Source organism: Curtobacterium sp. MCPF17_001 (assembly GCF_003234615.1).
Classification (GTDB): domain Bacteria; phylum Actinomycetota; class Actinomycetes; order Actinomycetales; family Microbacteriaceae; genus Curtobacterium.
Genome location: NZ_QKSL01000004.1, coordinates 1 through 57,671 on the forward strand (window position 1 = coordinate 1; position 57,671 = coordinate 57,671).

Sequence of the window (57,671 nt, forward strand, 5' to 3'; positions counted from 1 at the left end):
GCGCGGTCGCCGCCCTCCGGCACACCGCCTCGCTCGACGCGCCCGGTTCCACCCCCGCCAGCGCCGCCGCCACGGCGCCCACGTCGTCCTCGTCGTTCCAGAGGTGGAACGCGATCCGCAGCCGTCCGGCCCGCCCCGAGGCGGTGAGTCCTGCGGCGGTGAGCGCACGCAGCCCGGTGCCGTCGGCGTCCGGGAAGGTGATGATCGCCTGCCCACCCGAACGCTGCCCCTGCCGAGGCGCCCCCAGCGCGTCACAGAGCCGGTCTGCGAGACCGGTGGCGTGCCTCCAGGTCGAGTGCGCGTCGAGCGAGGCGGTGTGCCGGAGGGCGGCGACCGCGCCGGGCCACGCCGGCCAGGCCGGCGAGACGTCGAAACGGCGGGCGTCGTCGGCCAGCCGCATGGCGGGCCCGTAGCAGGAGGACCAGACGTCCTGCCCCGCGTACCACCCGGCCTGCACGGGCCGCAGTCGGCCGAGCGCGGTGTCGGAGAGCGTCATGAAGGCGACCCCGCGGGGTGCGCAGAGCCACTTGTAGGCATGGGTGATGGTGACGTCGAAGGGGGCGGCGGACACGGGGAGGACGCCGGCGGCCTGCGTGAGGTCGCAGAGCGTGAGTGCGCCGACGCGTCGGGCCGCGGCGACGACCGGGTCGGGGTCGGTGACGACACCGGTGGCGGACTGCACGGCGGACCAGGCGACGAGCGCGGTGTCCGGGCCGATCGACGCGGCGAGTTCGACCAGGGGGACGCTCCGGACCCGGACGCCGCGGTGTGCCTGTGCCAGGAAGGGGAAGACGACGGAGCTGAAGTCGCCGTCGGGGACGACCACCTCGGCGCCGTCGGGCAGGGCGTCGGCGACGACGGCGGCCATCACCGAGGTCTGCGATCCGGTCGCGACCCGCGCTGCCGGGACGTCGACCAGGTCCGCGAAGAGCGCGCGCCCCTCCTCGACGAGGGCGCCGTAGTGGGCCGGCGAGGTCTCGGCGCGTGACCAGGCGTCGAGGTCTGCGCGCTGCGCGGCGAGGGTGCCGCGCGACGGGAGGCCGGCGGTGCACGCAGCGAGGTACCCGCGGCCGGCGGGGAACGAGTCCGTGGGGAACGAGTCCATGTCCGACAGGTTCCCTCCACCGGAGCCATCACGCCAGAGCAGGTTCGTTGTGCCACCGGTAACATCGCGTGATGGACGACATCGACCCGCAGCTGCTCCGAGTCCTCCGAGCCGTCGCCGACAGCGGGTCGATCACCCGCGCTGCCGTCGCGCTCGGGTCGAGTCAACCGGCCGTCAGCCAGCTGCTCACCCGGGCGGAACTGCGTCTCGGGCACGCACTCGTCCTGCGCGGTGGACGCGGCGCGACCCTCACGCACGCCGGGCAGGTGCTCGCCGACCACGCCCTGCACGTGCAGGCCGCACTGACCGCCGCCCGCGAGGACCTCGACGCCGTCGGCGGGCTCACCCGTGGGCGCGTGCGGTTGGCCGGGTTCCCGAGTGCCTCGTCCGCACTGGTGCCCGCGGTGCTCGCCCGGATGGCGGTGACGGCTCCCGGCGTGACGACCTCGTACGTCGAGGTCGAACCGCCCGAGGCACTCGATCTGCTGCGCGGTGGCGAGGTCGACGTCGCACTCACCTTCACCTACGACGGCGACGAGGTCGGGGCCGTCCCGGACCCGGGGCTCGTCACCCGTCCGCTCGGGCGTGACCCGCTCGCCCTGGTGACGCCGGTCGCTGCGGACGGTGCCGGCCTGCCGGGAGGCCCGGATCCTGTCCGCCCCGCCGGCTCCACCGCCGTGGACCTCGCGTCCCACCGCGACGCCCGCTGGATCGGCGGGTGTCCGCGGTGCCGCGGCCACCTGCTCGCCTCGTGCGCGACCGCGGGGTTCACGCCGGAGATCGTCCTGGAGACGGACAACGCGGCCGCGGTCGTCGGACTCGTCGCCGCCGGGCTCGGGGTGGCGCTGCTCCCCCGACTGGCGCTCGCGACGACGGTCATCCCCGCGGGGGTGTCGGTCGACCCCGTGGACGACGACCTCGCCCGACGCGTGGAGGTGGTCGTGGCCCGCGGGGCGGAGCGCGTGCCGAGCGTCCGGGCGGCGCTGGAAGCGGTGCGGTCGGCGGGGCACCTCCTCGCCTGACGCGCGACCGACCCCCGTGCCTACGCGGTCGGCGTGTCGACCGCGCCGCCGTAGCGACGATCGCGGCTGGCGTACTCCTCGATCGCACCCCAGAGGTCGGTGCGCCGGAAGTCGGGCCAGAGCCGGTCGAGGAACACCATCTCGGCGTACGCCGACTGCCAGAGCAGGAAGTTGCTGGTCCGCTGCTCGCCCGAGCTCCGGAGGAACAGGTCGACGTCCGGCAACTCGGGCACGTACAACCGCTTCGCCAGGGTCTTCTCGGTGACCTGGCTCGGCTTCAGGCGTCCGGCCGCCACGTCGTCCGCGATCCCGCGCACCGCATCGGCGATCTCGTTCCGGCCGCCGTAGTTGACGCACATCGTCAGGGTCAGGACGTCGTTCGAGGCAGTCATCTCCTCGGCGGTCTGCAGCTCGTCGATGACGCTGCGCCAGAGCTTCGGGGTCCGGCCGGCCCAGCGGACCCGGACACCCCACTCGTGCAGCTGGTCCCGACGGCGGCGGATGACGTCGCGGTTGAAGCCCATCAGGAACCGGACCTCTTCGGGCGAGCGCTTCCAGTTCTCGGTCGAGAACGCGTACGCGGAGACGTGCGTGACGCCGATCTGGATCGCGCCGGCGACGACGTCGAGCAGTGAGGCCTCACCGGCCTTGTGCCCTTCGACCCGGGTGAGTCCGCGCTGGTTCGCCCAGCGGCCGTTGCCGTCCATCACGATCGCCACGTGGCCTGGCACGAAGCGCTTCGGGATCGCCGGGGGCTGCTCGCCCGTCCAGTCGACGGGCAGGAACGGACCCGGTTCGGCGGCGGGACGGCGAGGGCTCATGCGCGGGTTCCTCCGGGGACGGGGTCGTGGTCGTCCGGCGTCGGCACGGCGGGCGCCGGCACCGCTGCGACCGCCGCCGGCACACCACCGGGGTGCGGCGCGAGCGGCGACGGGTGCTCGGTGCGGTCGACGTGCGGCAACGAACGGAGCGATCGTTCCAGGTGCCACTGCGCGTACGCCGCGACCACGCCGGAGGCCCGCGATCTCGTCCGCTCGTCCGTCACGTCGACACTGCCCCAGTCCCCCGCCAGCAGCTGCCCGAGGACGGCGAGCGTCGCCGGGTCCAGACGCGGCGTGCCGGGAGGCGCGGCCGAGTCCGCCACGACCCCGCCGAGCTGCACGACGAACGCCGAGTGCGGTCCGGGCTCCCCGGTGACGGCGCAGTCGCTGAAGGACGGCGCCCACCCGGCGATGCTCATCGCGCGGAGCAGGTACGAGTCGAGAGTGGCACTCGGCTGGTGCTCACCGCGCGACAGCGACCGCAGTGCACCGACGAGCAGCAGGTACTGCTGCAGGCCGGCGTCCGCCTCGCTCAGTCGGTCGGCGGTCTCGACCATCGCGCTCGCGGCGGTGTACGCCCCGTAGTCGGCGACGATGCGGGCGCCGTACGCGCCGAGGGACTCCGCCTGCGTGACGATGTCGAGCGAGCGGCCCTCGTAGAACTGGGCGTCGACGACCATGAACGGTTCGAGGCGCGAGCCGAACTTCGACGCGGTGCGCCGGACGCCCTTCGCGACGGCGCGGATCTTGCCGTGCTCCCGGCTGAGCATCGTGACGATGCGGTCGGCCTCACCGAGCTTGTGGGTGCGCAACACGACGCACTCGTCCCGGTACAGCGGCATGCCCCCAGTATCCCCCGCGCCGCCGACACCCCCGCCCGCTCGCCCGCTCGCCCGCTCGCCCGCTCGCCGAGGTCGCCGAGGTCGCACAACCCGCCGCGTGGTGATCGCCGAGGTCGCGGGAACTGCCGCCGCGACGGCGTCCGGACGGCAGGACGTGCGACCTCGACGCTGGCGGCGACCAGGGAACGGACGGGAGGCGCGGTGCGGGCCCGCACTGCGCCTCCCGTCCCGGGTCGGGTCAGGTCGGGTCAGGCGGAGACGAGCTCCGGCGCGCCCGAGGCGGCACCCGCGCGCACCGCACGGTTCACCGCGGAGACGATCGCCTTGAGCGAGGCCGTCGCGATGTCGGCGTCGATCCCGACGCCCCACAGCCGGACGCCGTCGACGTCGAGCTCGACGTAGGACGCCGCCTGCGCGTCACCCGAGGCGCTCATCGTGTGCTCGGAGTAGTCGTACAGCGTGACCGCGACGCCCTGCTCCTTCATCACCGTGAGGAACGCGTCGATCGGACCGGTGCCGACGGCCTCGGACGTGATCGATCCCTCGTCGACGCGCATCGCGACCGACAGCTTGGTCGTGCCGTCGAAGTCGCTCGACGTGGCGGTCTTCGTGATCTCGTACCGACCCCACTTGTCGTCGTCGACGTGGGCGGGCAGGTACTCGTCGTGGAACAGGTCCCAGATCCGGTCGGAGGTGAACTCGCCGCCCTCGGCGTCGGTGCGCTGCTGCACGACACCGCTGAACTCGATCTGCAGCTTGCGGGGCAGGTCGAGCGCGTGGTCGGTCTTCAGCAGGTACGCGACGCCGCCCTTGCCGGACTGCGAGTTGACGCGGATCACGGCCTCGTACGAACGGCCGATGTCCTTCGGGTCGACCGGCAGGTACGGCACCGCCCAGACGACGTCGTCGACGCCAACACCCTCGGCGGCTGCACGGGCCTCGAGGGCCTCGAGCCCCTTCTTGATGGCGTCCTGGTGCGAGCCGCTGAACGCCGTGTAGACGAGGTCGCCCGCCCACGGCTGGCGCTCCGGCACCGGCAGCTGGTTGCAGTACTCGACCGTGCGCTTGACCTGGTCGATGTCCGAGAAGTCGATCTCCGGGTCGATGCCCTGCGTGAACAGGTTCATGCCCAGGGCGACGAGGTCGACGTTGCCGGTCCGCTCACCGTTGCCGAACAGGCACCCCTCGATGCGGTCGGCACCGGCCATGTACCCCAACTCGGCAGCGGCGACGGCGGTCCCGCGGTCGTTGTGCGGGTGCAGCGACAGGATGACGTCCTCGCGGTGCGCGAGGTTCCGCGACATCCACTCGATCGAGTCGGCGTAGACGTTCGGCGTCGCCATCTCGACGGTCGCGGGCAGGTTGATGATGACCTTGCGCTCGGGCGTCGGCGTGAAGACCTCGAGCACGGCGTTGCAGATCTGCACCGCGACCTCGAGCTCGGTGCCCGTGTAGGACTCCGGCGAGTACTCGTAGTAGACCGTCGTGTCGTGCTGCAGCCGGCCCTCCGCCGCCTTGCACATGTGCGCTCCGGCGACGGCGATGTCGACGACACCCTGCACGTCGGTGCGGAAGACGACCTCGCGCTGCACGATGCTCGTCGAGTTGTAGAGGTGCACGATGGCCTGCTTCGCCCCGTCGATCGCCTCGTACGTGCGGTCGATGAGGTGCTCGCGGGCCTGGGTCAGGACCTGGATCGTGACGTCGTCGGGGATCGCGTCCTCGTCGATCAGGCTGCGGACCAAGTCGAAGTCAGTCTGCGATGCGCTGGGGAACCCGACCTCGATCTCCTTGTAGCCCATGCGCACGAGCAGGTCGAACATCGCCCGCTTGCGATCGGCGTCCATCGGGTCGATGAGCGCCTGGTTGCCGTCACGCAGGTCGACGGCGCACCAGCGCGGCGCACGGTCGATCTGCTTGGTCGGCCAGGTGCGGTCGGGCAGGTCGACGGTGATCTGCTCGGAGAAGGGGACGTACTTGTGGATCGGCATCCCGGAGGGGCGCTGTGCGTTCTGCATCGGTTCGCTTTCGTCGGTGTGGTTGCGGTGCGGCCACGACGGACTCCGCGACGAGGTGGGCCGGTTGTCAGGCCTCGTCGCGGCGACGAAGGAGGAGGAGTGCCGAGTACATCGGGTTCACGGTAGCACCGTGGGCCCCGGGTGGCGCACAGTGTGACGGGAGCACGGACGGACGGGAGGCGCGGTGCCGGCTGGCACCGCGCCTCCCGTCCGTCCGTCCCTCCCGTCCTTCCCGTCCTTCCCGTCCCTCCCGTCTCTCCCGTCGTCACCGACCGCGACCGCGTCAGTCCACCGCGAGCGCTTCCGTCGGCGGGACGCGCATCGCGCGACGCACGGGCGCGACCGTCGCGACGACCGCGAGGACCAGGGCTCCGACGACCACGATCGCGATCGTCAGCGGCGGCAGGACCGGCGTGACCACCGAGCCCAGGATCCCGAGCAGCGTCTGCCCGCCCAGCCAGCCGTAGAACGTGCCGAGCACGAGTCCGGTGACCACGGCGGCGACGACCATCTGGACGGCCTCGGTGACGATCATCCGGCGGACCTGCGCCCCGGTCAGACCGAGGACGCGCAGCAGTCCGAGTTCCCGGCGGCGCTGCAGGACGCCGAGGGCGAGCGCGTTGACGACCCCGACGGCGGCGATCACGGCGGAGAAGCCGACCACGACGCTGACCACGGCGTTGAGCTGTGCGAAGAAGGTGCGCTGCTGCTCGAGCATGGCGGGCGTGATGCCGCTCTGCCCCGAGAGGGTGGACTCGGTGACGTGCTGCATGATCCCGAGCGCGACCGCGAAGGTGACGAGCAGGGTCACGCCGATGACGAGGCCGATCGTGGCACGTGCGGACCGCGCCGGCGCGCGCATCGCGTTGCGCCCCGCGAGCAGGACGACCGGGTCGGCGGACCCGACGCGCCCGATGGCCTGCAGGACCGGCGGCATCACGATCGTGGCGCCGATGGAGACCCCGGCGAAGGACACGAACCCGCCGAGCGCTGCCGGGAAGACGGCGACCGGCGTGGTGCCGCTGAGCGCCAGCCCGAGCAGCGCGAGCAGCGCTCCCCCGGACATCAGGATGACCGCCCAGACCTTGCGCGCGGTGCCGGACCGGACGTCCTCGTGGCTGACCTCGACGCTCGAGGAGAGCGCCTGCAGCGGGGTCACCGTGAGCACGCGTCGCGAACCCGCTGCGAACGCACCCCAGGTGGCGAGGACGACAGCGACGACCGGCAGCACGAGCTCCCAGGGCAGCAGGGTGTACGAGCGATCGGGCAGGAACCCGTTCCCGCGGAGCACGGCGACGAACACCGCCGAGAGCCCGGTGCCGACCACCGCGCCGATGACGCCGCCGAGCAGGCCGACGACGAGCCCGGTCCGCGTGATCCGTGCCCGGAGCGAGGCACCGGTCGCGCCGACGAGCCGCTGCAGGGCGATCACGCGGGTCTGGCCGGCGATGAGCGTCGCACAGGTGTTGGCGGTGACGATCGCACCGACGTACAGGGCGATGCCGAGGAACAGCCAGCCGATCACCGAGAGGACCGACTTGACCGATCGGAGGTCGTCGAGCCCCGTGGCGGCCATCGCCTCGGCGACGATGCCCGGGGCGATGACGAGCGCGGACCCGAAGGTCGTGCCGAGTGCTGCGACGAGGATCGTCGGCGCGAACTGCCGGACGCCGTTCACGGTGCCGTTCACGCTGCCGCCTCCATGCCGAGCATCGTGGCGGAGATCTCGGCGGCACCCATGCGTGGCCGGTCGTCGACGACGCGGCCGTCGGCGAGGAACAGGATCCGGTCGGCGTTGGCGGCGGCGACGGGGTCGTGCGTCACCATCACGACGCTCTGGCCCCACTCCTCGACGGCGCCGCGGAGGATGGCGAGCACGTCGCGTCCGGTGCGGGAGTCGAGTGCACCGGTCGGTTCGTCGGCGACGACGACGGCCGGGCGCGAGGCGAGCGCCCGAGCGATCGCGACCCGCTGCTGCTGTCCGCCGGACAGCTCGTGCGGGCGGTGCGTGAGCCGGTTGCCGAGCCCGAGCATCTCGACCAGACGGTCGATCCACGCCGACTCCTCGCGGTCCGGCTTGTGCCCGCCGAGCAGGAACGGCAGCCGGATGTTCTCGCTGACGTCGAGCGTCGGGACGAGGTTGAACGACTGGAACACGAAGCCGAGCCGACGGCGACGGAGTTCGGTGAGCTCGCGGTCGCCGAGGCCGGTGATGTCGGTCCCGTCGATCGTGATGTGACCGGCGGACACCTGGTCGAGACCGGCGGCGACGTGCATGAGCGTCGACTTGCCGGAACCGGAGGGGCCCATCACGGCGGTGAACTCGCCGGCGCCGATGTCGACGCTGACGTCGTCGAGGGCGGTCACCCGGCGCGCGGCGTCGCCGTAGTGCTTGGACACGTGGTCGAGACGGATGATCGGGTCGTGGCTGGTCATGACCCCACGATCGCGTCCGGGAGGCCCGTACCGCGTCCGTCGACCGGCGCGCGTCCGTCATCCCATCGGTGCGGATCCGCGGCCGATCTCCCTCTGGCGGATGATGTCTCAGTCGCCCCTGGTGACGAGGCCGTGCTCGTGCGCGAACACGACGAGCCGCACCCGGTCGCGCAGCTCGAGCTTCGTGAGGACCCGCGAGATGTGGGTCTTCACGGTCGCTTCGCTGACGTACTCGTGGGCCGCGATCTCGGCGTTGCTGAGCCCCCGCGCTGCGAGGTCGAAGATCTCGCGCTCTCGCGGGGTCAGGCCGGCGAAGGCCGGGGGCACCGTCGACCGCAGGTCGGCCGGGTCCTCGTACCGGCGGAGCAGCTCGCGGGTCGCGGAGGCGGCGAACACCGTCGTGCCGGCATGCACGGTCCGGATCGCCGCGAGCAGGAACTCCGGGTCGGCGTCCTTGAGCACGAAGCCGCTCGCCCCGGCACGGATGGCCTTCGCGGCCGCCTCGTCGAAGTCGAACGTGGTGAGGACGAGCACCTTCGCGTCGGAGCCGCTCGAGACGATGTCTGCGGTGGCGCTGATGCCGTCCTTCACGGGCATCCGGATGTCCATGAGCACGACGTCCGGGCGGTTCCGGCGGACGAGCTCGATGCCCTCGGCGCCGTCGCCGGCCTCTCCCACGAACTGCAGGTCCGGCTGGGAGCTGATCAGCATCCGGATGCCGGTGCGGAACAGCGCCTGGTCGTCGACCAGGGCGACGCGGATGCGCGCCGCGTCGGGAGTGCTCGTGTTCGTGCTCATGTCGGTCATCGCCTGCTCGTCGTCATCGGGTCGGGATCGTGTTCCGGGGCATCTGCCCGGTCGACGGCTGGGCGGGCATCCGGACCGCCACTGCGAAGTCGTCGCCCCGGGGTCCGGCCGTCATGCTCCCGCCGGACATCGTGGCACGCTCGCGCATCCCCACGAGTCCGTGACCGGTGCCCGGGCCGGGTCGGTCGTCCTCCGAGCGGCGGTTCACCACGTCGATCTCGACGGTGTCCGGGCGGTAGGTCAACCGGGCACGGACGGTCGAGCCGGGAGCCCCGTGCTTGTACGCGTTCGTCAGGCTCTCCTGCACGATCCGGTACACGGCGAGCTGCGTCGTGGTCGGCAGGGTGGACGGGTCGCCCTCACGCTCCACCTGCACCTCGAGCCCCACGTCGCGCATCTGCCCGACGAGCCGCTCGATGTCGTCGACGTCCGGCGTCGGAGCGGTGCCCTGCTCGTGCCGCAGTGCGCCGAGCAGCTCGCGGACGTCCCCGAGCGCGCGTCGGGCGGTCGAGCCGATCGTGTCGAGGGCCTCGTCGGCGACGGCCGGGTCGGCGCGGAGGGCGTACCGGGCACCGTCGGCCTGGGCGATCACGACCGCGAGCGAGTGCGCCACGATGTCGTGCATGTCGCGGGCGATCCGGACGCGCTCCTGCTCGATCGCGACGTTCCGGTCTGCCCGCGCGGCGTCCCGTTCGGCGAGGAGCTGCGCCTCCCGGCTCATCCGCGCAGAGCGGCGGGCCCGGACGGCCAGGCCGGCGAGCCAGGGCAGCAGCAGGACCGCCAGGACGACGACGAACAGCATCGCGCCGTACTGCACGGCCTCGTCCAGGGTCTCCGGGCCACCGACGCCCGGCACGCCGTAGATGCGGAAGCCCATGTAGGTGCCGGCGACGACCGAGCCCACGATCGCGGAGACCAGGCCGGCGATCCGGATGCGCCGGGTGCCGTAGACGCTCGTCGTGTAGAGCACTCCGGAGATGAACAGGTCGGCCATCCCGGCGGTCTGCATCGTTGCCATCTGGACGACGGCACCGACCCAGGCGATCCCGAGGGCGAGCCCCGGCGCGACCCGGCGCAGGGCGAGCGCCAGGGACAGGACCGCGGTCGTGACGAGTGCCGCGACGTCGTCGACCCCCTGCGCCGACAGGATCGCGACGAGCGCGCCGAGCAGGACCGCCGTGCCGATGTCGACGACGAGCTGGGTGCGGAGGACGGGACGGAACACCACTCCACGGTACGGCGCGCGCCTGCCCGGCGCGTCCGACCGTGGGATGACCCGGGTCAGAACCCCAGTCGGCCGAGCTGCTTCGGGTCGCGCTGCCACTCCTTGGCGACCTTCACGCGGATGTTCAGGTAGACGTGGCGACCGAGCAGGCCCTCGATCTCGACACGGGCGCGCGTGCCGACGTCCTTGAGTCGGCTGCCCTTGTGGCCGATGACGATCGACTTCTGGCTGTCCCGCTCGACGAACAGGTTGGCGAAGATGCGCAGGGGGCCGTCCGGGTCGTCGTCGGCGTCGGGCTCGACCATGTCCTCGATGACGACGGCCAACGAGTGCGGCAGCTCGTCACGGACGCCCTCGAGCGCGGCCTCGCGGATGAGCTCGCCGACCCGCTCTTCGTCGGTCTCCTCGGTGACGGCGAGGTCGTCGTACAGCTGCGGTGACTCGGGCAGCAGCGACACGACCTCGTCGAGGAGGTCCTCGAGCTGCAGCCCCTCGGTACCGGAGGTCGGGATGATCGCGTCCCACTCGCGGAGCCGGGACACCGCGAGGAGCTGCTCGGCGATCTTCTCCTTGCCGGAGCGGTCGATCTTCGTGACGATCGCGACCTTCTTCGCCCGGGGGTACTGGTCGAGGGTGTCGTTGATGAATCGGTCGCCCGGCCCGATCGGTTCGTTCGCGGGCACGCAGAACCCGATCACGTCGACGTCGCCGAGCGTGGACTGGACGAGGTCGTTGAGTCGCTCGCCGAGGAGGGTCCGCGGGCGGTGCACACCGGGGGTGTCGACCACGATGACCTGCCCGTGCGGACGGTGGACGATGCCGCGGATGGCCCGCCGGGTGGTCTGCGGCTTCGACGAGGTGATCGCGACCTTCTGGCCGACCAGGGCGTTGGTCAGCGTCGACTTGCCGACGTTCGGGCGACCGACGAAGGAGACGAAGCCCGCGCGGTAGGGGGTCGTCGCCTCGGGCGCGGTGTCGGGTCCGGAGTCGGTCATGTGGTTCGTGTTCCCGTCGTGGAGTGGTCGGAGTCGCCGAAGGCCTGCTCGGCGGACGCGAGGTCGGCGGTCCGTTCGGCGACCACGGTGATGAGGTGTCGGCGCTTGCCCTCGACGCGGTCCGCGGTGAGCAGGACCCCGGACACCGTGACGGCGTCCCCGGCGGAGGGCAGGTGCCCGAGCTCCTTCGTGAGCAGGCCACCGGCGGTGTCGACGTCGTCGTCGTCGAGTTCGATTCCGAACAGGTCACCGAGCTCGTCGATGGGCAGTCGAGCCGAGATGCGCCAACGCCCCGGTTCGATCTCCGCGCGGTCGACAACGGCACGGTCGTACTCGTCCGAGATGTCACCGACGAGTTCCTCGATGAGGTCCTCCATCGTGACGAGGCCCGCGACGCCGCCGTACTCGTCGACCACGAGCACCAGGTGGTTCTTCGCGAGCTGCATGTGCCGCAGGGTCTCGTCGGCGGGCTTCGACTCCGGCAGGAACTCGGCCGGCCGGAGCATCGTGCGGACCGGGCGGACACCGACCTCGGGGCGCTCGTAGAGGCCCCGGGCCACGTCGCGCAGGTACGCCACCCCGAGCACGTCGTCGCTGTCCCGACCGATGACCGGCATGCGGGACACGCCGGTGGCCAGGAACTGCTCCATGACCGCCGCGATCGTGTCGGCGGCGTCCGCGGTGACCATGTCGGTCCGGGGCACCATGACCTCGCGCACCAGGGTGTCACTGAACGCGAAGACCGAGTGGATGAGTTCGCGGTCGTCCGCCTCGAGCACGTTGCTCTCGGTGGCTTCGTCGACCAGCGAGAGCAGCTGCTCCTCACTCGAGACGCTGGACGCACTGCGGACGCGGCCCGGGGTGACCCGGTCACCGATCGCGACGAGGAGGCCGGCGAGCGGCCCGAGCACGATGCGGACCCCGCGGACCAACCCGCCGGTGGCGGCGATGATGCCCTCGGCATGGGCGCGTCCGACGCTGCGCGGGCTGGACCCGACGAGCACGAACGACACCGCGGTCATCACGGCCGCGGACACGATCAGGGCGACCCACCACGTGTCGAACACCGTCACGAGGGCGATCGTCACGAGCACCGCGGCGGCCGTCTCGGCGAGCACCCGGAAGAAGTTCAGCGCGTTGACGTGCGCACCCGGGTCGTCCGCCAGGGCCTCGATCGCACGGCGGCGCTTGCTGCCGCGGGCGATCTCCTCGAGGTCGGCGCGCGAGAGGACCGACAGCGCAGAGTCGGCGGCCGCGAGCAGTCCGCCGAGGACCACCAGCAGGAACGCCACCGCGAGCAGTCCGGCGACGAGCAGCACTGCGGTCACCGCCCCCGACGCGCTGCGGCGAAGGCGGTCAGGATCTCGCCCTGCAGACCGAACATCTCGGCCTTCTCCTCCGGCTCCGCGTGGTCGAAGCCGAGCAGGTGCAGGATGCCGTGGCAGGTCAGCAGCAGGATCTCGTCGAGCGTCGAGTGGCCGGCGGTCTTCGCCTGCTCCTCGGCGACCTGCGGGCAGACCACGATGTCGCCGAGGAGCCCGGCGGGCGTCGGCTCGTCCTCGGTCCCCGGACGGAGTTCGTCCATCGGGAAGCTCAGGACGTCGGTCGGGCCGGGCTCGTCCATCCACCGGATGTGCAGCTGCTCCATCGCGCCCTCGTCGACGAAGACGATCGCGAGTTCGGCGTCCGCGTGCACGTGCATGGCGTCGAGTGCGAACGCGGCGAGGCGCTGCACGACGTCCTCGTCCACCGCCACACCGGACTCGTTGTTGAGCTCGATGCTCACCGGGTGCCTCCTCGGCGGTCGTCCTGCTGGTGGGGGCGTTTCGCGGCCTGCTCGACGAGTCGTTCCTCGTCGTAGACGGTGTAGGCGTCGACGATCCGGCCGACCAGGGTGTGGCGTACCACGTCCTCGCTGCCGAGGCGGGCGAAGTGGATGTCGTCGACGTCCTGCAGGATCCGGGTCACCAGGCGCAGGCCGGAGACGTTGCCCGGCAGGTCGACCTGGGTGATGTCCCCCGTGATCACCATCTTCGAACCGAAGCCCAGACGCGTCAGGAACATCTTCATCTGCTCGGGAGTGGTGTTCTGCGCCTCGTCGAGGACGACGAACGAGTCGTTGAGCGTCCGGCCGCGCATGTAGGCGAGCGGGGCGACCTCGACCGTGCCGGCGGCCAGGAGCTTCGGGACCAGCTCGGGGTCCATCATCTCGTTGAGCGCGTCGTACAGCGGGCGGAGGTACGGGTCGATCTTGTCGGTGAGCGTGCCGGGGAGGAACCCGAGCCGCTCGCCGGCCTCGACCGCGGGACGGGTGAGGATGATGCGCGAGACCTCGCGTCGCTGCAGGGCCTGGACGGCCTTCGCCATCGCCAGGTAGGTCTTGCCGGTACCGGCCGGGCCGATGCCGAACGTGATCGTGTTCTCGTCGATGGCGTCGACGTACGCACGCTGCCCGTCGGTCTTCGGGCGCACCGACTTGCCGCGGCTCGAGACGATCGGGGTGCCGAACACGTTGGACGGGCTGCGCTCTTCGTCGATGATGCGCGCCGAGGTCGGGATGTCCGACTGCCCGATGTCCTGCCCGCGCCGGACCATGCCGACGAGCTCGTCGACCAGGGCCCGGGCACGCGTGACGTCGCGCTCGGGTCCGGACAGCGTGACCTGGTTGCCGCGCACCAGGACGCGGACGGACGGGTACTGGCGTTCGACGGTCTTCAGCAGGCGGTCCTGCGGGCCGAGCAACTGCACCATGGCGATGCCGTCGACGGTGAGTTCGGAGGTCGAGACGGAGTCCGGCTCGGTGGTGGCTGGTTCGTCAGCTGGCAAGGGTGCCTTCCTGCAGGTCTCCTGCGAGTACGTGCGCGTGCACGTGGAACACGGTCTGGCCGGCGGCTTCGCCGGTGTTGAACACGAGTCGGAACTGGCCGCCGGCGCGTTCGTCGGCGATGCGCTGCGCTGTCGTGACGACGTGCGCGAGCAGGTCGGGGTCGGCGGCCGCGAGCTCGCCCACGTTCGCGTACGCCTGGGTCTTCGGGACGACGAGCACGTGCACGGGGGCCTTGGGCGCATTGTCCTCGAAGGCGATGACACGGTCGTCCTCGGCGACGATGGTCGCCGGGATCTCGCGCGTGACGATCTTCGTGAAGACGCTGGGCTCGGTGCTGGTCATGGGCACCATCGTAGAACGCGCGACCGACGCCGCGCCTTCCCGATGTCTCCGGTGCTCCGATCCACGCCGGACGGAGTCACCAGCGTCCGAGCCGCGACTGCAGGACGGCCAGGGCCGCCGGTCCGGCGGTGGAGGTCCGCAGCACGGTGTCGCCGAGTCGCACCCGCACCGCGCCGGCCGATTCGAGACGCTCGAGCTCCGACGGCTCGATCCCACCCTCCGGCCCGACGACCAGGGCGATCTCGTCGACGTCGGTCGGCGGCTCCCAGGCGGCGAGCCGCACCGAGGCGGTCGGTTCGAGCAGGACCAGCTGCCGGCGGGCCTCCTGGCCGTCCGCCGGTGCTGCCGCTCCCGCGCCGCCCGCGAGCTGCGCCGTCGTCACCGGCGCCACCACGTCGGGGACACGCGAGCGCACCGCCTGTTTCGCTGCCTCGTGCGCGATGGCCGCCCACCGGGCACGGCCCTTCTCGACCTTCGGGCCGTCCCAGCGCGAGACGCTGCGCGCGGCTGCCCACGGCACGACCCGGTCGACACCGATCTCGGTCGCGGCCTGCACGGCCATCTCGTCACGGCCGCCCTTGGCGAGCGCCTGCACGAGGGTCAGGGACGGACGCGGAGCCGGTTCGACGCCGACGGTCGCGACGGCGAGCAGGAGCGAGTCCCTGCCGACCGAGGCGACCGTACCGGCGACCACGGTGCCGCGTCCGTCCGAGATCCTGAGCTCCTCCCCGACCCGGACACGCGAGACCGTCACGGCATGGCGCCCCTCGGCGCCCTCGAGCGACACCTGGCCGCCCACCGCAACGCCGTCGAGCGTGTCGACGAGGTAGAGCGAGGCCATCAGAAGTTGAAGAACCGGTCGCGGAGCTTCCCGAACATGCCCTGCTGGAAGCGGGACAGCTGCGGGGCACCGGCCTTGTGGGACTTCGCGAGCTGTTCGACCAGCTGCCGCTCCTTGTGCGAGAGCTTGCTCGGGGTGACGACCTGGATGCCGACTTTGAGGTCACCGCGGCCCGAGCCGCGGAGCTTCGTGACGCCGCGGTCCTTGATGACCAGGACGTCGGCGCTCTGCACGCCCGGACGGAGCTCGAGCTCGACCGGACCGTCCAGGCCGTCGATCGTGGTCGTCGCACCGAGGATGGCGTCGGTCATCGGGACCTCGAGCGTCGCGAGGAGGTCGTCTCCGTCACGGCTGAAGACGTCGTGGTGGCGGACGCGGACCTCGAGGTACAGGTCACCGGCGGGTCCACCGGCCGGGCCGACCTCGCCCTGGCCGGGCATCTGCAGGCGGAGGCCCGAGTCGACGCCGGCGGGCACGTCCACCGGAACGGTGCGACGGGCCCGGACGCGGCCCTGACCCTGACAGGTGGGGCACGGGTTCGGTATGACCGTGCCGTAGCCGCGGCAGGTGCCACACGGAGCGCTGGTCACGACGTTGCCGAGGAGCGAGCGGACCTGGCGCTGGATGTGGCCGGTCCCGCCGCAGATGTCGCACGTCTGCGGGCTCGTGCCGGGCGCGCAGCAGGAACCGCCGCACGTGTCGCAGAGCACGGCGGTGTCGACCTCGAGGTCCTTGTGCGTGCCGAAGACGACCTCGTCCAGGTCCACCTCGAGCCGGAGCAGGGCGTCGCCGCCGCGCTCGGCACGGCTGCGGGGACCGGTCCCCCGGCCACCACCGCCACCGCCGCCGCCGAAGAAGGCGTCGAAGATGTCGCTGAAACCGCCGGCGCCGGCACCGAACCCGCCGTCCTGTGGGCCGGCGTCGAAGCGACGGCGCTGTTCCGGGTCGCTGAGGACGTCGTACGCGTGGGTGACGTCCTTGAAGCGCTCAGCGGCGTCGGGGCTCGGGTTCACGTCCGGGTGCAGTTCGCGAGCGAGCCGCCGGTACGCCTTCTTGATGTCGGCGTCGGAGGCGTCGCGCGGGACGCCGAGGACGTCGTAGTGGTCTGCCAAGTGTTCCTCAGGGGGTGCGTGGGTGGACGGGGTGGGGGTGTCCGGCGGTCAGTTCTCGCCGAGCAGCCGGGACAGGTAGCGGGCGACCGCGCGGACCGCGGCCATGTTCGTGCCGTAGTCCATCCTGGTCGGACCGAGGACGCCCAGACGGGCGATCTCACCGCGGGCGGCCAGGTAGCCGCCGGCGACGATGCTCGTGGCGTCGAGACCGTACTCGGCGTTCTCACGCCCGATGCTCGCTGCCACGGCGATGTCGTCGACCTGCATCTCGCCGAACAACCGGAGCAGGGTGACCTGTTCCTCGATCGCCTCGAGCACGGGGAAGAGCCCGCCGGAGAAGTCCTGCTCGCTCTTCGCCAGGTTGGCGGCACCCGCCATCAGCAGGCGGTCCTGACGGTTGGCGGCGACCTGCTCGACCAGGCTCGCGACCACGACGCCGGCGAGCGGCTGGACCGCGGGTCGGAGTTGGCCGGGGATCGCACGGAGCGCCTGCGGAGCGTCCTGCAGCAGCAGGCCCACGGTCGCGCCGTTGACGAGGGTGCGGAGTTCGGAGAGCGCGGACTCGTCGAACGGGACGTCCGTCTCGATCACGCGCTGCTCGACCCGGGCGGTGTCGGTGATGAGGACCACCATCAACCGGTTGTCCGCGAGCCGGACGAGTTCGACGTGCTGGACACGCGCGTGGCCCATCGTCGGGTACTGCACGAGCGCGACCTGGTTCGTCAACTGGCTGAGCAGCCGGACGGTGCGGGTGAGGACGTCGTCGAGGTCGTTCGAGGCGCCGAGGAAGGTCTCGATCGCCTGCCGCTGCGCGCCGGAGAGCGGACGCGCGGCCGCCAGGTGGTCGACGAAGACCCGGTACCCCTTGTCCGTCGGCACCCGGCCGGAGGAGGTGTGCGGGGCGGTGATGAGCTGCTCGTCCTCGAGCTGGGCCATGTCGTTGCGGATCGTGGCGGCGCTGACCCCGAAGGCATGGCGCTCGACGATGGTCTTCGAGCCGACGGGTTCGCGCGAGGCGACGTAGTCGCGCACGATCGCCTTGAGGACCTCGAGGCTCCGTTCGCTGACCATCGGTTCCCTCCGCTCGTGTCGACCCGTCCGGCTGGCACTCTCACATGCCGAGTGCTGATCCTACGCCCGACCGCCGACGGGACGGGACTTCCCCACCGGTCGATCGGTACGCTGCGGGCATGAGCGACGGACACGGACCCGGCGGCCCGGGCGACCAGTACCCGGGCGGGAAGCAGCCCGGCGGGCAGTACCCCGGCGGGCAGTACCCGGGTGGGCAGTACGGCGGCGGGCAGCAGCCCGGGCAGCAGTACCCGACCGGTCACCAGCCCCCGCAGCCGATGACCCCCGAGGACCAGCGCCTCTGGGCGACCCTGACGCACGTCGGCGGGATCTTCTCGAACGTCCTGGTGCCGGTCATCGCCTACCTCGTCCTGCGGGACCGCGGCAACTTCGTCCGGGAGCACACCCGGGCGGCACTGAACTTCCACATCACGATGGCCATCGCCTACTTCGCCGGAATCCTGACGTCGGTGCTCGGCATCGGGTTCCTCGTGATCACGGCCACCGGGATCGTGTCGATCGTGTTCGGCATCCTGGCCGCCCTCGCTGCGAACCAGGGGCAGTTCTACCGGTACCCGCTCACGATCGAGTTCATCAAGCAGTAGCGAGCACGGGCAGGCGGGACCGACCGGTCAGTCGAGCAGGTCCCGGACCACGGCGTCGGCGAGCAGCCGTCCCGGCAGGGTCAGTTCCAGCGTCCCGCCGAGCGCTGCCCGGCCGTCCACGAGACCACGGGCGATGAGTCCGGCGACGCGGCCACGGGCCTCCTGGCGGAGCTCGTCGATCCGCAGCTCGCCGCGGACCCGCGCGGCGAGCAGGACCCGCTCGACGTACCGCGTCTCGTCGTCCAGTCGCTCGCGCCCGGCCGCCGGGGACACGTCCTGCAGCACCTTGTTCGCGTAGGCGGCCGGGTGCTTGACGTTCCACCAGCGGGTGCCGGCGACGGCGGAGTGCGCGCCCGGGCCGATGCCCCACCAGTCGTGGCCCTTCCAGTAGGACAGGTTGTGCCGACTGGCGTGTCCGGGGCCGCGCGACCAGTTCGAGACCTCGTACCAGTCGTAGCCCGCGTCACGGAGCACCTGGTCGGCGAGCTCGTACATGTCCGCCGCAAGGTCGTCGTCCGGGGCGGGCAACTCGCCGCGGGACACGGCACGGCCCATCGCGGTCCCGTCCTCGACGATGAGCGAGTAGGCGGACACGTGGTCCGGCGCGCAGGCGATCGCCGCGTCGAGCGAGGTGCGCCAGTCGTCGAGCGACTCCCCCGGCGTCGAGTAGATGAGGTCCAGGCTGACGTCGAGGCCCTGCTGCTTCGCGAGGTCGACGACCACCGGCACCCGCTCGGGGTCGTGCGTGCGGTCGAGGGTCGCCAGCACGTGCGGCACCGCCGACTGCATGCCGTAGCTCATCCGGGTGAACCCGGCGCGCTGCAGCGTCGCGATCGACTCGGCGTCGACGGAGTCCGGGTTGGCCTCGGTCGTGACCTCGGCACCGGGCAGGATCCCCCACGTGTCGTCGATCGCCCGCAGGATCATCGCCAGGTCGGACGCCGGCAGCATCGTCGGGGTGCCGCCGCCGAAGAACACCGTCGAGACCGGCCGCCGCGGGACGCCGGAGCGCTCGAGCACCTGGTCCGCGAACGCGATCTCACGGAGGGCGTGGCCGGCGTAGTCGTCACGCCGGACTCCGCGGAGCTCGGAGGCCGTGTACGTGTTGAAGTCGCAGTACCCACACCGCACCCGGCAGAAGGGCACGTGGACGTAGACGCCGAACGGCACCTGACCCGCTCCGGGTGCCGGTTCGACCAGTCCGTCCGACGGAGCGGGATCGGCGATCGGGAGAGCACTCGGCATGGAGTCCATTGTCCGTCATCATGGACGGCATGGAGCACCATCCGGTCACCACCACGGTCCTCTGGGACATCGACGGCACCCTCGTGCGCAACGCCGCGTCACCGGGGAACCTGTACCACCTGGCGCTCGAACGAGCGCTCGGCCGCGACCTCCCGCAGCTCGTCGGCCACCAGCACGGTCGGACCGACGCCGGCATCATCGTCGAGCACGTCCGCGCGCACCACCTGGACGACGACCTGGTCCCCACCGTCAGCGGACACCTCCGCGACCTGTCCGAGGAACGGCACCGCTCCGGCGATCGACGCACCCCGGCACCCGGCGCGATCGACCTGGTCCGACGCTTCGCCGACCTCGGCTGGCGGAACGGCCTGCTCACCGGCAACTCCGCGTACCGCGCTCGCGTCAAACTGTTCGGCGCGGGCTTCGACGTCGACGTCTTCGACTGGGAGCACTCGTACTTCGGCGACACCGAGGTCGAGCGCGCGGGCATCACCGCCGTCGCCGCCGCAGCCCTGTCCGGCACCCGGGCGGTCATCGTCGGGGACACCCCGCGCGACGGCGAGGCAGCGGATGCGGTCGGGATCCCGTTCGTGGCGGTCGCGACCGGCGCGTACGACGTGGCGGCGCTCCAGGGGACGAGCGCGGTGGCCGTGGCGCGGGACTTCGTCCAGGACACGGGGCTCATCGAGGACGCGATCGCGGGCCTGGCGCCGCTCGCCTGAGCAGACCGGTGGTCTGCCTGCGGGTCCCGGTCGTGCGCGTGGCTGCCGGTCAGGCGCGGGGCTGCCGGGCGGGCGCGTGGCTGCCGGGCGGCCCGGTTGCTGCCTGTCGGGCTCGTCGGCGCGCGACTGCCTGTCGGGCGCGTCGCTGCCTGTGGGGCGCGGGGCGGGCCTCCCGGCCGGGAGGCACGTGACCGGTTGCCGGGACCGGTCACGCCGTCGGGTCAGTCGCCGCGCAGGGCGGCCAGGTACTTCTCCGCCATCACCCGCTGCTGGCGGCGCAGCAGCGGCGCGACGAAGCGCCACTTGCGGCTGGCCGGCTGCGAGAACTGGCGGACCTGCAGCCAGACCGAGCCGTCCGGGGTCCGCTCGACGACGAAGGACTCCTCACCCGAGAGCGGGTGGCCGTCGAGCGTGCCGTAGGCGAAGCCCTTGCGGTCGCGTTCGTCGATGATCGCGACGACCCGCACCGGCGCCTGGACGGTCTGCCCGAAGGCGTGCATCGTCAGCGTCGCCGTGGTGCCCGCCGTGATCAACGGGGTGCCGTCGGGCGTGGTCTTCTCCACCCGCGGCGTGCCGATCGAGGCGGGGGCGATCGGGACGCCCTGCTCGTCGAACGTGACGGGGTTGTAGCGGACCTCGTCGTCCTCGGGCGTGTCCTCGACGCGGACGCCCATCCCGCTGCGCTCCTGGATCTGCCAGGTGAGCGCCTGCATGACGGCGGTCTCGAAGCGCTGGTCGCCGTGCCCGATGCGGGCGCGCGACTCGGCGGGTACGAAGCCCTCCGGCGGGTACGTCATGAGGTCCGACGCCTGGGTCGCGCCGACGGCCCCGTACGTCAACGCCGTGCGGTGCTGGTGTCCGCGGCTCACTTCTTCTTCTCTTCCACGTCGCCGGAGAGTGCGGCGATGAAGGCCTCCTGCGGGACCTCGACCCGGCCGATCGTCTTCATGCGCTTCTTGCCCTCCTTCTGCTTCTCGAGGAGCTTGCGCTTGCGGGTGATGTCACCGCCGTAGCACTTCGCCAGGACGTCCTTGCGCATGGCACGGATGCTCTCACGGGCGATGATGCGGGCGCCGATCGCGGCCTGGATCGGGACCTCGAACTGCTGGCGCGGGATGAGCTTGCGCAGTCGTTCGGTCATCAGCGTGCCGTAGGCGTACGCCTTCTCGCGGTGCACGATGGCGCTGAACGCGTCGACCTGGTCACCCTGCAGCAGGATGTCGACCTTCACGAGGTCGGCGGCCTGGTCACCGACGGGCTCGTAGTCCAGGCTGGCGTAGCCCTGCGTCTTGCTCTTCAGCTGGTCGAAGAAGTCGAACACGATCTCACCGAGGGGCATCTCGTAGCGGATCTCGACCCGGTCCTCGCCGAGGTACTCCATACCGAGCAGTGAGCCGCGCCGCTGCTGGCAGAGCTCCATGATCGCGCCGACGTAGTCCTTGGGCGCCAGGATCGCGGCGCGGACCATCGGCTCGCGGACCTCGAGGATGCGGCCGGTCGGGAACTCGGACGGGTTCGTGACCTCGGTGACCTCGTTGTCCTCGGTCGTGACCTCGTAGACCACGCTCGGGGCGGTGGTGATGAGGTCGAGGTCGAACTCGCGCCGCAGCCGCTCGGTGATGATCTCGAGGTGCAGCAGGCCGAGGAACCCGCAGCGGAAGCCGAAGCCCAGCGCCACGGACGTCTCCGGCTCGTAGACCAGGGCCGCGTCGGACAGCTTGAGCTTGTCGAGCGCTTCGCGGAGCACCGGGTAGTCGCTGCCGTCGATCGGGTACAGGCCCGAGAAGACCATCGGCTTCGGGTCCGTGTAGCCGGCCAGAGCCTCGGTCGCCGGACGCTGCGCGCTCGTGACCGTGTCGCCGACCTTGGACTGGCGGACGTCCTTCACGCCGGTGATGAGGTACCCGACCTCGCCGACGGAGAGCCCCTTCGTCGGGGTCGGCTCCGGGCTCGACACCCCGATCTCCAGGATCTCGTGCGTCGACTTGGTCGACATCATCTGGACCTTCTCGCGCGGCTTGATCGAGCCGTCGATCATGCGCACGTAGGTCACGACACCGCGGTAGCTGTCGTACACCGAATCGAAGATCATCGCGCGGGGTGCGGCGTCGACCGTGCCGACGGGAGCGGGCACGGTGCGGACGACCCGGTCGAGCAGCTCGGCGACGCCCTCACCGGTCTTGCCGGAGACCCGCAGGACGTCCTCCGGCTTGCCCCCGATGAGCTGCGCGAGCTCGGCGGCGTACTTCTCCGGCTCGGCGGCCGGCAGGTCGATCTTGTTGAGGACCGGGATGATCTCGAGGTCGTTCTCGAGCGCCAGGTACAGGTTCGCGAGCGTCTGGGCTTCGATGCCCTGCGCGGCGTCGACGAGCAGGATCGCTCCCTCGCACGCGGCCAGGGAGCGGGAGACCTCGTACGAGAAGTCGACGTGCCCGGGGGTGTCGATCATGTTCAGCGCGAAGGTCTCGCCGTCGAGCTCCCAGGGCATGCGGACGGCCTGGGACTTGATCGTGATGCCGCGCTCACGCTCGATGTCCATCCGGTCGAGGTACTGCGCGCGCATCGCCCGGTCCTCGACGATGCCGGTGATCGACAGCATGCGGTCGGCCAGCGTGGACTTGCCGTGGTCGATGTGCGCGATGATGCAGAAGTTGCGGATCGCGGCGGCCGGCGTCGAGGCGGGCTCGAGCGGCGCAGATGCTTGTGGGCTCACGGTTCCTCGGGGTGGGTCGGACGGTCCGTCGATTGTCCCATGCTCACGCCTCGACAGCGCGCACCGGGCGGGTACGGCTCTGGTCAGGCGTCCGTCGCGTGCGTGCCCGCGGTCGGGACCGGCAGCGCGCCGAGTCCCCGGCGCAGGTCCTCCGCGGACGCCGCGAGGCACACCCGGATCCACCCCTCACCCGTCCGGCCGAACGCGCTGCCCGGGGCGACCGCCACCCGCTCGCGCTGGAGGAACGCCAGGGCCCACTCCGCGACGTCGCCCCCGGCCGCGTGCGAGACGTCGATCCACAGGTAGAACGCTCCTCGCGGGTCCAGGTAGCGGATGCCGGCGGCGTCCAGGACCCCTGTCGCGACCTCGAGGTTCTCGCGGTAGTGCTCGCGGGCGTCCTGCACCGACGAGTGGTCGCCGACGATCGCCGCGAGGGCCGCCCACTGGTCGGGCTCCGCGACACAGCTGATGATCGACTCCTGCACGGTCCGCATCGTCGGGCCGAGGCCCTTCGGCGTGACGAGGTAGCCGACCCGCACGCCGGTCATCGCGTACGTCTTGCTCAGCGAGAACGCCGAGAAGACGCGGTCGTCCTCGTCGAGGGACGCCAGGCTGACGTGGTGGGTGCCGTAGGTGAAGTACTCGTAGACCTCGTCGCTGATCACCCAGAGGTCGTGGCGCTTCGCCAGCGCCAACAGGTCGCGCAGCGTCTGCTCGCCGAAGACGGTGCCGAGGGGGTTGGACGGGGAGTTCACGATGATGGCGCGCGTGCGGTCGGTGATCCGCGCCTCCAGTGCGGCGAGGTCGGGCTCGAACCCGTGCGCCGGCGACAGCTGGTACGGCACCGGGTCCGCGCCGATGATGTGGGCGTTCATCGTGAAGGTGGTGTAGCCGGGGTCGGGCACCAGGACCTCGTCACCGGGCGAGAGCACGAGCGTCATCGCCGTGAACAGCGCCTGCGTCGCACCGACGGTGACCCAGACCTGCTCGAGGTCGGCGTCCATCCGGTTCTCCCGGCGGAGCTTGTCCTGGATCGCCTGACGCAGCTGCGGGATGCCGCCGTTCGGCCCGTAGTCGGTGCGGTCCTCGGCCCATGCACGACGAGCGGCGTCGCCGATGTGCTTGGCGACGGGGACGTCCGGCTCGCCGATCACGAGCATCGTCACGTCGTCGAGGAGGGCCGCCTGCTCGAACACCCGGCGGATGCCCGACGGTGGGACGGTGTCGATGCGGGGTGCGAGGGACGGCATGCCGACACCGTATCCGCTCGGGATCACGTGCCCGTCTCGGCGCCGCGCGGCCCGTGTCGGGCTTTGGTCCGGACGGGTCGACCTGGTAACGTCAGTCGCTGGCTTACGCGTTCCGTCGCCCACGGGTGGAACGCGATGCGACGAAGGGCCCCTCTACCCGGGATCGCAACCACCCGTCCGAGACGAAACCAGGAGCAACACGCATGGCGAACATCAAGTCGCAGCTCAAGCGCATCAAGACCAACCAGAAGGCCACCGACCGCAACAAGGCGTACAAGTCGGAGCTCAAGACGTACATCCGCCACACCAACGAGGCGATCGCCACGGGCGACAAGGACAAGGCCGTTGCCGCCCTGTCGCTCGCGTCGAAGAAGCTCGACAAGGCCGTGAGCAAGGGTGTCATCCACAAGAACCAGGCCGCGAACCGCAAGTCGGCCATCGCGAAGAAGGTCTCCGCGCTCTGATCTGAGCGTCTGACCGTCTCGGAGGCCCTGCACCGTTCGGTGCGGGGCCTTCGTCGTTCCCGGCCGCGGCGGCCGCGGCAGGCCGCGTGCGGGGCCGCGGGCCGGTGCCGTGGGTCGCCGCGGTGGGCCGGTGCCGCGGGTCGCCGCGGCAGGCCGCGCGCGGCCGCGGCGGCGGGCCGGTGCCGTTCGGCTGCGCTCAACAGCAACCAGTCGGAACCGCGGGATGCCGTGGTTCGGGCCGGACGCGGTTGGGCGGAGCCGATCGGAACCGCAGGGTGCGGCCGGGCACCGACAGCACAGCAGGCGTTCGCGCCGCCTCTCCGACCCGGGCGCTGGCCGCGGCGAATCGGGTGCCCACCGGCTGCGCCCAACAGCAACCACTCCGAACCGCGGGATGCCGCGGTTCGATCCGGACCCGGTTGGGCGCAGCCGATCGGAACCACGGGCGCGGCCGACACCCGACGGGCGCGGCCGGACACCGGACCGCCACTGGCCGGGCACCGGACGGGCGTCATCGCACACGCTGGCAGCGGAGCGCCCCCAGGAGCGGCTCCGCCGACGGCCGGGAGGCCCGTGCCGGTCAGCGCTCCTCGCCGCGTCGTGCGATGGTGCGGACCATCACCTCGAGCGCGAAATGGGCGTCGCGGGACCCGCCCTTCACCGCGGCGTCGGCGGCCGCGATGCTCGTGATCGCGTTCGCGAGGCCTGCTTCACTCCACCCGGCGACGTCCCGCTGGGCACGCTGGACCTGCCACGGCGCCATGCCGAGCGCCGAGGCCGCCTGCCCGCTCGACCCGCGGAAGGAGCTGACCTTCGCCATCGTGCGGATCTTGCTCGCGAACGCGGCGACGATCGGTACGGGCGCCTCTCCGGTCGCCAGCGCGTGCCGGAGTTCGACGATCGCCGGTGCGGACCGTCCGGCCAGGGCGATGTCGGCGACCTTGAACGCGTTCGTCTCGACCCGGCCGCCGTAGTACTTGTCGACGGTCCGGTCGGTGATCTCCGCGGCCTCGTCGGCCAGGAGCTGTCGGCAGGCGGCGGCGAGTTCGGCGAGGTCGTCGGCGAACGCGGCCACCAGGGTCCGGACGGCGGAGGGTGCGATCTTCCGACGGGCAGCGCGGAACTCGGCGTTGACGAAGTCGATCCGGTCGGTGTCGCGCTTGATCTCGTCGCACTGCACCTCGATGCCGCCACCGACCCCGCTGCGGATCGTGTCGAGGAGCTTCTTGCCCCGGACTCCCCCACCGTGCCGGAGCACCAGGGTGACGTCGTCGGCCGGGTTCTGCAGGTACGAGATCGTCTCGGTGATGAAGGCGTCGGTGCACTTCTCGACGTTCGTGACGCGGACGAGTCGGGGTTCGCCGAAGAGGGACGGGCTCGCCAGCGTCGACAGCAGCCCTGGGGCGTACTGGTCCGCTTCGAGGTCGTGCACCTCGAGCGCCGGGTCCTCGCCGACGAGCAGGTCGCGGAGCATGCCGATCGCCCGCTCCGCCAGGAACGTCTCGGCCCCGGTGACCAGGACGACCGGGGCCGGGCGGATCGCCGACCACGGGATCTGGTCGATCTTCGCTGCGGCGCGCGCGGGCTTCTTGGCGGGCATGCGGGTCCTTCCGGTGGTGCTGGGCGACGACGACGACGGCCGGGCCGGTGCATCGGCGGCGCCGTGCCGGTCGGCGTCGCACCGATCCTACGGGCGGCAGCCGACGCCCCGGCGTCGCGCTCGGTCCACACCGCGACCGGTGCCCGGCTCTGCGCACCGGAGTCCGCCCCGGCCTCCGCGCCCGGATCGTCGCTCTCGCCGCGCACCACGACCGTCCCCGACCGGTCCGTGCGGTACGCCACCGTCCCGGCGGCGGCGAGCATCTGCAGGGCGCTCGGTGTCGGGTGCCCGTAGTCGTTGTCCGCACCGACCCCGATCAGGCCGACCCGGGCCGCGAGCTGTCGGTAGAGCTCCGGGTCCTGGTCCGCGGACCCGTGGTGCGCGACCTTCACGACGTCCACGGGCGTCAGTGTCTCCGGCGGCGCGGTCCGCAGCAGCCGACGCTGTGCGTCCTCGCCCAGGTCGCCGAGGAGCACCGCGCTGACGCACGCCGGGCAGGGTCGCTCCCGCGCAGGATCGACCCGGAGGACGATGCTCGCCGCGTTGCCTGCACGCTCGTCGCCGTCCGGCGGCCACAGCACCCGCCAGCGGAGGTCCCCGAGCACGCCGCTGGTCCGATCGGCTGCCTGCCGGACCACCACCCCCGCGCTCCGGAGCTCACGGACCACCCGGTCGTCCGCGGGCCGGCCGACCGGGCCGACCAGGGCGGTCTCCACCCGTGTCGCGACCGAGGCCACGGCGCCGACGTGGTCGCGGTCGAAGTGGGTCAGGACGAGCAGGTCGATCCGGTCGACGCCGAGGAGAGCCAGACAGGAGACCAGACGCTCGGCATCGTCCCCGGTGTCGACGAGCGCCGTGCGTCCACCGCTCCGGAGCAGGGTGGCGTCGCCCTGCCCGACGTCGCACATCGCGACGGTCCAGCCGGTCGGGACACTGCCGCGGACGAGGACCGCGGGCACCGCGACCGACCCGACTCCCCCGGCGAGCACGAGCACGGCCACTCCGAGCGCCACCCGACGCGGACGTCGGCGGACGAGCACCCCGACCGCGAGGGCGGCGCTCACGACCCCGGCGGCGATGACCCCGCCCGCCCCGGACGGCCACGGTGCCGAGGCGGCCGGCAGGATGGCGGCCCCGTGTGCGACGAGTCCGATCGCGGCAGCGGGCACCCAACCGACGGTCGCGAGCAGCCCGGCACCGACCGGCCACACCGGCGCGAGCAGGCACGCGGCGAGACCGACGACGGTGGCGACCGGTGCCAGGACCTCGGCGAGCAGGTTCACCGGCACCGCGTACGTCGGCAGGGCGGCGGAGAGCGGGATCGTGACCGGCCAGCAGGCGACCTGCGCGGCGACCGGCACCGCGACCGCGGTCGCGACGGGCCTCCCGACCCGCCGCGCGAGCAGGTCGGTCACGGGCGCAGCGAGGACCACGATCCCGGTGGTCGCGAGCACCGACAGCGCGAAGGCGAACGAGCGGGCCACCCACGGATCGACGACGAGCATGCCGACGGCGGCGAGGGCGATCAGCGGTACGCCGCGCACCGGCCGTCCGGTCAGGTGCACGACGAGGACCACGATCGCCATCACGGTCGCGCGGGTGATCGACGGGTCCGGACGGACGAGGACGACGAACCCGAGCAGCACGACCACGGCCACGGCGGCACGCAGCGCCCGTGGGGCCCCGACCGCCCGTCCGAGCAGCACCACGAGGCCGACGAGGACCGCACAGTTCGACCCGGAGACCGCGGTCAGGTGGGTCAGCGCCGAGGTCTCCATCGCCTGCTCCGTCTCGGCGTCGAGCCCGGATCGGTCCCCGATCGCCAGCCCGCGGAGGAGCGCCGCTCCCGGCTCCGGCAGGTCGGCGGTGACGTCGACGAACGCCGCCCGTGCGACCGCACTGGCGCCGAGCAGCCCGGTCGGACCCGCCTGCGGCGTGACGGCTCCGCGGGCGAAGAGCACGACGCTCGTCGGCGAGCCGGGGTCCTCGACCAGCAGCTGACCGCGGACGACGACGACCGATCCGGCCGACAGCACGGTCCGTCGCGGTTCGTCGCGGGCCGGTACGAGCCGGACCGGCACGCGCAGGTCGTCCTGGCGGGAGGCGCGCACCACGACCGCCTCGACCGTCCCGATCACGGACCGGTCGGCGGGGGCGAGGTCACGGTCGAGCCGGACACGGGCCTCCAGGCTGTGGTCGGCCGTCTGCCGCACGATCGACGGGGCCCGGTGCGCCTGGCCGACTGTGACCGCTGCGGCCGTCAGGGCGACCAGCAGGGCCGTGGTCAGCACCAGTGCCGCGATGGCCCGGACGAGGACGGACACCCCGCGCCGGAGGAGCACGCCGAGCGACGCCAGACCGAGGACGATCGCGCCGACGGCCACCCCGCCGCCGAGTCGGGGGACGCCGACGAGCACCGCGACGACGATCCACGTCACCGCGACCGGTCCAGCGAGCCGGAGGTCGACCAGCGACGCCCGCAGCGCGCTGCCGTGCGCCGCGCCGGACGCGCTCCGAGCGGGAGCCGACAGCACCGGGCCGCTCACACCCGCACCCGGTCCTGCAGCTCGGCGAAGCGGCCCTCGCCGATGCCGCTGACCTCGAGCAGGTCCTCGACCGAGCGGAACCCGCCGTGCTCGTCGCGCCAGGAGAGGATCCGCTCCGCCAGCGCCGGCCCGATGCCGGGGAGCGTCTCGAGCGCGGCGGCGTCTGCGGTGTTGAGGTCCACGACGTCCGGCACGGCCCCCGCACCGCTGCCCGCACCCGACGAGCCCGTGGTCCCGGAGGCCGAGCCACCGGGACCAGCACCCGCTCCCGCGGGCAGCTCGGCCGGGACGTCCGTCTCGCCGACGCGGGGCACGTACAGCCGCTCGCCGTCGACGACCGGCCGCGCCAGGTTCAGCCGCGACAGGTCGGCGTCCGCCACCGCTCCCCCGGCTGCGACCAGCGCGTCCGCGACACGGGCGTCGGCGCCCACCGTGACGACCCCCGGGTGCTCGACCGCCCCGACGACGTAGAGCACTGCGGTCGCCGGCACCGCGGACGCAGTGGGAGCAGCGGTCGCCGACGGGACGGGCACGGCCGCCGACGGCTCCGGGACACCGACCGTCGGCGCCCCTGACACGACCGCGACGCCGGACCCCGACTCCTCGCCCCCGCGACCACCGCCCCACCACCCGGCGACGACGACCCCGAGCGCGAGCACCGCCACGACGCCCACCAGCAGGAGGGCGGCACGGGGTGACAGCGTGAACCGGGACATGTCCCGAGACGCTACGGAGCCCGGTCTGTCGACCGGGCCCCACGCAGACCACCTGTGGACGGAGCCCGCGCGCCGCCCCCTGTGGAGGGACCGGCCCCGGAGGGATCGGCCCCGGACGGACCAGGTCCGGAGGACCCGGCCCCGGAGGAACTAGCCCTTGATGGCGATGTTGACGAGCTTCGGTGCCCGCACGATGACCTTCACGATCTCGCGGTCACCGATGTACCGCTGCACCGCATGCGACGAGCGCGCGAGCTGCTCGAGCTCGTCCGCCTCGATCGACTTCGACACCTCAAACGAGTCGCGCACCTTGCCGTTGACCTGCACGACCGCGGTGAGGGTCTCCTGCACGAGCAGCGTCGGGTCGGCCTTCCGCCAGCCGAACGTCGCCACCGGGGAGTCGTAACCCAGCGTCTGCCACATCTCCTCGCCGGTGTACGGCGCGAAGACGCTGAGCCCGAGGGCGATCGTCTCCGCAGCTTCACGCACGGCGGGGTCCGCGGCACCGGGTCCGCTGTCGATCGCCTTGCGGGTCACGTTCACCAGGTCCATGAGTCGTGCGATCACGACGTTGAACTTGAACGACTCCATCAGCCCGGGAGCGTCCGCCAGGAAGCGGTGCGTGGCCTGTCGGACGCCGCGGTCACCGGTGGACCAGACGGCGTCGGGCGTCGAGGTGACGTCGACGGCGATCCGGTAGGCGCGTGCCAGGAAGCGTGCGGAGGCCGCGGGCGAGACGTCCTCCCAGTTGATGTCGTCCTCGGGCGGGCCGGCGAAGCCCATCACCAGGCGGATCGCGTCGACGCCGTGCGCGTCGAGCTCGTCACCGAGCGAGACGCCGCCCTTCGACTTCGACATCTTCGAGCCACCGGAGAGCACCATGCCCTGGTTGAGCAGCGCCGAGAACGGTTCGGTGAAGTCGAGGTAGCCGAGGTCGAACAGCACCTTCGTGACGAAGCGCGCGTAGAGCAGGTGCAGGATCGCGTGCTCGACACCGCCGATGTACTGGTCGACCGGCGCCCACTTGTTGACGAGTGCCGGATCGAACGCCTGCGTCTCGTCCTGCGGGGACAGGAAGCGCAGGAAGTACCAGGACGAGTCGACGAACGTGTCCATGGTGTCCGGGTCGCGGCGGGCCGGGCTGCCGTCGACCGGGTTCGGCACGTTCACCCACTCCGTCGCACCACCGAGGGGCGAGGTGCCCTTCGGCTTGAGGTCGAGGCCCTCGGTGTCGGGCAGGACCACGGGGAGCTGGTCCTCGGGCACCGGGTACTGGGTGCCGTCCTCGCCGTGGATGATCGGGATCGGGGTGCCCCAGAAGCGCTGTCGCGAGATGAGCCAGTCGCGCAGGCGGTAGGTCTTGGCGGCACGACCGGTGCCGCGCTCCTCGAGCAGGCTGATCGCCGCGGTGATGGCGTGCTGCTTGCTCATCCCGTCGAGCGGACCGGAGTTGATCATCCGCCCCTGTCCGGTGAGGGCTTCGCCGGTGGTCGTCGGGTCGATCGAGGGCAGTTCGGTCTCGTCGGTGATCACGGGGATCGCACCGGTGACCGGCTGGTTCGTGTCGACGACGACCTTCACCGGCAGGTCGAAGGCCCGGGCGAAGTCCAGGTCGCGCTGGTCGTGCGCGGGCACGGCCATCACGGCGCCGTGCCCGTAGTCGGCGAGGACGTAGTCGGCAGCCCACAGCGGCAGGCGCTCCCCGGTCAGCGGGTGGATCGCCGAACGGCCGAGCGGGACGCCGGTCTTCGGGCGGTCGGCGTTCTGCCGGTCGATGTCCGAGGCCTTCTGCGTGGCGACCAGGTAGTCCTGGAACGCGGCGCGGGTGGCATCGTCGACGGACGGGTCGGCGACGAGCTCGGCGGCCAGGTCGGAGTCCGGTGCGACGACCAGGAAGGTCACCCCGTGGATGGTGTCCGGGCGCGTGGTGAACACGGTGACGGGCTCGTCACGGCCCTCGATGACGAAGTCGACGTCAGCACCGACCGAGCGGCCGATCCAGTTGCGCTGCATCGCGATGACCTTCGACGGCCATCGGCCCTCGAGCTGGTTGAGGTCGTCGAGCAGCCGGTCCGCGTAGTCCGTGATCTTGAAGTACCACTGCGTCAGCTTCTTCTTGACGACGACGGCGCCGGAGCGGTCCGAGGTGCCGTCGGGCAGGACCTGCTCGTTGGCCAGGACGGTCTGGTCCACCGGGTCCCAGTTGACCCAGCTGTCCTTCCGGTACGCCAGGCCCTTCTCGTACATCTTCAGGAACAGCCACTGGTTCCACTTGTAGTACTCGGGGTCGGAGGTGTGGATCTCGGTCGACCAGTCGAACGACGGCGCGTAGCGTTTGAAGGACGCCTTCTGCTGCGCGATGTTCGCGTAGGTCCAGTCCTTCGGGTCGACGCCGCGCTTGATGGCGGCGTTCTCAGCGGGCAGGCCGAACGAGTCCCAGCCGATCGGGTGCAGCACGTTGAAGCCCTGCTGGCGCCAGTAGCGCGCGACGAAGTCCCCGAGCGCCCAGTTCTCGGCGTGCCCCATGTGCAGGTCGCCGGAGGGGTACGGGAACATCTCGAGGATGTACTTGCGCGGGCGCTTGTCGTCGGGGTCGGCGGTGAAGAGGCCGAGCTCTTCCCACCGCGCCTGCCACTTCTGCTGGATGCGCCGGAAGTCGTAGGCGTGCGGGTCCTCGACGTGCTGCTCGATGGTCACGGTCGTCAACGATACAAGCCGTCAGGACCGTCTCGCGTCCGTGCGCCAGGTCACCGCGTGAGCAGGCGTCCGTCCCGCATCCGCAGGGTCCGGTCGACGAGGTCGGCCGGCACCGGTACGTGCGACACGACGAGCAGGGAGCGTCCGGCCGCGCGGGCGGTCGTCACGAGGTCGCGCAGCACGTCGTCACCGAGGTCGGGGTCGATGTCGGCGGTCGGCTCGTCGAGCACCAGGACGGGGAACTCGTGCAGGAGGGCCCGCGCCAGGGCCAACCGGTGGGCCTGGCCCCCGGACACGAGCGAACCGCGCTCCCCCACCGCGGCGCCGAGTCCCCCACGACGCCGGATCCAGTCCCCCAGTCCGACCCGGTCGAGCACGGCGAGCAGTTCGTCGTCGGTCGCGGTCTCCCGCGCGAAGAGCAGGTTCTGCCGGACCGACTGGTCGAAGACGAACGGGTCCTGCTCGATCAGACCGATGCGGGCGCGGACCGCGTCGGGGTGCATCGTCCGTACGTCCGTCCCGTCCAGGGTGACGCTGCCGGTGTGGTCGACGAACCGGACGAGGGCGTCCACCAGCGTCGACTTGCCGGCGCCGCTCGGTCCGCTGAGCACGACGACCTCGCCCGGGTGCAGGTCGAACGAGACCCCGTCGACCGCGGGGGTCGGCGCGCCCGGCCAGCGGACGGACACGTCACGGACCCGGACGGTGACCGCGGCCGGCGCCACGAGGGCCTCCGGGCTGGCGGCGTCCTCGGGTTCGGGCACCAGTCCGACCGGCAGCTCCGCGGGGACGACCCGTTCGACGCGGTCCGCGGCGGCCCGGACCCGACGGAGTGTGAGGACGGCGAGCGGGACACCACCGACGACCTCGAACAGCGCGAGCGGGACGAACACCGCCAGTGCCCAGAGCGGGCCGTCCAGGGCACCACGGACGACTGCCGGCGCTCCCACGGACAGCGTCCCGATGACCGCAGCCCCGCCGACCAGGCCGACGAGCGCGCCGACGAGTGACTCGACGGCGCCGCGGCGGCGGACGGCCCCCGTGACACGGTCGTCGAGCCGCGCGATGTGGGTGAGTCGTTCCTCCAGCGTGCCGTAGGCCACGAACACGTCGAGCGTGCGGACGGTGTCGAGCACCAGGTCCGCGACGCGTCCACGGTCGGCGGCGGTCACCGCGTCGGAGCGGCGGGCGACCGCGGCGGTCACGACGGTCCCGACCAGGGCTGCCGTGCCGAGGGCCGACAGCAGCACGAGGGCGGCCGGCAGGGACACGAACGCGACGGCGACGACCGAGAGGAACGCGGTGACGCCCGCCGAGACGAGCGGCCCGACGACCCGGATCGGCAGGTCCTGCAGCCGGTCGGTGTCGGTGACGAGCCGCGTCGTGAGGTCGCCGCGCCCGGTCGATCCGAGCCCGGCGGGGGCGACCGAGGCGAGCCGCCGGTACATCTCGGTCCGGACGACGGCGAGCTGGCGGAACGACGCATCGTGCCCGGCGAGCCGGTCCACGTAGCGGAACACCGCGCGCCCGAGGGCGAAGGCGCGGACGCCGACCATGACGAGCGTCAGGTAGAGGATCGGCGGGTGCTCGGCGGCGCGCGTGATCAGGTACCCGCTGGCGGCGAGCAGGGCCACTCCGCAGAGCGCGCTGAGCACGCCCGCGGCGACGGCCTTCGCCCAACCCCGCCCACGGGGCAGGGCGAGTCGGAGGACGGACCGGGTGCGGGCCTCCCGGCCGTCGGGGCGGCTCACGCGGGTGCTGCTCACGCGGGTGCTGCTCATGCGGACACCTCCTGTGGCGACCGCTGCGACGACACCGCGACGGATCCGGAGGCGCGGATCGCGACGACGACGTCGGCCGCGGCCACGACGGCGGGTCGGTGGCTCGCGACGACGACGACCGCCCCCGCGTCCGCCAGTCGGCGGAGGGCGGCGACGACCTGCGTCTCGGACTCCGCGTCGAGGGCGGACGTCGGCTCGTCGAGGAGCACCAGCGGCGTCCCGAGCCGAGCCGCACGGTACAGCCCGCGCGCGACGGCGACACGCTGCGCCTGCCCGCCGGACAACCCGGATCCGCCACTGCCGACCGGGAGGCCCGGGTCGACTCCCAGCCCCACCGCACCGAGCGCGGTCCGCACGTCCGCCGTGTCCGGCTGGGCGCTGAGGGCGACGTTCTCGGCGACCGTGCCGCGCACCAGTCGCGGACGCTGGTCGACCCAGGTGGTGCGGTCGAGGACCGGGAAGTCGGCACGCCCGGGCACCGTGACCGTGCCGTCGGCGGGGAGGACCCCGCGGATCGCGGCGATCAGGCTGGACTTGCCGGAGCCGCTCGGGCCGGAGAGGGCGACGACGGTCCCGGTCGGGGCGGTGAGGTCGACCGGGCCGACGACCGTGTCGGAGCGGTGCACGCGGAGTCCGGCGATCACCAGGGCCGGCGTCGGGACGTCCATCCCGGCAGCGGCGACGGTGTCCGGCGCAGCTGGTACCGGGACGTCAGGGTCGTCGAGCACGTCGAGGACGGCCTGCGACGCCTGCACCCCGTCCTGGGCCGCGTGGAAGTCGGCACCGACCTGCCGGAGCGGGGCGAACGCCTCCGGGGCGAGGACCAGGACGAACATCGCCGCGCCGAGGCCGAGCGAGCCGTCGACCAGCCGGATGCCGATCGACACCGCGACGAGTGCGACGGACAGGCTCGCAGCCAGCTCGAGGGCGAAGCCGCTGACGAAGGACAGCCGCAGCACACCGATGGTGCCCTGGCGGTACTCGTCCGTGACCTGCCCGATGCGGCCGACCTGGCGGCGGGCACGGCCGAACACCTTGAGGGTCGCGAGCCCCTCGACGGCCTCGGTGAACGCCCCACCGAGCCGTGCGAGTGCGTCCGCCTGCCGCTGCTGCAGCGACCGGGTGGCCAGGCCGATGAGGACCATGAACACCGGGATGACGGGCATCGCGCAGACGATGACGACCGCACTCGTCAGGTCGCCGAGGCCGATCGCGACGAGCAGCAGCGGGGTGGCGACGGCGGTGAGCGCGAGCTGCGGCAGGTACCGGCCGAAGTAGGCGTCCAGCGCGTCGAGCCCCGGGCCGAGCGTGGTGGCGAAGCCGGCGCTCGACCGACCGGCGAGCCACCCGGGGCCCCGGTCGGCCGCGCGCCGGAGCACGGAGGCGCGGAGTTCGCTCTTCACACGGGCACCCGCGCGGGCGGCGAGGTCGTCGGTCGCCCAGGCCGCGACCGCGCGGAGCAGGAACGCGCCGCCGAGCAGGGCGAGCGTGCCGGCGAACGTCGCAGGGACGGCACCGGCGCGGACCGCATCGACGACCTGGGTCACCGCGGCCGCGATCGCCCAGGCGATCGCGATGGTCGCGATCGTCCGCACGGCGCCGGTGCCGGCGGCGGCCACGACGAAGCCGCGCGCCGTCCGGGACAGACGGAGCAGGCGGGGGTCGAGCGGCTTCACACGTGCCTCCCGGTCAGTGCGCGGCCTGCGCGACGGTGGCGCGTGAGACCCGCTTGCGGAAGACCCAGTACGTCCACGCCTGGTAGGCCAGCACGAGCGGGATGCAGACCAGGGCGACCCAGCTCATGACCGTCAGCGTGTACGTGCCGGACGAGGCGTTGGCGACGGTCAGGCTGTTCGCCGGGTCGTTGGTGGCGGGCATCACGTCCGGGAACACCGCGGTGAACATCGCCAGGACGACCGCCGCGATGGTGACGGCCATCAGGGTGAAGGCGCGGCCCTCCCGACCGCGTGCGGCACAGAGGACCGCGACGACCAGGGCCACGGCACCGACGGCCGACAGCACGAGCGACGTCGGGGTGGACCGGACGAGCGCCATCGTGACCAGGAACACGGCGGCGACCACGATCGTGACGACTCCGGCCCGCTTCGCCAGGCGCATCGCCCGCTCGCGCATCTCGCCCTCGGTCTTCAGCGCCACGAACACGACGCCGTGGGTGAAGAAGACCAGCAGGGTGGTGGCACCGGCGAGCAGTGCGAACGGGTTGAGCAGGTCGAACAGCGTGCCGGTGTAGTTGTGCCCGGCGTCCATCGGGATCCCCCGGACGACGTTGCCGAACGCGACGCCCCAGAGGAACGACGGCACCGCGCTGCCGACCACGATCATCAGGTCGAACCGGCGCTTCCATGCCAGGTGCTTGTCCTGGTGCCGGTACTCGAACGACACCCCGCGCAGGATCAGTGCGGCGAGGATGAGCAGCAGTGCCAGGTAGAAGCCGGAGAACATCGTCGCGTACCACTCGGGGAAGGCGGCGAACAGGCAGGCTCCCGCGACGATCACCCAGGTCTCGTTGAGGTCCCACACCGGGCCGATGGTGTTGATGAGCACACGGCGGTCGGTGTCGTCCCTGCCGAGGAACGGCAGGGACATGCCGACACCGAAGTCGAACCCGTCGAGCACGAAGTACCCGACGAAGAAGAGTCCGACGATCGCGAACCACAGAACGGGCAGGTCCATCTCAGGCAGCTTCCATCTCTAGTAGACCGTCACTTCGTGCTTGACCTCGCCGGTCTCCGCGTCGACCTCGGCCGGAGCGGCCGGGCCCTCCTGGGCGACCTTCTTGACCAGTCGGAACTCGACCACCGCGAGGGATCCGTAGATGAGGGTGAACACGACGAGCGAGATGAGGACCTCGAGGCCCGTCACGTTCGGGGAGACGCCGTCGGCCGTCTTGAGCAGGCCGAACACGAGGCAGGGCTGGCGGCCCATCTCGGTGAAGACCCAGCCGACGATCATCGCGGCCATCGGCAGCGGCACGGCCCAGATCGCGATGCGCCAGACCCACCGCTGCTGCGGGAAGCGGCCCTTGCGCGTCAGCCAGAGTCCGGCGAGCGAGACCATCACGGCGCCGACCCCGAGGGCGATCATCCAGCGGAAGGACCAGTAGGTCACCCAGATGATCGGCTTGTAGTCGCCTGGCCCGTAGACCTGCGTGTACTGCGCCTGCAGGTCGTTGATGCCCTCGACCGTGCCGGAGAAGGTGTGCGTCGACAGGAAGGACAGCAGGTACGGCACACGGATCGAGAAGAGTTCGGTGACGCCGTCGGGCGTGCCGAGCGTGAAGATCGAGAACGAGGCGTCCTTGCCGGTCGCGGTGTTGTACAGCGCCTCGGCCGCGGCCATCTTCATCGGCTGCGTGTCGACCATGGTGAGACCGAGCTGGTCACCGGTGAGGACCGTGAGGGCGCCGGCCGCGACCATCGTCCAGAGGCCGAACTTCAGCGCCGGCATCATCGTCTCGAGGTTCTGGTTGCGCGCCAGGTGGTACGCGGCGACCGAGATGATCACGCCGGCGGCGACCATGAAGCACGCGAAGACCGTGTGCGGGAATGCGGCGAGGGCGACCTTGTTCCCGAGGACGGCCCAGATGTCGGTGAGTTCGGCGCGACCCTTCGCCTCGTTGATCGCGTAGCCCACCGGGTGCTGCATGAACGCATTCGCGGCGATGATGAAGTACGCCGACATGATCGTGCCCGCGCTGACGCACCAGATGCTCGCCAGGTGCAGCTTCTTCGGCAGGCGGTCCCAGCCGAAGATCCAGACGCCGATGAACGCCGCCTCGAAGAAGAACGCCAGGATGCCCTCGAGCGCGAGCGGGGCGCCGAAGACGTCGCCGACGAAGCGCGAGTAGTCCGACCAGTTCATGCCGAACTGGAACTCCTGCACGATGCCGGTGACGACCCCCATCGCGAAGTTGATGAGGAAGATCCGTCCGAAGAACCGCGTCAGCTGCAGGTAGTGCGCACGACCGGTCCGGACCCAGGCGGTCTGGAACACCGCGACGACGACGGCCATGCCGATCGTCAGCGGGACGAAGAGGAAGTGGTAGATCGTCGTCAGACCGAACTGCCACCGCGACAGCAGGAGCGGGTCCAGGAGGTCGTTCATGCTTCGACGGTACTGTCGAGCGGCACGGTTCGACAAGTTGTAGAGGGCACTGCTGCACGAACGTGCAGGCGTAGTGCACGGCACAACCGTGCGGAACAAGTGTCACGGACGAGCGTCCCGGGAACGACGACAGGCGCCGGGCTCGATGCCCGACGCCTGTCGTCGTGGACCCCGCAGAACGACGCGGGATCCGGGGTGTCCGTGCGACCTAGAGCAGGCCCTCGTCGGTCAGGAAGTCCTTCGCGATGGTCGAGGCCTTCTCCTTGTCGACGGTGCTCTTGGTGTTGAGCTCGATGAGCGCCTCGGTCGTCAGGACCTTGCTCACCTTGTCGATGTCGTCCGCCGCCTTGTCGTCGACCTTGCTCGAAACGACCGGGGTGACGTTCTGCGGAACGATGAGGTTCTTCGGGTCCTCGAGCGTCACGAAGTCGTTCGCCTTGATGCTCGGGTCGGCGGTGTAGATGTCCGCGAGCTGCACGGTGCCGTCCTTCAGCGCCTTGACCGTCAGGGCCCCGCCGGAGTCCTCGATCGCCTTGGACTGGACCGTCACGCCGTAGACCGACTTCAGGCCCTTCGGACCGTACGGACGCGTCTGGTTCTCCGAGTTCGCGCCGACGGTCAGCGTGCCCTTGACCTTCGAGAGGTCGGCAAGGCTCGTCACGTCGTTCTCCTCGGAGAACTTCTTCGTGACGGTGTAGCTGTCCTGGTCGGTGGCCTCGGCGGCGTCCAGGGCACGGAGCCCCTTCGGCAGGGCGCTCTTCAGGCCGTCCGTGATCTCGGACTCGGACTTCGCGGTCGAGTTCTTGTCGAAGTACTGCAGCAGGTTGCCGCCGTACTCGGGCATGACGTCGATCGCGCCCTTCTCGAGCTGCGGGAGGTAGACCTCGCGCTGCCCGATGTTGAAGTTCCGCTTCACCTGGAAGCCGTCCTTCTCGAGGACCTGGGCGTAGAGCTCGGCGATGATCTCGTTCGAGTAGTACTGCTGCGACCCGACGACGATCGTCTTCGAGTCCGAGGACGAGCTGGAGCCGCTGTCGAGCGGGCTGCTGGAGGAGCAGCCGGCGAGGGCGGCGGCCACGCCGACGGCGACCGCGGCGGCGATGCCGGCGCGGAGCTTGGGTGCTGTGATCACGAGGGGGTTCCTTCCGGGATGGGGGTGTGGGGCCGCTCACGCGATCCCGAGCGTCGCCGCGTCGGGCGGTCGGCGATGCCCGCGGGCACCACCGACCGCTGGAGCACGGAGAAGACGATCTCGAACGCGATCGCGAGTGCGATCACGAGGATGGAGGCGCCGAGCATCATGGCGTAGTCCTGGGTCTTGAGCCCGAGGAACACGTACCCGCCGAGCCCACCCGATCCGACGTAGGCGGCGAGGGTGGCGGTGGCGACGACCTGGAGCACGGCGGCGCGGACGCCGCCGACGAGCAGCGGCAGTCCGAGCGGGATCTCGACCTTGGTCAGGATCTGCCACCCGGTCATGCCCTGCGCGCGGGCAGCGTCGACGGTGACCGGTTCGACGGACTCGATGCCGGCGTACGCACCGGCGAGCACCGACGGGATCGCGAGCACGACGAGTGCGAACAGCGGAGCCTGCAGGTTCGCGCCGAGCAGGAGGCCCACCAGGGTGAGCACACCGAGGGTCGGCAGGGCGCGGATGCCGCCGGAGAGGGCGATCACGAAGCCGCGTGCCTTGCCGGTGTGGCCGATCGCGTAGCCGATCGGGATCGCGATCACCGACGCGATGACGACGGCGAGCAGCGAGATCCAGACGTGTTCCCACAGCCGCTCGGAGACACCGTCGGGACCGGCGTAGTTGGCCGGGTCGAGGACCCAGCCGAAGGCCTGTCCGATGATCATGCCGTGACCTCCGCAGACTGGAGCACGCGGCGGGCCGCACGCTTCGAGGGCGCCGATCGACGCGTCCACGGCATCACGATCCGACCGAGCAGCACGAGCAACCCGTCGATCGCGAACGCCAGGACGAGGACCATCACGACACCCGCGACGATCTCCTCCGGGATGTTCCGGCCGATGCCGTCGGTGAAGAGCGATCCGAGGCTCTGGACACCGAGCACCGCGCCGACCGTGGTCAGCGAGATCGTGGACACCGAGACGACCCGGAGGCCCGCGAGCAGCACCGGACCGGCGAGCGGCAGGTCGACGCGGAAGAACCGCTGCGCTCCGGAGTACCCCATCGCGGTCGCCGCCGACGTGGTGGCCGGGTCGACCGAACCGAGGCCGTCCACGGTGGACCGGACCATGAGGGCGAGGCCGTAGAGCGTGAGGCCGATGACGATGTTCACGGGGTCCTGCAGCCCGGTGCCGATGAGGCCCGGCAGCGCGATGAACAGTGGCAGCGACGGGACGGCGTAGAGCAGCCCGGCGAACGTGACGATGCCTCCGCCCACACCGCTGCTGAACGGGCGTGCGCCGGGTCGCCGGAGTCGGACGACGAGCCACCCGATCGGGATCGACAGCAGGAAGGCGATGATGATCGGCGGGATCGCGATCGCCAGGTGCGCGACCGTGTCGTCCCCGATCGTGTCGAGGTTCGACAGCACCCACTTCACCGGGTGCTCCCACCCTGCGCCGCAGCACCCGGGACGCTGGGCGTCCCGGCCTCGGAGCGGACGGCGGCAGCGGCGTCGACGACCCCCACGGGTCCGGTGAGGACGCCGGCGGCGCGGCCGTCACCGTCCACGACGACCGGACCGGTCGGGGTCTGCTCGACCCGGAGGGACCGACGGCCCCGTCCGACGCCGATGAAGTTCGCGACGAAGTCGTCCGCCGGCGCGGAGAGGATCTCCGCCGGCGTCCCCTGCTGGGCGATCTCGCCGCCCTTCTTGAGGATGACGACCTGGTCGCCGAGTTTGAAGGCCTCGTCGATGTCGTGCGTCACGAACACGACCGTCTTGCCCAACTCGCGCTGCAGCCGGATCAGCTCGTCCTGCAGGTCGTTGCGGACGAGCGGGTCGACGGCGCCGAACGGCTCGTCCATGAGCAGGATGTTCGGGTCGACCGCGAGACCACGAGCGACGCCGACCCGCTGCTGCTGCCCACCGGACAGCTGCGACGGGTAGCGGTCGGCGAGTGACCGGTCGAGGCCGACCGTGTCCATCAGCTCGAGCGCACGCTTCCGCGCGTCGGCCTTCGAGACCCCGGTGAGCAGTGGCACGGTCGCGATGTTGTCCGCGACCCTGCGGTGCGGCAGCAGACCGGCGTTCTGCATGACGTAGCCGATGCGACGGCGGAGCTGCACCGGGTCGACGCCGGCGATGTCCTCACCGTCGATCTGGACGGACCCCGAGGTCGGATCGATCATCCTGTTGATCATCCGGAGGAGTGTGGTCTTGCCACAACCGCTCGAACCGACGAACACCGTCGTGGTCCGCGAGGGGATCACGAGGTCGAACGACTCGACGGCGTTCGTGCCGTCCGGGTAGGTCTTGCGCACCGAGCGGAACTCGATCATGGGTGCCCTTCTTGGTGGAGGTAGCCCGACACCGGACGACAGTACAGGGCTGAGCCCATAGCGGTTCGGTCGTGACGGCGCATGACGCCTGGCGGACATCGACCCCGGGTCCGCGCAGTTCGGACACGAACGCCCGCCCCTCCGCGACGGAGGGACGGGCGTCCGAGGTGGGTCAGCGGTCAGGAGGCCCCGATCACCGACTCCAGGTACGGCCGGCTCATCGCGCGGTAGGCCGCGATCAGTTCGGTGTCCGGGTGCTCGCGGTCCACGTGCGCACGAGCGAGGACCGCGTGCGCGGACTCGGCCAGCACGACCCAGGCCCGGTTGATCGCCTCGGACTGGGGCAGGTCGAAGCGCTCGCGCATCACGGTGCCGACGGCTCCGCCGAGTGCGGCGAGGCGGTCGGCGTCCTCGTCACCGGACGTGGTGTCGAGGTCGGCGAAGCGGATCGCGCGGAAGCCGGGCTCGGTGCGGTACATCTCCGCGGTCATGTCGATGAGCGCGTCGCAGCCTTCCTGCCACGTCGTGGCGCCGGAGGCGTCGAGTGTCTCGACGAACCGGGCGGCGAGGCGCTGCGTGCACCGGATGGCGAGGGCCTCGACCACGGCGATCCGGTCCGGGAAGTACCGGTAGACCGTGCCGATCGACGCACCGGCACGCTCGGCGACCATGGCCGTCGTGAGCCGCTCGAAGCCGATCTCGTCGATGACCGCGGCCGCCGCGTCGAGCAGACCTGCGAGGCGCGCCGAGCTGCGGGCCTGGACCGGCTCGTTCCTGAGCAGTGATGATCCCCCCGGCAGTGCGTTCGAAACCTCGGTGACGAGCACGTGAACTCCTTCTCGCGGTGACCGCGGGCTGACTGACTGAGACGGCAACTCTCGCAGACGCCGCCTTGGTCTTCGCTGCGATTCCCGGGGTGTCGGGTCCACGACCCCGCTGCGGGACCACCCCGCATGGGATGATGGTGCGATGCCCGAGTCGACGCCTCCGGACCCTGCCGCGCCCCGGGCAACCACCCCGCAGCGGGACGCACGGTCCGTGGAACGCGAGCACGACCGCCGCGAACAGTCGCCCTGGGGCATCCAGCAGTGGGAGACCGCGATCCCGGAGCCGATCCTGCACCGGGCCGCCCGCATCGAGGACGCCGTGCAGGAGTACCGCGAACAGCACGCCCGGAAGCGCGGTCAGGTCCCGACCGTCATCCCGTACACGGGCTACGGCGCCCCGGGATGGGTCCGCGTGCTCTGCCGGGTGCTGCTGACCCGCCGCGGCCTGGCGTCGGACGTCTCGTACACGGGCGTCCGCGGGTGGCGCAGCTTCACGAGCGTGGCCGTCGACCACGCCGAGGTCACCATCTCGGCCGGCGGCAGCACGCACACCGTCCAGAGCGACCGCGGTGGTGTGGTCGACGCGATCGTCCCGATCGACCTCGAACCGGGATGGCAGACGATCCGACTGTCCGCCGGCGGCATGCGCGACGTGGACGCCGACGTCTTCGTGGTGCACCCGGACACCCGCTTCGGCCTGTTGTCGGACATCGACGACACCGTGATGGTGACGAGCCTCCCCCGCCCGATGCTCGCCGCCTGGAACTCGTTCGTGCTGACCGAACACGCCCGCCGTCCCGTGCCGGGGATGTCGGTCCTCTACGAGCGGGTCCTCGCGCAGCACCCGGGCGCGGCGACCGTGTACCTCTCCACCGGTGCGTGGAACGTGGCACCGACCCTGCAACGCTTCCTGACCCGGAACATGTACCCGTCCGGCACCCTGCTGCTCACGGACTGGGGCCCGACCCACGACCGGTTCTTCCGGAGCGGACAGCAGCACAAGCAGGACAACCTGCGGCGCCTCGCGCGGGACTTCCCGGACATCCAGTGGCTGCTCGTCGGCGACGACGGACAGCACGACGAGCACCTCTACGGCGAGTTCGCCCGGGAGCACCCCGAGAACGTCGCCGCGGTCGCGATCCGACAGTTGTCGACGAGCGAGGCCGTCCTCGCCGGTGGTCGATCGCGCGCCCAGGAGCGCACCCGCGACTCCACCGTGCCGTGGGTCTACGCCCCGGACGGTGCCGGCCTCTGGACCGAGCTCGGACGCGTCGGGATCGCCGACCTCGACTGACCCTGGCTCTCGACTGAACGGGCTCTCGACCGACGCTGGCTGCTGCTGGTGACGGTCGGCCGTGCCGCCGAAGTCATGCCGGGAGCGATCTGAACGCACCTTCAGCGCAGCCGCGTCCGGGGTGTGGGTGGTTCGATCAGGGCATGGCTCAGCGCATCGAGGACCACGCCCTCATCGGGGACTGTCACACGGCCGCACTCGTCACCCGGGACGGTGACGTCGACTGGGCGTGCCTGCCCCGCTTCGACAGTGCGTCGACGTTCGCGGCACTGCTCGGCGACGAGCACGACGGTCAGTGGTCGCTCCGCCCCGCCGACCCGGACGCGACCCCGGTCCGCCGACACGACGGCGACTCCCTCGTGCTCTCGACGGTGTGGACCACCACGACCGGCGTCGTCGAGGTCACCGACTTCATGCCGGTCGACGCGCACCGGGCCACCATCGTCCGACGGGTCCGCGGGCTCACCGGGACGGTCGAGATGCGCCAGGTCCTGCGCATCCGCTTCGGCTACGGGGACGTCCTGCCCTGGATCCGTCAGGTGGGCAACGACGACGAACCGGTCCTGGTCGCGACCGCCGGCCCGGACGCCGTCGTCGTCCGGGGCCCTCGCTTCCGCGCCGACGAACACCGGCACACCGCCACCACGACGATCGCGGACGGCGACGTCCTCGACACCGTCCTCACCTGGTACCCCTCCCACCGTGAGCCCCCGGAGCCGTTCGACGTCGACGCCGCCCTGCACCACACCCGCGACTGGTGGCACGACTGGACCTCCCGCACCCGCGCCGAGGGCAGGTACGCGTCCGCCGTCCGCAGCTCGCTGATGTACCTGCGCGCCATGACCCACGCCGAGACCGGGGGCGTCGTGGCGGCCGCGACCACGAGCCTCCCGGAGGACCCCGGCGGCGAACGCAACTGGGACTACCGCTTCGTGTGGCTGCGTGACGCGTCGATGGCGCTCGCGTCCCTGATCGCCCACGGGTACCGCGACGAGGCGTCACACTGGCGAGCGTGGCTGCTCCGCGCGATCGCCGGTGACCCCGACGACGTGCAGATCATGTACGGCATCGCCGGTGAACGGGAACTGCCGGAACGGACGCTCGACCACCTGGCCGGGTACGCGGACTCGAAGCCGGTGCGCGTCGGCAACGGCGCGTACACGCAGTACCAGGGCGATGTGTTCGGAGAGGTCTTGGCAGCGCTGCACGACGCCCGCGAGCTCGGTGTCGAGGAGAGCGGCGCCTCGTGGTCCCTGCAGCGCGCGCTCCTCAGCCACGTCGAGGAGCACTGGCAGGAGCCCGACAACGGCATCTGGGAGATGCGCGGACCCCGGCGGCACTTCACCCACTCGCGCGCGATGATCTGGGCGGCGTTCGACCGTGGGGTCGCCGCATGTGAGGAGTTCGGCCTCGAGGGGCCCGTCGAGCGCTGGCGCACCCTGCGCGACCAGGTGCGCGCGGAGATCGAGGAACACGGATGGAACGCCGAGCGCGGCACCTACCGGCAGCACTACGACACCGACGAGGTCGACGCGAGCCTGCTCGTCCTGCCCCAGATCGGCTACTGCAAGCCGGACGACCCGCGGATGCTCGGCACGGTCGCGGCCATCGAGCAGGACCTCCGCGTCGGCGACGACGGGCTCCTGCTCCGGTACCGGACGTCCTCCGGCTTCGACGGTCTCAGCGGCGCGGAACACCCGTTCCTGGCCTGCTCGTTCTGGCTCGTCGAGCAGTACGCCGGGTCCGGTCGGATCGCGGACGCCGAACGACTCATGGACGTCCTGGTCGGCTTCGCGAACGACGTCGGCATGCTGTCGGAGGAGATCGACGTCGCGACCGGACACCACATCGGCAACACCCCGCAGGCGCTCTCGCACCTGACGCTCGTGACCGCGGCAGACGCGATCGCGCGTGCACGGGGAGCGGCCGCCGGCCACCGGACGAGGTCGGCGCAGCGCGACGGCGGGACGTGGAGCGTCACCGGCGCGGGCGAGCGAGCCGGACGGCCAGCCTGACACGACCGGGCACGCCGTCGGACTCTGTCGACGGTGCGCCCGGACGGACGGGAGGCCCGTTGCCAGCTGGCACCGGGCCTCCCGTCATGCGGTCCTCGCGTCGGTCAGGAGGAGCTGACCCACTCGGCCGGGCCGCGCGAACCGGCGCGGTACTCCTCGAGCGGGACTGCTCCGGACTTCCACGCGGAAACGACCGGCTCGACGATCTCCCAGCAGCGCTCCGCGACGTCGCCGCGGATGGAGAGCAGCGGGTCGTCGTGGAAGATGCCGTTCAGCACCTCGCCGTAGGGGGTGAGCTCGCCGTCGTCGAACGAGGACGACAGGGTGACCTGACCCATCTCGAACGGGTTGCCGCCGCCGTTGGCCGAGACCGACAGCTCGATCTCGTCCGGGTTGAGGACGATGCGCAGTGTGTCGGCCTTCGGGCGACCGGTCAGACCGGAGGGCAGGCGCGTCACGGGCTTGAAGGTGATGAGCACCTCCTTCCGGCTGGCGCCGAGCGCCTTGCCGGAGCGGAGGGTGAAGGGGACGCCGGCCCAACGGGCGGTGTCGACCTCGACCTCGATCTCGGCCAGGGTCTCGGTCTCGCGCGACGGGTCGACCCCGTCCTCCTGCTGGTACGACGGCAGTTCCTTGCCGTCGATCGTGCCGGCCGTGTAGACCGCGCGGCGGGAGGCGATGGTCGCGTCGTCGCCCTTGAGGCGAGTCGAGCGGAGCACCCGGGCGAGCGAGGAGCGGAACTCGACGGAGTCGATCGCCGCCGGGGCGTCCATCGTGACGAGCGCCAGGATCTGGAGCAGGTGCGACTGGATCATGTCGACCAGGGCGCCGGCCTCGTCGTAGTACTGCGCGCGGTTCTCGAGGCCCAGGGTCTCGTCGTAGAAGACGTCGACCTTCTCGATGTTGTCGGCGTTCCAGATCGGCTCGAACAGGCGGTTCGCGAAGCGCAGACCGATGATGTTGAGGACCGTCGTACGTCCGAGGAAGTGGTCGGTGCGGTGCACGCGCTCCTCGGGGACGAGCTCGAGGACCGTCTTGTTGAGCGCCTCGGCACTCGCGACGTCGGTGCCGAAGGGCTTCTCGAACGCCAGCGTCGTGCCCTCGGGGAGCTCGACGTGCTGCAGCGCCTCGCAGATGTCGGACGCGATCTGCGGCGGCAGCGCGAAGTACAGGATCGGCTCGGCCTCGGCGGCGTCGAGCAGGGCCTTCAGGTGCTCCGGGTCGGTGGGGTCGCCCTGGATGAACTTGGTCGAACCGATGGTCGCGTCGACCTCCGGGCCGGCCACGTCCTGCGACGCGAACGACTTCGTGACGACGTCCTTCCACTGCTCCTCGCTGCGGGCGCTGCGGCCCGTGCCGATGAGCTGGACCGGGACGGAACGGCCGCTCTGCAGGAAGGTACCGAGACCCGGCAGGAGGAGGCGGGAGGCGAGGTCGCCGGTCGCGCCGAAGATGATGAGCGTGCGCTTGTCAGTCACCGGAGGTGACTCCTTTCGCTTGTGGACGGTCCGCAGGACCTGCGGCCGCGGTCATGCGGTCCTCAGGAGCCAAGGTCCATCGTGCCCGGGAGATTCCCGGGCCGTTCCAGATGGTGTTCGGACGTGTTCTTGTTCGGTGCGTGCATCCGGTGGCGGCGGTCCGCCTGCCCCGGACGCAGTTCGGGCGGCACCGAGATGGTGCCGCCCGAAGCGTGTGTGGCGTGGGTCAGTGCCCGAAGTTGCCGCGGTAGTACTCGTAGACCCAGCCGACGAGCGTGATCGCGACGAGCACGAGTCCGATCGGCACGATCCAGAGGCCGGCGGCGACCCCGAGGAACACGAGCGCGATCGCTGCCGCGAGGAACAGCGGCCACCACGACCACGGGCTGAAGTGCCCGAGCTCGGCGTCGCCGTCCTCGATGTTGGCGTCCTGGCGGTCCTCCGGCAGCACCCCGCCCTGGGCCGACATGACGCGACCCAGGTAGAAGGCGATGAAGGCGGACATGATGCCGGTCAGACCGATCGACAGGGTGCCGACCCACTCGACCGAGCCGTAGTAGATCATCGACCAGATCGTGTACGCAGCGTCCGCGAGCACGAAGAAGACGAACAGGATCCAGAACAGATTGGTGTTGGCGCGCATGGCGGCTACTTCACCTCGCCCTTCGCGGCGTCGTAGGTCGGAGCGTCAGGAGCGTCCTTCGCCGGGCCCACGCCGACCGGCACGCCGGCCTCGGGGTGGTTCAGGTCGAACGCCGGGGACTCGGAACGGATCCGCGGGATCGAGGTGAAGTTGTGCCGCGGCGGCGGGCAGGAGGTCGCCCACTCGAGCGAGCGGCCGTAGCCCCACGGGTCGTTGACGGCCACCTTCGGAGCGTTCCGCGCGGTGACGTACACGTTGAAGATGAACGGCAGGAACGAGATGCCGAGGATCATCGAGCCGATCGTCGACACCTGGTTCATCCAGGTGAAGCCGTCGTTCGGCAGGTAGGTCGCGTACCGACGGGGCATGCCCACGACGCCCAACCAGTGCTGGATGAGGAACGTGGTGTGGAACCCGACGAACAGCAACCAGAAGTGGATCTTGCCGAGGCGCTCGTTCAGCATCTTGCCGGTGAACTTCGGCCACCAGAAGTAGAAGCCGGAGAACATCGCGAACACGACGGTGCCGAAGACCACGTAGTGGAAGTGCGCCACGACGAAGTACGTGTCGGACACGTGGAAGTCGAGCGGCGGGGACGCCAGGATCACGCCGGTGAGACCACCGAAGGTGAAGGTCACGAGGAACCCGATGGCCCAGAGGATCGGCGTCTCGAACGTCACCGAACCGCGCCACATCGTGCCGACCCAGTTGAAGATCTTCACGCCGGTCGGGACCGCGATGAGCATCGTCATCAGCGAGAACCACGGCAGGAGGACGCCACCGGTGACGTACATGTGGTGCGCCCACACCGTGACCGAGAGGGCCGCGATGGTGATGGTCGCGTAGACGAGGGTCTTGTAGCCGAAGATCGGCTTGCGGCTGAACACCGGGAAGACCTCGGACACGATGCCGAAGAACGGCAGCGCGATGATGTAGACCTCGGGGTGCCCGAAGAACCAGAACAGGTGCTGCCAGAGCAGGGCACCGCCGTTGGCCGGGTTGAAGATCTGGGCGTCGAAGACACGGTCGAGGCCGAGGCCGAAGAGCGCAGCGGCGAGGACCGGGAAGGCCATCAGGACGAGGAGGCTCGTGACGAGCACGTTCCACGTGAAGATCGACATGCGGAACATCGTCATGCCCGGCGCACGCATCGTGATGATCGTGGTGATGAAGTTGACCGCACCGAGGATCGTCGAGAAGCCGGTCATGCCGAGCCCGAAGACCCACAGTGTCCCGCCGAGCCCTGGTGTGAACGTCGTGTCACTCAATGGCGCGTAGGCGAACCACCCGAACGAGGCTGCACCCTGCGGGGTGAGGAAGCCACCGACGGCGATCGCGCTGCCGAAGAAGTACATCCAGAAGGCCAGGCCGTTCAGACGCGGGAACGCGACGTCCGGTGCGCCGATCTGGAGCGGCATGATCGCGTTCGCGAAGCCGGAGAACAGCGGCGTCGCGAACATCAGCAGCATGATCGTGCCGTGCATCGTGAAGAGCTGGTTGTACTGCTCCTTGGTCGCGACGACCTGGAGCCCCGGCTCGAACAGCTGCGCGCGGATGACGAGCGCCATGATGCCGGCGAGCAGGAAGTAGAGGAACGAGGTGATCAGGTACATGTACCCGATCGTCTTGTGGTCGGTGGACGTCGCCCACCGAACGATGATGTTGCCCTTGCGGCCGACCCTCGACGCCTGGAAGTCCGGCGTCGAAGGCCTGGTGGTCGCCTGGCCGACGAATGACGTTGTCATTGAGACGCGCCCTTACTTCTTCTCGCTGGACGCCTCGGCAGGCGCCTCGTTGTTCGGCTGGTTCGTGTTGGTGTCGTACTCGTTGCCGAGCAGACCGACCTTGCCCTGGTCCTTGAGGGACGAGAGGTAGTCGTCGTACTTCGCCTGCGACACGACCTTCACCTGGAAGAGCATGAGGGAGTGGTACTCACCGCAGAGCTCGGCGCACTTGCCCTGGTAGGTGCCTTCCTTCTCCGGGATGAAGTACTCGTAGTTCGTACGACCCGGCAGCATGTCCTTCTTGTAGAGGAAGTCGATGACCCAGAAGGAGTGGTTGACGTCGCGAGAGCTGAGCTCGATCTCGACCTTCTTGCCCACCGGCAGGTACAGCGTCGGGAGGAGCGACTCGTCGATGGCGCCGCCGCCGTTCTCCTCTTCCTGGGCCTGGATGCCCTGGTAGTAGACGCTCTCCTTCGGGTTGTCCTTGTTGATGTAGTTGAAGTCCCAGCCCCAGCGCTTGCCGTAGACGTGCACGGTGGCGTCGGGCTGCGCGAACGGCTTCTCGATCGCTTCCTGGTCCTTCGCGGTGAAGGCGAAGAAGCCGAGGACGAGGATCAGCGGCACGATCGTGTAGAAGATCTCGAGCGGCATGTTGTACCGCATCTGCACCGGCAGGCCGGTCTGGCCCTTCCGGCGGCGGTAGACGATCGCGGCCCAGATGATCAGTCCCCAGACGATCAGACCCACGGCCAACAGGACGATCCAGCTCGTCGTCCACAGGCCGACGATGCGGCTCGTGTGGTTGGTGACGTCCTTCGTCTGCTCCGTGCCCGGGAGCCATCCGTTCATCTGCTGCTGCGTGCAGCCAGCCAGTGCGATGACCAGACCGACGGCCACCGGCACGGCCGCCCAACGTATACGGCGATTCGAACGCACTGTTACCTCTCGGAAAGACGTGGCCCGGGAACCGGTCGTCGCGCGACCGGCGCCGACGGTGACCCCGTCGACGAGCACCGAGGTCAGCCGCAGGGCTGACGCGTGGGTGACTCCCAGCTTGGTTGGAACACTCCTAGCCTACTCGCAGCCATCGACACCGAGCGCACAACCGACACGCGTTGTGGACGGAAACGGCGCTGCGAGGGGCGCTTTTCCCTGGTCATCTGCGTCGGCGGTGATGTCCGTCACGATCGAGATGCGGGAACGCGAACGGGGAGCGGCCGTCTCGGCCGCTCCCCGTTCGCGTGTCGTCGCTCCCCCGCGTGTTCCGCGGGCCGGCGACCAGCCCGTCCGGTGGTCAGTGGAAGCTGTCACCACACGCGCAGGAGCCCTGCGCGTTCGGGTTGTCGATCGTGAAGCCCTGCTTCTGGATCGTGTCTTCGAAGTCGATCGTGGCGCCGTCGAGGTACGGGACGCTCATCTTGTCGACGACCACTTCGACCCCGTCGAACTCGGCCGTGGCGTCACCGTCGAGGAGTCGCTCGTCGAAGTAGAGCTGGTAGATGAGCCCCGAGCAGCCGCCGGGCTGGACGGCGAGGCGGAGGCGCAGGTCGTCGCGGCCTTCCTGCTCGAGCAGGCTGGCGACCTTCGCCGAGGCCGCGTCGCTCAGCAGCACACCGTGCGACTTGGCGTCGGTCGCTGCTTCGGTCGTGATGGTGTCGCTCATCGACGTCTCCCTTGCTGGCGGTGTCGTTCACCGGCCGTCGCGTCGATTCTAAGCACGTGCACCGACGAGCGGGGTCCCGATCCAGGACCTGTGGAGGACAGGGGTCACCCGCGACCCTGCAGCCGCGCCAGGAGGATCGCCTCCGAGACGATCGCGCGGTGCAGCACACCGAGGTGCTGGGACTCGTTCGGGCTGTGCGCCCGCGTGTCGGGGTCCTCGACACCGGTGACCAGGATCTGGGCCTCGGGGAACTCCGCCGCCAGGTCCGAGACGAACGGGATCGACCCGCCGATGCCCTGCTCCACCGGGTCCGCGCCCCAGCCCTCGGACATGGCTGTGCGGGCCTCCTGGACGGCCCAGCCGGTCGCGTCGACCAGGAACCCGTCGCCGGCGTCGACCTCGGTGATCTCCATCCGGGCACCGAAGGGGACGTGCTCACGCAGGTGGGCCTCCACCGCGGCGAAGGCCTCCGTCGCGGCCTGGCCCGGGGCGACGCGGACCGACACACGCGCCGCGACCGTCGGGATCAGCGTGTTCGAGGCGTTCGCGACGCTCGGGACGTCGAGGCCCGTCACCGTGATCGACGGCTGGAACCACATCCGCGACAGCACCGGACCGCTGCCCACGGGGCGGGCACCCTCGACCAGGGCGGCCTCGGTCGCGAAGTCCGACTCGGACCGCTCGGGCACCGGGGCGTCGTGCGCCGTCAGACCGGACACGGCGACCGCGCCGTCGTCGTCGTGCAGCGAGGCGAGCAGGCGCACCATCGGCATCATCGCGTCCGGGGCGGCGCCGCCGTACATGCCGCTGTGGCTGGCGTGCTCGAGCGTCGTCACGGTGAGCTTGAACGTCGTGTTGCCACGGAGCGACACCGTGATGGCCGGCACCTCGGTCGACCAGTTGTCGCTGTCGGCCACGACGATGACGTCCGCGGCCAGGTGTTCGCGCTGCTCGCGCAGGAAGGTGCGGAACGAGCGGGAGCCGAACTCCTCCTCCCCCTCGATGAAGAGCACGATGCCGACGTCCAGGTCCTCGCCGAACTGGGCGTGCACGGCCCGGAGTGCGGCGACGTGGGTCATCACGCCGGCCTTGTCGTCCGAGGCACCGCGCCCGTAGAGCCGGTCACCGCGCAGGGTCGGCTCGAACGGCGGCGTCTCCCACAGCGCGTCGTCGCCCTGGGGCTGCACGTCGTGGTGGGCGTAGAGCATCACCGTCGGCTTGCCGTTCCGGGCTGGCCGCACCGCCAGGACCGCCGGCTGCCCGAGCTCGACGGACTCGTCGCCCGCTGACACCGTGTCCGCGTCGGCGGGCGTGTCGCCCTCGACCGCGGAGCGCACGATCCGGACCTCGTCGAACACCTGGGTCGAGCGCACCAGCTCGGCCACGGCCTCCGCGTTCCGGCGCACGTGCGCCGGGTCGAACGCCGACCACGACACCGACGGGATGCGCACGAGTGCGGACAGGTCGGCGATCGTGGCGGGCAGCGCGCCGTGCACGTGCTCGCGCAGCGCCACCAGCAGGGCGGGGTCGGTCGCGGGCGCCTGGGGCCCCGCTGCGGAGGTGTGCTTCTCGGTGTCGGTCATGGCCGGTAATCTAGAGGACGTCCAGCACGCAGAGCGCCGTTAGGAACGACCGTGGCGAAGGCAACCCCCAAGACCAACGTGACCGTGAACCCGGCCGACGACGAGCTCGTCGCGCACGGCAAGGGTCGCCCCACGCCCTCGCGCCGCGAACGTGAAGCCGCCAACAAGCGCCCGATCGTCGGTAACAGCCCGGCGGACAAGAAGGCCGCTCGCTCCCGTCTGAACGGTGATCGCGAACGAGCCCGCGTCGGCATGGCGAACGGCGAAGAGCGCTACCTGCCGGCGAAGGACCGCGGCGAGCAGCGCCGGTTCATCCGCAACTACATCGACGCCCGCTGGAACGTGGGCGAGGTCATGATGCCGGTGCTCATCCTGTTCCTGCTCGTCGGGTTCCTCGCGGCGCAGACCGCTGCCGCCTCGTACTCGCTGCTGTTCGTCTGGGCGTTCGTGCTGCTGTTCGTCCTCGACTGCGCCGTGCTGTGGTTCGCGCTGCGCCGGAAGTTCGCCGCGACCGGGCAGGAGTTCCAGCGTGGGAACTTCCTCTACATCCTGACCCGCGCGTGGCAGCTCCGGTTCCTCCGCCTGCCGAAGCCGCAGGTCAAGCGCGGGCAGTACCCGACGCTCTGACCTCGTTCCGCTCGAGCGCCGCAGCGCCGTCGACCTCCGGGTCGGCGGCGCTTCGTCGTGTGACGGCCGGGACGCCGCCGTGCGCGCGAGACGCCGCCGTGCGCGTGAGACGCCGCCGAAATCCGCGGCGTCTCAGGCGGAAGCCGGCGTCTCACCGACACGCCGGCGCCAGCGCCAGCGCCCAGCGGACGCGCGGCAGGCGGCGTCTCACCGACACGCCGGCGCCAGCGCCCGCCCAGCGGACGGGAGGCTCGAGGCGGCCGCCACGAGCCTCCCGGCCAGACGCCGCCGAGTGCGCGAGACGCCGCCCAAGTCCGGGGCGTCTCCCGCGGAAGGCGGCGTCTCACCGAGACGCCGGCGCCACGACGCGCCGCACGCGGCCACTTGCCAGCCGCGGCCTCAGCGTCGCCGCAGGCGCTTCCGCCGCAGCCGGTTGATGCGCATCGCCCAGGTCGGACCCTCGTAGAGGAACGCCGTGTAGCCCTGCACCAGCGTGGCACCGGCGGCGATCCGGGCCTGGACGTCGGCCTCGGAGGTGACGCCACCGACCGCGATGACGCAGAACCCGGCGGGCACCGCAGCGCGCACGCGACGCAGGACCTCGAGGGAGCGGGCACCGAGCGGCGCGCCGGAGAGTCCCCCGGCACCCATCGCCCGCACGTCCGCGTCGGGCGTGGTGAGGCCCGTCCGCTCGATCGTCGTGTTCGTCGCGATGACCCCGGACAGCCCCAGCTCGACCGCGAGTCCGGCGATGGCGTCGATCTGCTCGTCGGTCAGGTCCGGGGCGATCTTCACCAGGACCGGCGTCCGGCCGGCGGCGTCGTGCACCGCGGAGAGCAGCGGTCGGAGTTGGTCGAGTTCCTGCAGGCCGCGGAGGCCCGGGGTGTTCGGCGAGCTGACGTTGACGGCCAGGTAGTCGGCGAAGGGGGCGAGCAGCCGGGTGGACTCGAGGTAGTCCTCGACCGCGTCCTCGACGGAGACGACGCGGCTCTTGCCGATGTTGACGCCGATCACCGGTCGGCCCGGGTTGCGGCGGGCACGCTCCAGTCGGCCGGCGGCCTTGACGGCACCGTGGTTGTTGAAGCCCATCCGGTTGATCAGCGCCCGGTCCGGGATGAGTCGGAACAGCCGGGGTCGTTCGTTGCCCGGCTGGGGGCGTGCCGTGATGGTGCCGACCTCGACGTGCCCGAAGCCCAGGACGCCGAGTCCGGCGATGCCGCGGGCGTCCTTGTCGAACCCGGCGGCCAGACCGAAGCGGGACGGGAAGTGGATCCCCATCGTGGTGATGCCGTCCTCGGCGGAGGGCCTGGCGTACCGCTCCACGGCCCCACCGATGACGGGCACGTGCGGGAGGAGCCGGATGACGCTGAACGCCAGGTGGTGCGCGCGCTCGGGGTCCATCTTGGCGAAGACGTTCCGGAAGACCACCCCGTACCCGGCGCGGACGAGGGACTCCAGGCCGCTCACGCGCTGGCACCGTCCGCGGGACGATCCGCACCGGACGCGCTGTGGTGGTCGATGCGCAGCTGGCCGATGGCGTCCTCGAAGTCCTCGAGGGAGTCGAACGCCTGGTAGACGCTGGCGTACCGCAGGTAGGCGACCTCGTCGAGTTCGCGCAGCGGGCTGAGGATCGCCAGGCCGATGTCGTTCGCCTCGATCTGGCTCGCGCCGGAGGACCGGACGATCTCCTCCACCCGCTGCGCGAGCACGGCGAGGTCCGAGTCGGTGACGGGTCGACCCTGGCAGGCCTTCCGCACGCCGGAGATGATCTTCTCGCGGCTGAAGGGCTCGAGGACACCGTTGCGCTTCACCACGTTCAGTGAGGCGGTCTCGGTGGTCGAGAACCGTCGACCACAGTTCGGGCACTGGCGGCGTCGGCGGATGGAGGTTCCGTCGTCGCTCGTCCGGGAGTCGACGACACGGGAGTCCGGGTGGCGGCAGAAGGGGCAGAACATGGCGCCCTCAGGCTAGCGGTTCGTGCGCTCGGACACGGCGGCACCGTGCGCCGGCAGCTGCTCTTCGGTCGAGAGCGCGACGATGTGCGGCGCGACCTCGGCCAGGGCGGCCGCCGTGTACCGGATCACCTGCTGCGGGCGCAGGAAGGTCGACGCGGACAGCCCGGCCCCGAAGCGCGCCTGGCCGCCGGTGGGCAGGACGTGGTTCGACCCGGCGAGGTAGTCGCCCAGGCTGACGGGGGTGTCCGGTCCGACGAACACCGCACCGGCGGCGTCGATGTCGGCGAGCACCGCGTCGTCGTCCGCCGTCTGGATCTCGAGGTGCTCCGGCCCGTAGGCGTTGCTCACGGTCGCGGCGTCGGTGAGCGAGTCGACCAGGACGATCGCCGACTGCGGTCCGTCCAGGGCGGTCTGGAGGCGCGCAGCCGTCCCGAGCACCGCCGTCCGTTCCGGGATCGCCGCCTCCACCGCGTCGGCGAACGCGGCCGACGTCGTCACGAGGAGACTGCCCGCCTGCTCGTCGTGCTCCGCCTGGCTGATGAGGTCTGCTGCGACGTTCCCGGCGTCGGCGGTGTCGTCCGCGATGACGAGGATCTCCGAGGCGCCGGCTTCGGAGTCGATGCCGACGACGCCGCGCACGAGGCGCTTGGCGGCCGCGACGTAGTTGTTGCCCGGACCGGTCACCAGGTCGACGGGCTCGAGGCCGATCTCCGACACGCCGTGGGCCAGCGCCCCGATCGCGCCGGCACCGCCCATCGCGTAGACCTCCTGCACGCCGAGGAGCCCCGCCGCAGCGAGGATCGTCGGGTGCACCGCGCCGCCGTGGTCGCGCTGCGGCGGGGACACGAGCGCGATCGACCCGACACCGGCGACCTGGGCGGGCACGACGTTCATGACGACGCTCGAGGGGTAGACCGCCTTGCCACCGGGCACGTAGAGCCCCACACGACGCATCGGCTGCCAGCGCTGGTGGACCTCGGCACCGTCCGCGAGGGTGGTCACCGACGGCGACGGCACCTGCGCGGCACTCGCGGCGCGGACGCGGCGGATCGCCTCGTCGAGCGCGGCGCGGAGCTCGGGGGTGAGTCCGGCGACGGCGGCGTCGATCTCGGCGGCCGGCACCCGGACGTGCTCGGGTGCTCCCCCGTCGAACCGTTCGGCCTGCTCCCGGAGCGCGTCGGCACCGCGGTCGCGGACGTCGTCGACGAGCACCCGTGCGGCGTCCACCGCATGCCCGACGTCGCCTGCGGCACGCGGCATGAGTCGGAGGAGTTCGGCACGGCCGGGGAGCCCGCCACGGAGGTCGATTCGCTGCATCATGAGGGCTCCGAGTCTAGTGATCCGGCCATGACCGGGCCGGATCCCCGGGCCGCGGGACAGTCCCGGTAACGTGAGCGTCGATGAACTTCGAGAAGGCCCGACGGCTCGTCGCCGACCTGGTCCGCGTGAACGAGCGCTACGCCCGCGACGGGCACTACCGCAACGACGTCCGGGAACGGCTCGGGCGGACCGCCTCGCGGATCGACGTCGGTGTCGCCCGCCGCGAGCGCGACCGTGCTCCCCGCGCGGCTCGCCCGTACGAGGGGCTGGTCGAGACGAGCCTGGCCCTGGCCGGCATCCGCACCGCTGCCCGCGAGCCCGAGGTCGTGCTCGTCGTCGACGAGTTGCGCGACGGGGCTGCCTTCGCCGGCGTGCAGACCGCCCTCGCCGTCGCGATCGCGCTCGGGGACCGTCTGGGCCGGCGCGTCCGGGTCGTCATGGTCCGCTGGACGACGCCGGGCAACAGCGTCGCAGCGGCCGAGGCCCTCGTCGCCGACCGCTTCCCCGACACCCGGGTCGACGGACGCCCGGGCGTGCGCGTCGTCCGCCGCGAGGACGTGCTCGACACGGTGTTCGGGACGCAGGACATCTGGCTGGCCACGCACTGGAAGACGGCGCACCCGCTCGACGTCGCCGCGACGGCCGGTGTCGTCGCCCGCGAGCGGGTCGTGTACCTCGTGCAGGACTACGAGCCGGGCTTCAGCGCGTGGTCCACCGACTACGCCGTCGCCGCGTCGACCTACCGTGCCGGCTTCCGGATGCTCGTGAACTCGGAGCCCCTGCGTCGGTACCTGGCGGACGTCGAGGGCATCGACATCGCCCCGGCCGCGACGTTCGCGCCGCACCTGGACGTCGAGTTGCTCGAACGGGTCGCCGCCGCCCGACGCCCGGTCGCCGAGGACGGCGGGGTCGTCCGCGTCCTCTTCTACGGGCGACCGAGCAAGCACCGCAACCTCTTCCGCCTCGGCGTGGCCGCGCTCCGGATCGCCGTGCAGGAGCTGGCCCCGGACGGCATCCGGGTCGAGTTCCACTCCGCCGGTGAACAGCACGCGGACGTCGAGCTCGACGGGGGCGCCGGCGACGTCAAGCTGGTCTCGCACGGCACGATGCCGTGGGACGACTACTTCCGGTTCATCGCCTCC

49 protein-coding genes and 1 pseudogene (1 of these 50 running past the window's edge) are annotated in these 57,671 nt (G+C 71.2%); 8 read left to right on the forward strand and 42 right to left on the reverse strand.

The genetic code is table 11. The features are described 5' to 3' along the window. A partial coding sequence (locus DEJ24_RS05095; RefSeq protein ID WP_111077582.1) for an aminotransferase class V-fold PLP-dependent enzyme occupies nucleotides 1-1,105 on the reverse strand: 1,105 nt, incomplete at its 3' end. Between the two features lie 71 nt (nucleotides 1,106-1,176). On the opposite strand from DEJ24_RS05095, the gene DEJ24_RS05100 reads away from it, so the two are divergent. After that, entirely contained in the window at nucleotides 1,177-2,127 is a 951-nt protein-coding gene (locus tag DEJ24_RS05100; protein WP_111077583.1) for a LysR family transcriptional regulator, read from the forward strand. A gap of 20 nt (nucleotides 2,128-2,147) precedes the next feature. Here DEJ24_RS05100 and DEJ24_RS05105 read toward each other — a convergent pair whose 3' ends face one another. The 15 genes from DEJ24_RS05105 to hrcA all read right to left on the reverse strand — a co-directional run bounded on the left by DEJ24_RS05105 (nucleotide 2,148) and on the right by hrcA (nucleotide 17,464). Further along, nucleotides 2,148-2,948, reverse strand: coding sequence for an isoprenyl transferase (locus DEJ24_RS05105; RefSeq protein ID WP_111077584.1), 801 nt, complete (start codon nucleotides 2,946-2,948; stop codon nucleotides 2,148-2,150). After that, nucleotides 2,945-3,790: a DNA repair protein RecO gene (recO, locus tag DEJ24_RS05110; protein ID WP_111077585.1), complete on the reverse strand. Its 846-nt coding sequence runs from the start codon at nucleotides 3,788-3,790 to the stop codon at nucleotides 2,945-2,947. Before recO ends, DEJ24_RS05105 begins: the two co-directional genes overlap by 4 nt. A gap of 248 nt (nucleotides 3,791-4,038) precedes the next feature. Further along, the gene (gene leuA / locus DEJ24_RS05115; RefSeq protein WP_111077586.1) at nucleotides 4,039-5,808 is read right to left on the reverse strand and encodes a 2-isopropylmalate synthase; all 1,770 of its coding nucleotides are present in this window, start codon (nucleotides 5,806-5,808) and stop codon (nucleotides 4,039-4,041) included. A 283-nt stretch (nucleotides 5,809-6,091) separates the two neighbouring features. Next, nucleotides 6,092-7,498 carry an ABC transporter permease gene (locus tag DEJ24_RS05120; RefSeq protein WP_111077587.1) on the reverse strand — a complete coding sequence of 469 codons (1,407 nt, stop codon included), beginning with the start codon at nucleotides 7,496-7,498 and terminating at the stop codon, nucleotides 6,092-6,094. Further along, complete coding sequence (locus DEJ24_RS05125) at nucleotides 7,495-8,244, reverse strand: ABC transporter ATP-binding protein (protein WP_111077588.1); 750 nt, start codon at nucleotides 8,242-8,244, stop codon at nucleotides 7,495-7,497. Before DEJ24_RS05125 ends, DEJ24_RS05120 begins: the two co-directional genes overlap by 4 nt. A gap of 108 nt (nucleotides 8,245-8,352) precedes the next feature. Continuing rightward, the gene (locus DEJ24_RS05130; protein ID WP_258374730.1) at nucleotides 8,353-9,051 is read right to left on the reverse strand and encodes a response regulator transcription factor; all 699 of its coding nucleotides are present in this window, start codon (nucleotides 9,049-9,051) and stop codon (nucleotides 8,353-8,355) included. Between the two features lie 13 nt (nucleotides 9,052-9,064). Further along, nucleotides 9,065-10,276, reverse strand: coding sequence for a sensor histidine kinase (locus DEJ24_RS05135; RefSeq protein ID WP_146245933.1), 1,212 nt, complete (start codon nucleotides 10,274-10,276; stop codon nucleotides 9,065-9,067). Between the two features lie 56 nt (nucleotides 10,277-10,332). After that, the gene (gene era / locus DEJ24_RS05140) at nucleotides 10,333-11,271 is read right to left on the reverse strand and encodes a GTPase Era (RefSeq protein ID WP_111077590.1); all 939 of its coding nucleotides are present in this window, start codon (nucleotides 11,269-11,271) and stop codon (nucleotides 10,333-10,335) included. Continuing rightward, nucleotides 11,268-12,590 (reverse strand): hemolysin family protein, encoded by a 1,323-nt coding sequence (locus DEJ24_RS05145; RefSeq protein WP_111077591.1) that lies wholly within the window; start codon nucleotides 12,588-12,590, stop codon nucleotides 11,268-11,270. The genes era and DEJ24_RS05145 overlap by 4 nt, the downstream gene beginning before the upstream one ends. A 5-nt stretch (nucleotides 12,591-12,595) precedes the next feature. Next, complete coding sequence (gene ybeY / locus DEJ24_RS05150; RefSeq protein WP_110903145.1) at nucleotides 12,596-13,057, reverse strand: rRNA maturation RNase YbeY; 462 nt, start codon at nucleotides 13,055-13,057, stop codon at nucleotides 12,596-12,598. Next, nucleotides 13,054-14,097, reverse strand: a complete 1,044-nt coding sequence (locus tag DEJ24_RS05155; RefSeq protein WP_375334558.1) for a PhoH family protein — start codon at nucleotides 14,095-14,097, stop codon at nucleotides 13,054-13,056. The genes ybeY and DEJ24_RS05155 overlap by 4 nt, the downstream gene beginning before the upstream one ends. Continuing rightward, nucleotides 14,087-14,440, reverse strand: a complete 354-nt coding sequence (locus DEJ24_RS05160; protein ID WP_110903144.1) for a histidine triad nucleotide-binding protein — start codon at nucleotides 14,438-14,440, stop codon at nucleotides 14,087-14,089. The genes DEJ24_RS05155 and DEJ24_RS05160 overlap by 11 nt, the downstream gene beginning before the upstream one ends. A 76-nt stretch (nucleotides 14,441-14,516) precedes the next feature. Further along, complete coding sequence (locus tag DEJ24_RS05165) at nucleotides 14,517-15,281, reverse strand: 16S rRNA (uracil(1498)-N(3))-methyltransferase (protein WP_111077592.1); 765 nt, start codon at nucleotides 15,279-15,281, stop codon at nucleotides 14,517-14,519. Next, complete coding sequence (dnaJ, locus tag DEJ24_RS05170; protein ID WP_111077593.1) at nucleotides 15,281-16,393, reverse strand: molecular chaperone DnaJ; 1,113 nt, start codon at nucleotides 16,391-16,393, stop codon at nucleotides 15,281-15,283. The genes DEJ24_RS05165 and dnaJ overlap by 1 nt, the downstream gene beginning before the upstream one ends. A gap of 48 nt (nucleotides 16,394-16,441) precedes the next feature. Next, on the reverse strand, nucleotides 16,442-17,464 hold the full coding sequence (hrcA, locus tag DEJ24_RS05175; RefSeq protein WP_111077594.1) for a heat-inducible transcriptional repressor HrcA: 1,023 nt from the start codon (nucleotides 17,462-17,464) through the stop codon (nucleotides 16,442-16,444). A 119-nt stretch (nucleotides 17,465-17,583) separates the two neighbouring features. Here hrcA and DEJ24_RS05180 point away from each other — a divergent pair, with 119 nt between their 5' ends. Beyond that, on the forward strand, nucleotides 17,584-18,069 hold the full coding sequence (locus DEJ24_RS05180) for a DUF4870 domain-containing protein (protein WP_258374604.1): 486 nt from the start codon (nucleotides 17,584-17,586) through the stop codon (nucleotides 18,067-18,069). A 27-nt stretch (nucleotides 18,070-18,096) separates the two neighbouring features. On the opposite strand, the gene hemW is transcribed toward DEJ24_RS05180, so the two are convergent. Beyond that, on the reverse strand, nucleotides 18,097-19,314 hold the full coding sequence (hemW, locus tag DEJ24_RS05185; protein ID WP_111077733.1) for a radical SAM family heme chaperone HemW: 1,218 nt from the start codon (nucleotides 19,312-19,314) through the stop codon (nucleotides 18,097-18,099). 29 nt (nucleotides 19,315-19,343) lie between these two features. Between hemW and DEJ24_RS05190 the strand changes: the two genes are divergently transcribed. Then, on the forward strand, nucleotides 19,344-20,036 hold the full coding sequence (locus DEJ24_RS05190) for an HAD family hydrolase (RefSeq protein WP_181432889.1): 693 nt from the start codon (nucleotides 19,344-19,346) through the stop codon (nucleotides 20,034-20,036). Nucleotides 20,037-20,257: 221 nt separating this feature from the next. Here DEJ24_RS05190 and DEJ24_RS05195 read toward each other — a convergent pair whose 3' ends face one another. The 3 genes from DEJ24_RS05195 to DEJ24_RS05205 all read right to left on the reverse strand — a co-directional run bounded on the left by DEJ24_RS05195 (nucleotide 20,258) and on the right by DEJ24_RS05205 (nucleotide 23,999). Next, nucleotides 20,258-20,905, reverse strand: coding sequence for a DUF1990 family protein (locus tag DEJ24_RS05195; RefSeq protein ID WP_258366249.1), 648 nt, complete (start codon nucleotides 20,903-20,905; stop codon nucleotides 20,258-20,260). Further along, entirely contained in the window at nucleotides 20,902-22,749 is a 1,848-nt protein-coding gene (gene lepA, locus DEJ24_RS05200) for a translation elongation factor 4 (RefSeq protein ID WP_111077596.1), read from the reverse strand. The genes DEJ24_RS05195 and lepA overlap by 4 nt, the downstream gene beginning before the upstream one ends. Before the next feature lie 83 nt (nucleotides 22,750-22,832). Then, entirely contained in the window at nucleotides 22,833-23,999 is a 1,167-nt protein-coding gene (locus DEJ24_RS05205) for a pyridoxal phosphate-dependent aminotransferase (RefSeq protein WP_111077734.1), read from the reverse strand. A gap of 203 nt (nucleotides 24,000-24,202) precedes the next feature. On the opposite strand from DEJ24_RS05205, the gene rpsT reads away from it, so the two are divergent. Then, nucleotides 24,203-24,463, forward strand: a complete 261-nt coding sequence (gene rpsT, locus DEJ24_RS05210) for a 30S ribosomal protein S20 (RefSeq protein ID WP_110903137.1) — start codon at nucleotides 24,203-24,205, stop codon at nucleotides 24,461-24,463. Nucleotides 24,464-25,043: 580 nt separating this feature from the next. Here rpsT and holA read toward each other — a convergent pair. The 13 genes and pseudogenes from holA to DEJ24_RS05285 all read right to left on the reverse strand — a co-directional run bounded on the left by holA (nucleotide 25,044) and on the right by DEJ24_RS05285 (nucleotide 42,227). After that, nucleotides 25,044-26,063, reverse strand: a complete 1,020-nt coding sequence (gene holA / locus DEJ24_RS05215; RefSeq protein WP_111077597.1) for a DNA polymerase III subunit delta — start codon at nucleotides 26,061-26,063, stop codon at nucleotides 25,044-25,046. Between the two features lie 722 nt (nucleotides 26,064-26,785). Further along, nucleotides 26,786-27,841 (reverse strand): annotated as a pseudogene (locus DEJ24_RS17360) (ComEC/Rec2 family competence protein); the annotation flags it as partial. 764 nt (nucleotides 27,842-28,605) lie between these two features. Next, nucleotides 28,606-29,325, reverse strand: a complete 720-nt coding sequence (locus tag DEJ24_RS05235) for a ComEA family DNA-binding protein (RefSeq protein ID WP_111077599.1) — start codon at nucleotides 29,323-29,325, stop codon at nucleotides 28,606-28,608. Between the two features lie 150 nt (nucleotides 29,326-29,475). After that, entirely contained in the window at nucleotides 29,476-32,022 is a 2,547-nt protein-coding gene (gene leuS, locus DEJ24_RS05240; protein WP_111077600.1) for a leucine--tRNA ligase, read from the reverse strand. A 50-nt stretch (nucleotides 32,023-32,072) separates the two neighbouring features. After that, nucleotides 32,073-33,803: a thiol reductant ABC exporter subunit CydC gene (gene cydC, locus DEJ24_RS05245; protein ID WP_111077601.1), complete on the reverse strand. Its 1,731-nt coding sequence runs from the start codon at nucleotides 33,801-33,803 to the stop codon at nucleotides 32,073-32,075. Next, nucleotides 33,800-35,479 carry a thiol reductant ABC exporter subunit CydD gene (gene cydD / locus DEJ24_RS05250; protein WP_111077602.1) on the reverse strand — a complete coding sequence of 560 codons (1,680 nt, stop codon included), beginning with the start codon at nucleotides 35,477-35,479 and terminating at the stop codon, nucleotides 33,800-33,802. Before cydD ends, cydC begins: the two co-directional genes overlap by 4 nt. 13 nt (nucleotides 35,480-35,492) lie before the next feature. Then, nucleotides 35,493-36,497 carry a cytochrome d ubiquinol oxidase subunit II gene (gene cydB, locus DEJ24_RS05255; RefSeq protein WP_111077603.1) on the reverse strand — a complete coding sequence of 335 codons (1,005 nt, stop codon included), beginning with the start codon at nucleotides 36,495-36,497 and terminating at the stop codon, nucleotides 35,493-35,495. A gap of 18 nt (nucleotides 36,498-36,515) precedes the next feature. Next, nucleotides 36,516-37,928 carry a cytochrome ubiquinol oxidase subunit I gene (locus DEJ24_RS05260; RefSeq protein WP_111077604.1) on the reverse strand — a complete coding sequence of 471 codons (1,413 nt, stop codon included), beginning with the start codon at nucleotides 37,926-37,928 and terminating at the stop codon, nucleotides 36,516-36,518. 208 nt (nucleotides 37,929-38,136) lie between these two features. Then, entirely contained in the window at nucleotides 38,137-39,060 is a 924-nt protein-coding gene (locus DEJ24_RS05265) for an ABC transporter substrate-binding protein (RefSeq protein ID WP_111077605.1), read from the reverse strand. Next, the gene (locus tag DEJ24_RS05270; protein ID WP_111077606.1) at nucleotides 39,057-39,785 is read right to left on the reverse strand and encodes an ABC transporter permease; all 729 of its coding nucleotides are present in this window, start codon (nucleotides 39,783-39,785) and stop codon (nucleotides 39,057-39,059) included. Before DEJ24_RS05270 ends, DEJ24_RS05265 begins: the two co-directional genes overlap by 4 nt. Then, the gene (locus DEJ24_RS05275; RefSeq protein WP_111077607.1) at nucleotides 39,782-40,498 is read right to left on the reverse strand and encodes an ABC transporter permease; all 717 of its coding nucleotides are present in this window, start codon (nucleotides 40,496-40,498) and stop codon (nucleotides 39,782-39,784) included. The genes DEJ24_RS05270 and DEJ24_RS05275 overlap by 4 nt, the downstream gene beginning before the upstream one ends. Beyond that, on the reverse strand, nucleotides 40,495-41,400 hold the full coding sequence (locus tag DEJ24_RS05280; RefSeq protein ID WP_111077608.1) for an ABC transporter ATP-binding protein: 906 nt from the start codon (nucleotides 41,398-41,400) through the stop codon (nucleotides 40,495-40,497). The genes DEJ24_RS05275 and DEJ24_RS05280 overlap by 4 nt, the downstream gene beginning before the upstream one ends. Nucleotides 41,401-41,579: 179 nt before the next feature. After that, nucleotides 41,580-42,227, reverse strand: a complete 648-nt coding sequence (locus tag DEJ24_RS05285; protein ID WP_181432888.1) for a TetR/AcrR family transcriptional regulator — start codon at nucleotides 42,225-42,227, stop codon at nucleotides 41,580-41,582. Between the two features lie 211 nt (nucleotides 42,228-42,438). On the opposite strand from DEJ24_RS05285, the gene DEJ24_RS05290 reads away from it, so the two are divergent. Together DEJ24_RS05290 and DEJ24_RS05295 are read left to right on the forward strand one after the other, a co-directional pair. Then, entirely contained in the window at nucleotides 42,439-43,521 is a 1,083-nt protein-coding gene (locus DEJ24_RS05290) for an App1 family protein (RefSeq protein ID WP_375334693.1), read from the forward strand. A gap of 89 nt (nucleotides 43,522-43,610) precedes the next feature. After that, on the forward strand, nucleotides 43,611-45,536 hold the full coding sequence (locus DEJ24_RS05295) for a glycoside hydrolase family 15 protein (protein WP_258374744.1): 1,926 nt from the start codon (nucleotides 43,611-43,613) through the stop codon (nucleotides 45,534-45,536). Nucleotides 45,537-45,640: 104 nt separating this feature from the next. Here DEJ24_RS05295 and DEJ24_RS05300 read toward each other — a convergent pair whose 3' ends face one another. The 6 genes from DEJ24_RS05300 to DEJ24_RS05325 form a co-directional block, all read right to left on the reverse strand. Next, nucleotides 45,641-47,014 (reverse strand): glucose-6-phosphate dehydrogenase, encoded by a 1,374-nt coding sequence (locus DEJ24_RS05300; RefSeq protein WP_111077611.1) that lies wholly within the window; start codon nucleotides 47,012-47,014, stop codon nucleotides 45,641-45,643. A 226-nt stretch (nucleotides 47,015-47,240) separates the two neighbouring features. Then, nucleotides 47,241-47,657, reverse strand: coding sequence for a cytochrome c oxidase subunit 4 (locus tag DEJ24_RS05305; RefSeq protein ID WP_110903122.1), 417 nt, complete (start codon nucleotides 47,655-47,657; stop codon nucleotides 47,241-47,243). 5 nt (nucleotides 47,658-47,662) lie between these two features. Continuing rightward, the gene (gene ctaD / locus DEJ24_RS05310; RefSeq protein WP_181432887.1) at nucleotides 47,663-49,402 is read right to left on the reverse strand and encodes a cytochrome c oxidase subunit I; all 1,740 of its coding nucleotides are present in this window, start codon (nucleotides 49,400-49,402) and stop codon (nucleotides 47,663-47,665) included. Between the two features lie 12 nt (nucleotides 49,403-49,414). Then, a complete protein-coding gene (gene coxB, locus DEJ24_RS05315) occupies nucleotides 49,415-50,317 on the reverse strand; it encodes a cytochrome c oxidase subunit II (protein WP_110903121.1) in 903 nt (300 codons plus the stop codon). A 358-nt stretch (nucleotides 50,318-50,675) separates the two neighbouring features. Then, nucleotides 50,676-51,044 carry an iron-sulfur cluster assembly accessory protein gene (locus DEJ24_RS05320; RefSeq protein WP_110903120.1) on the reverse strand — a complete coding sequence of 123 codons (369 nt, stop codon included), beginning with the start codon at nucleotides 51,042-51,044 and terminating at the stop codon, nucleotides 50,676-50,678. A 104-nt stretch (nucleotides 51,045-51,148) separates the two neighbouring features. After that, the gene (locus tag DEJ24_RS05325; protein ID WP_111077612.1) at nucleotides 51,149-52,627 is read right to left on the reverse strand and encodes a dipeptidase; all 1,479 of its coding nucleotides are present in this window, start codon (nucleotides 52,625-52,627) and stop codon (nucleotides 51,149-51,151) included. 51 nt (nucleotides 52,628-52,678) lie between these two features. On the opposite strand from DEJ24_RS05325, the gene DEJ24_RS05330 reads away from it, so the two are divergent. Continuing rightward, nucleotides 52,679-53,254: a DUF3043 domain-containing protein gene (locus DEJ24_RS05330; protein ID WP_258366248.1), complete on the forward strand. Its 576-nt coding sequence runs from the start codon at nucleotides 52,679-52,681 to the stop codon at nucleotides 53,252-53,254. A gap of 399 nt (nucleotides 53,255-53,653) precedes the next feature. Here the strand turns inward: DEJ24_RS05330 and DEJ24_RS05335 are convergent, their stop codons facing one another. The 3 genes from DEJ24_RS05335 to hisD are packed head-to-tail and all read right to left on the reverse strand — an operon-like array spanning nucleotide 53,654 to nucleotide 56,529. Next, entirely contained in the window at nucleotides 53,654-54,721 is a 1,068-nt protein-coding gene (locus tag DEJ24_RS05335; RefSeq protein WP_111077613.1) for a quinone-dependent dihydroorotate dehydrogenase, read from the reverse strand. Continuing rightward, nucleotides 54,718-55,209, reverse strand: coding sequence for a transcriptional regulator NrdR (gene nrdR, locus DEJ24_RS05340; protein ID WP_111077614.1), 492 nt, complete (start codon nucleotides 55,207-55,209; stop codon nucleotides 54,718-54,720). Before nrdR ends, DEJ24_RS05335 begins: the two co-directional genes overlap by 4 nt. Before the next feature lie 12 nt (nucleotides 55,210-55,221). Further along, entirely contained in the window at nucleotides 55,222-56,529 is a 1,308-nt protein-coding gene (gene hisD / locus DEJ24_RS05345; protein WP_111077615.1) for a histidinol dehydrogenase, read from the reverse strand. An 80-nt stretch (nucleotides 56,530-56,609) separates the two neighbouring features. On the opposite strand from hisD, the gene DEJ24_RS05350 reads away from it, so the two are divergent. After that, nucleotides 56,610-57,671: the 5' portion of a hypothetical protein gene (locus DEJ24_RS05350; RefSeq protein WP_111077616.1), read on the forward strand. The gene runs 336 nt beyond the window's last position; the window shows 1,062 of its 1,398 coding nt (coding positions 1-1,062); the start codon lies at nucleotides 56,610-56,612; its stop codon lies off the right edge, out of view.

What these genes read in the sequence shown, in the direction of transcription:
- DEJ24_RS05100 (WP_111077583.1), top strand. Translation starts at nt 1,177, where the DNA reads ATGGACGACATCGACCCGCAGCTGCTCCGAGTCCTCCGAGCCGTCGCC.
- DEJ24_RS05105 (WP_111077584.1), bottom strand. Translation starts at nt 2,948, where the DNA reads ATGAGCCCTCGCCGTCCCGCCGCCGAACCGGGTCCGTTCCTGCCCGTC.
- recO (WP_111077585.1), bottom strand. Translation starts at nt 3,790, where the DNA reads ATGCCGCTGTACCGGGACGAGTGCGTCGTGTTGCGCACCCACAAGCTC.
- leuA (WP_111077586.1), bottom strand. Translation starts at nt 5,808, where the DNA reads ATGCAGAACGCACAGCGCCCCTCCGGGATGCCGATCCACAAGTACGTC.
- DEJ24_RS05125 (WP_111077588.1), bottom strand. Translation starts at nt 8,244, where the DNA reads ATGACCAGCCACGACCCGATCATCCGTCTCGACCACGTGTCCAAGCAC.
- DEJ24_RS05130 (WP_258374730.1), bottom strand. Translation starts at nt 9,051, where the DNA reads ATGACCGACATGAGCACGAACACGAGCACTCCCGACGCGGCGCGCATC.
- era (WP_111077590.1), bottom strand. Translation starts at nt 11,271, where the DNA reads ATGACCGACTCCGGACCCGACACCGCGCCCGAGGCGACGACCCCCTAC.
- DEJ24_RS05160 (WP_110903144.1), bottom strand. Translation starts at nt 14,440, where the DNA reads ATGACCAGCACCGAGCCCAGCGTCTTCACGAAGATCGTCACGCGCGAG.
- DEJ24_RS05165 (WP_111077592.1), bottom strand. Translation starts at nt 15,281, where the DNA reads ATGGCCTCGCTCTACCTCGTCGACACGCTCGACGGCGTTGCGGTGGGC.
- hrcA (WP_111077594.1), bottom strand. Translation starts at nt 17,464, where the DNA reads ATGGTCAGCGAACGGAGCCTCGAGGTCCTCAAGGCGATCGTGCGCGAC.
- DEJ24_RS05180 (WP_258374604.1), top strand. Translation starts at nt 17,584, where the DNA reads ATGAGCGACGGACACGGACCCGGCGGCCCGGGCGACCAGTACCCGGGC.
- hemW (WP_111077733.1), bottom strand. Translation starts at nt 19,314, where the DNA reads ATGCCGAGTGCTCTCCCGATCGCCGATCCCGCTCCGTCGGACGGACTG.
- DEJ24_RS05190 (WP_181432889.1), top strand. Translation starts at nt 19,344, where the DNA reads ATGGAGCACCATCCGGTCACCACCACGGTCCTCTGGGACATCGACGGC.
- DEJ24_RS05205 (WP_111077734.1), bottom strand. Translation starts at nt 23,999, where the DNA reads ATGCCGTCCCTCGCACCCCGCATCGACACCGTCCCACCGTCGGGCATC.
- rpsT (WP_110903137.1), top strand. Translation starts at nt 24,203, where the DNA reads ATGGCGAACATCAAGTCGCAGCTCAAGCGCATCAAGACCAACCAGAAG.
- holA (WP_111077597.1), bottom strand. Translation starts at nt 26,063, where the DNA reads ATGCCCGCCAAGAAGCCCGCGCGCGCCGCAGCGAAGATCGACCAGATC.
- DEJ24_RS05235 (WP_111077599.1), bottom strand. Translation starts at nt 29,325, where the DNA reads ATGTCCCGGTTCACGCTGTCACCCCGTGCCGCCCTCCTGCTGGTGGGC.
- cydC (WP_111077601.1), bottom strand. Translation starts at nt 33,803, where the DNA reads ATGAGCAGCACCCGCGTGAGCAGCACCCGCGTGAGCCGCCCCGACGGC.
- cydB (WP_111077603.1), bottom strand. Translation starts at nt 36,497, where the DNA reads ATGGACCTGCCCGTTCTGTGGTTCGCGATCGTCGGACTCTTCTTCGTC.
- DEJ24_RS05260 (WP_111077604.1), bottom strand. Translation starts at nt 37,928, where the DNA reads ATGAACGACCTCCTGGACCCGCTCCTGCTGTCGCGGTGGCAGTTCGGT.
- DEJ24_RS05270 (WP_111077606.1), bottom strand. Translation starts at nt 39,785, where the DNA reads ATGATCATCGGACAGGCCTTCGGCTGGGTCCTCGACCCGGCCAACTAC.
- DEJ24_RS05280 (WP_111077608.1), bottom strand. Translation starts at nt 41,400, where the DNA reads ATGATCGAGTTCCGCTCGGTGCGCAAGACCTACCCGGACGGCACGAAC.
- DEJ24_RS05305 (WP_110903122.1), bottom strand. Translation starts at nt 47,657, where the DNA reads ATGCGCGCCAACACCAATCTGTTCTGGATCCTGTTCGTCTTCTTCGTG.
- ctaD (WP_181432887.1), bottom strand. Translation starts at nt 49,402, where the DNA reads ATGACAACGTCATTCGTCGGCCAGGCGACCACCAGGCCTTCGACGCCG.
- DEJ24_RS05320 (WP_110903120.1), bottom strand. Translation starts at nt 51,044, where the DNA reads ATGAGCGACACCATCACGACCGAAGCAGCGACCGACGCCAAGTCGCAC.
- DEJ24_RS05325 (WP_111077612.1), bottom strand. Translation starts at nt 52,627, where the DNA reads ATGACCGACACCGAGAAGCACACCTCCGCAGCGGGGCCCCAGGCGCCC.
- nrdR (WP_111077614.1), bottom strand. Translation starts at nt 55,209, where the DNA reads ATGTTCTGCCCCTTCTGCCGCCACCCGGACTCCCGTGTCGTCGACTCC.
- hisD (WP_111077615.1), bottom strand. Translation starts at nt 56,529, where the DNA reads ATGATGCAGCGAATCGACCTCCGTGGCGGGCTCCCCGGCCGTGCCGAA.